This is a genomic window from Lysinibacillus sp. 1 U-2021 (assembly GCF_029916965.1).
GTDB classification, from domain to species: Bacteria; Bacillota; Bacilli; order Bacillales_A; family Planococcaceae; genus Lysinibacillus; species Lysinibacillus capsici.
The window spans coordinates 1672476-1730146 of the sequence record NZ_CP123966.1 but is presented as its reverse complement, the minus strand read 5'-3'; the positions used below and the strand labels follow the sequence as shown (position 1 = coordinate 1730146).

Annotated in this window: 54 protein-coding genes and 1 other annotated feature (2 of these 55 cut by a window edge); of the genes, 6 read left to right on the top strand and 48 right to left on the bottom strand. The window is 38.0% G+C overall.

Annotated elements, in window-relative coordinates:
• From QH639_RS08835 to QH639_RS08815, 5 genes are all read left to right on the top strand, one after another.
• A protein-coding gene (locus tag QH639_RS08835; protein ID WP_237899592.1) for a peptide ABC transporter substrate-binding protein crosses the window boundary here: on the top strand, positions 1 to 296 show its end. The gene continues 1363 nt to the left of window position 1, outside the view; 296 of the gene's 1659 nt are visible here — the last part of the coding sequence; its start codon lies off the left edge, out of view; it ends in the stop codon at positions 294 to 296.
• A 132-nt stretch (positions 297 to 428) separates the two neighbouring features.
• A complete protein-coding gene (locus tag QH639_RS08830; RefSeq protein WP_131521603.1) occupies positions 429 to 1358 on the top strand; it encodes an ABC transporter permease in 930 nt (309 codons plus the stop codon).
• Positions 1358 to 2278, top strand: a complete 921-nt coding sequence (locus QH639_RS08825; RefSeq protein ID WP_131521604.1) for an ABC transporter permease — start codon at positions 1358 to 1360, stop codon at positions 2276 to 2278. Before QH639_RS08830 ends, QH639_RS08825 begins: the two co-directional genes overlap by 1 nt.
• 13 nt (positions 2279 to 2291) lie before the next feature.
• Entirely contained in the window at positions 2292 to 3347 is a 1056-nt protein-coding gene (locus QH639_RS08820; RefSeq protein ID WP_281115959.1) for an ABC transporter ATP-binding protein, read from the top strand.
• Complete coding sequence (locus QH639_RS08815; RefSeq protein WP_131521606.1) at positions 3340 to 4266, top strand: ABC transporter ATP-binding protein; 927 nt, start codon at positions 3340 to 3342, stop codon at positions 4264 to 4266. Before QH639_RS08820 ends, QH639_RS08815 begins: the two co-directional genes overlap by 8 nt.
• A gap of 549 nt (positions 4267 to 4815) precedes the next feature.
• Here QH639_RS08815 and opp4C read toward each other — a convergent pair.
• The 19 genes from opp4C to QH639_RS08720 form a co-directional block, all read right to left on the bottom strand.
• Positions 4816 to 5724, bottom strand: a complete 909-nt coding sequence (gene opp4C / locus QH639_RS08810) for an oligopeptide ABC transporter permease (RefSeq protein ID WP_048395389.1) — start codon at positions 5722 to 5724, stop codon at positions 4816 to 4818.
• A 12-nt stretch (positions 5725 to 5736) separates the two neighbouring features.
• On the bottom strand, positions 5737 to 6702 hold the full coding sequence (opp4B, locus tag QH639_RS08805; RefSeq protein WP_016994271.1) for an oligopeptide ABC transporter permease: 966 nt from the start codon (positions 6700 to 6702) through the stop codon (positions 5737 to 5739).
• Between the two features lie 82 nt (positions 6703 to 6784).
• Complete coding sequence (gene opp4A, locus QH639_RS08800) at positions 6785 to 8518, bottom strand: oligopeptide ABC transporter substrate-binding protein (protein WP_237899590.1); 1734 nt, start codon at positions 8516 to 8518, stop codon at positions 6785 to 6787.
• Between the two features lie 54 nt (positions 8519 to 8572).
• Positions 8573 to 9562 (bottom strand): ABC transporter ATP-binding protein, encoded by a 990-nt coding sequence (locus QH639_RS08795; RefSeq protein ID WP_237899587.1) that lies wholly within the window; start codon positions 9560 to 9562, stop codon positions 8573 to 8575.
• A 4-nt stretch (positions 9563 to 9566) separates the two neighbouring features.
• Entirely contained in the window at positions 9567 to 10562 is a 996-nt protein-coding gene (locus tag QH639_RS08790; RefSeq protein WP_281115958.1) for an ABC transporter ATP-binding protein, read from the bottom strand.
• A gap of 865 nt (positions 10563 to 11427) precedes the next feature.
• The gene (gene pyrE / locus QH639_RS08785; RefSeq protein ID WP_016994265.1) at positions 11428 to 12057 is read right to left on the bottom strand and encodes an orotate phosphoribosyltransferase; all 630 of its coding nucleotides are present in this window, start codon (positions 12055 to 12057) and stop codon (positions 11428 to 11430) included.
• 3 nt (positions 12058 to 12060) lie between these two features.
• Positions 12061 to 12765, bottom strand: a complete 705-nt coding sequence (gene pyrF / locus QH639_RS08780) for an orotidine-5'-phosphate decarboxylase (protein ID WP_237899585.1) — start codon at positions 12763 to 12765, stop codon at positions 12061 to 12063.
• On the bottom strand, positions 12765 to 13676 hold the full coding sequence (locus QH639_RS08775; RefSeq protein ID WP_131521611.1) for a dihydroorotate dehydrogenase: 912 nt from the start codon (positions 13674 to 13676) through the stop codon (positions 12765 to 12767). Before QH639_RS08775 ends, pyrF begins: the two co-directional genes overlap by 1 nt.
• On the bottom strand, positions 13673 to 14446 hold the full coding sequence (locus QH639_RS08770; RefSeq protein ID WP_004227355.1) for a dihydroorotate dehydrogenase electron transfer subunit: 774 nt from the start codon (positions 14444 to 14446) through the stop codon (positions 13673 to 13675). Before QH639_RS08770 ends, QH639_RS08775 begins: the two co-directional genes overlap by 4 nt.
• 1 nt (position 14447) lies before the next feature.
• Positions 14448 to 17645 (bottom strand): carbamoyl-phosphate synthase large subunit, encoded by a 3198-nt coding sequence (gene carB / locus QH639_RS08765; RefSeq protein ID WP_115673784.1) that lies wholly within the window; start codon positions 17643 to 17645, stop codon positions 14448 to 14450.
• Positions 17638 to 18738 carry a glutamine-hydrolyzing carbamoyl-phosphate synthase small subunit gene (gene carA / locus QH639_RS08760; RefSeq protein WP_016994256.1) on the bottom strand — a complete coding sequence of 367 codons (1101 nt, stop codon included), beginning with the start codon at positions 18736 to 18738 and terminating at the stop codon, positions 17638 to 17640. The genes carB and carA overlap by 8 nt, the downstream gene beginning before the upstream one ends.
• A complete protein-coding gene (locus tag QH639_RS08755; RefSeq protein ID WP_131521613.1) occupies positions 18738 to 20015 on the bottom strand; it encodes a dihydroorotase in 1278 nt (425 codons plus the stop codon). Before QH639_RS08755 ends, carA begins: the two co-directional genes overlap by 1 nt.
• A gap of 1 nt (position 20016) precedes the next feature.
• Positions 20017 to 20895: an aspartate carbamoyltransferase catalytic subunit gene (locus QH639_RS08750; RefSeq protein WP_131521614.1), complete on the bottom strand. Its 879-nt coding sequence runs from the start codon at positions 20893 to 20895 to the stop codon at positions 20017 to 20019.
• A gap of 194 nt (positions 20896 to 21089) precedes the next feature.
• Positions 21090 to 22400, bottom strand: coding sequence for a uracil-xanthine permease family protein (locus QH639_RS08745; RefSeq protein WP_131521615.1), 1311 nt, complete (start codon positions 22398 to 22400; stop codon positions 21090 to 21092).
• A gap of 14 nt (positions 22401 to 22414) precedes the next feature.
• On the bottom strand, positions 22415 to 22963 hold the full coding sequence (gene pyrR / locus QH639_RS08740; protein ID WP_004227349.1) for a bifunctional pyr operon transcriptional regulator/uracil phosphoribosyltransferase PyrR: 549 nt from the start codon (positions 22961 to 22963) through the stop codon (positions 22415 to 22417).
• Between the two features lie 240 nt (positions 22964 to 23203).
• Positions 23204 to 24115, bottom strand: coding sequence for an RluA family pseudouridine synthase (locus QH639_RS08735; protein ID WP_131521616.1), 912 nt, complete (start codon positions 24113 to 24115; stop codon positions 23204 to 23206).
• Entirely contained in the window at positions 24112 to 24591 is a 480-nt protein-coding gene (gene lspA, locus QH639_RS08730) for a signal peptidase II (RefSeq protein ID WP_004227346.1), read from the bottom strand. The genes QH639_RS08735 and lspA overlap by 4 nt, the downstream gene beginning before the upstream one ends.
• A gap of 153 nt (positions 24592 to 24744) precedes the next feature.
• A complete protein-coding gene (locus QH639_RS08725; RefSeq protein WP_131521617.1) occupies positions 24745 to 26313 on the bottom strand; it encodes a sodium/solute symporter in 1569 nt (522 codons plus the stop codon).
• Positions 26314 to 26337: 24 nt separating this feature from the next.
• Entirely contained in the window at positions 26338 to 26673 is a 336-nt protein-coding gene (locus tag QH639_RS08720; RefSeq protein ID WP_131521618.1) for a DUF485 domain-containing protein, read from the bottom strand.
• A 202-nt stretch (positions 26674 to 26875) separates the two neighbouring features.
• Here QH639_RS08720 and QH639_RS08715 point away from each other — a divergent pair, with 202 nt between their 5' ends.
• Positions 26876 to 28081: a helix-turn-helix transcriptional regulator gene (locus QH639_RS08715; RefSeq protein ID WP_281115957.1), complete on the top strand. Its 1206-nt coding sequence runs from the start codon at positions 26876 to 26878 to the stop codon at positions 28079 to 28081.
• A 99-nt stretch (positions 28082 to 28180) separates the two neighbouring features.
• Here the strand turns inward: QH639_RS08715 and ileS are convergent, their stop codons facing one another.
• The 29 genes from ileS to QH639_RS08570 form a co-directional block, all read right to left on the bottom strand.
• Entirely contained in the window at positions 28181 to 30949 is a 2769-nt protein-coding gene (gene ileS, locus QH639_RS08710; protein ID WP_259419888.1) for an isoleucine--tRNA ligase, read from the bottom strand.
• 112 nt (positions 30950 to 31061) lie between these two features.
• Positions 31062 to 31285 (bottom strand) — a binding site (T-box leader).
• A 96-nt stretch (positions 31286 to 31381) separates the two neighbouring features.
• Positions 31382 to 31906 (bottom strand): DivIVA domain-containing protein, encoded by a 525-nt coding sequence (locus tag QH639_RS08705; RefSeq protein WP_131521621.1) that lies wholly within the window; start codon positions 31904 to 31906, stop codon positions 31382 to 31384.
• A 95-nt stretch (positions 31907 to 32001) separates the two neighbouring features.
• A complete protein-coding gene (locus tag QH639_RS08700) occupies positions 32002 to 32790 on the bottom strand; it encodes a YlmH family RNA-binding protein (RefSeq protein WP_237899562.1) in 789 nt (262 codons plus the stop codon).
• Between the two features lie 169 nt (positions 32791 to 32959).
• A complete protein-coding gene (locus QH639_RS08695; protein WP_004227322.1) occupies positions 32960 to 33241 on the bottom strand; it encodes a YggT family protein in 282 nt (93 codons plus the stop codon).
• Positions 33242 to 33261: 20 nt separating this feature from the next.
• Positions 33262 to 33759 carry a cell division protein SepF gene (locus QH639_RS08690; RefSeq protein ID WP_281115956.1) on the bottom strand — a complete coding sequence of 166 codons (498 nt, stop codon included), beginning with the start codon at positions 33757 to 33759 and terminating at the stop codon, positions 33262 to 33264.
• On the bottom strand, positions 33743 to 34447 hold the full coding sequence (locus QH639_RS08685) for a YggS family pyridoxal phosphate-dependent enzyme (RefSeq protein ID WP_054549893.1): 705 nt from the start codon (positions 34445 to 34447) through the stop codon (positions 33743 to 33745). Before QH639_RS08685 ends, QH639_RS08690 begins: the two co-directional genes overlap by 17 nt.
• A 119-nt stretch (positions 34448 to 34566) precedes the next feature.
• Positions 34567 to 34809: a PRC-barrel domain-containing protein gene (locus tag QH639_RS08680; RefSeq protein WP_225340754.1), complete on the bottom strand. Its 243-nt coding sequence runs from the start codon at positions 34807 to 34809 to the stop codon at positions 34567 to 34569.
• A 131-nt stretch (positions 34810 to 34940) separates the two neighbouring features.
• On the bottom strand, positions 34941 to 35714 hold the full coding sequence (sigG, locus tag QH639_RS08675) for an RNA polymerase sporulation sigma factor SigG (RefSeq protein WP_004227313.1): 774 nt from the start codon (positions 35712 to 35714) through the stop codon (positions 34941 to 34943).
• A gap of 114 nt (positions 35715 to 35828) precedes the next feature.
• Complete coding sequence (sigE, locus tag QH639_RS08670) at positions 35829 to 36536, bottom strand: RNA polymerase sporulation sigma factor SigE (RefSeq protein WP_009373518.1); 708 nt, start codon at positions 36534 to 36536, stop codon at positions 35829 to 35831.
• A gap of 13 nt (positions 36537 to 36549) precedes the next feature.
• Positions 36550 to 37383 carry a sigma-E processing peptidase SpoIIGA gene (locus QH639_RS08665; protein WP_131521624.1) on the bottom strand — a complete coding sequence of 278 codons (834 nt, stop codon included), beginning with the start codon at positions 37381 to 37383 and terminating at the stop codon, positions 36550 to 36552.
• Positions 37384 to 37565: 182 nt separating this feature from the next.
• The gene (gene ftsZ / locus QH639_RS08660; RefSeq protein ID WP_004224858.1) at positions 37566 to 38723 is read right to left on the bottom strand and encodes a cell division protein FtsZ; all 1158 of its coding nucleotides are present in this window, start codon (positions 38721 to 38723) and stop codon (positions 37566 to 37568) included.
• A 53-nt stretch (positions 38724 to 38776) separates the two neighbouring features.
• Positions 38777 to 40060, bottom strand: a complete 1284-nt coding sequence (ftsA, locus tag QH639_RS08655) for a cell division protein FtsA (RefSeq protein WP_004224856.1) — start codon at positions 40058 to 40060, stop codon at positions 38777 to 38779.
• 95 nt (positions 40061 to 40155) lie between these two features.
• On the bottom strand, positions 40156 to 40527 hold the full coding sequence (locus tag QH639_RS08650; protein WP_004224852.1) for a small basic family protein: 372 nt from the start codon (positions 40525 to 40527) through the stop codon (positions 40156 to 40158).
• A gap of 3 nt (positions 40528 to 40530) precedes the next feature.
• Positions 40531 to 41250 (bottom strand): DUF881 domain-containing protein, encoded by a 720-nt coding sequence (locus QH639_RS08645; RefSeq protein WP_237899549.1) that lies wholly within the window; start codon positions 41248 to 41250, stop codon positions 40531 to 40533.
• A 123-nt stretch (positions 41251 to 41373) separates the two neighbouring features.
• A complete protein-coding gene (locus tag QH639_RS08640) occupies positions 41374 to 42102 on the bottom strand; it encodes a DUF881 domain-containing protein (protein ID WP_131521626.1) in 729 nt (242 codons plus the stop codon).
• Complete coding sequence (locus tag QH639_RS08635) at positions 42080 to 42913, bottom strand: cell division protein FtsQ/DivIB (protein WP_048394656.1); 834 nt, start codon at positions 42911 to 42913, stop codon at positions 42080 to 42082. Before QH639_RS08635 ends, QH639_RS08640 begins: the two co-directional genes overlap by 23 nt.
• A gap of 21 nt (positions 42914 to 42934) precedes the next feature.
• Positions 42935 to 44014: a putative lipid II flippase FtsW gene (gene ftsW / locus QH639_RS08630; RefSeq protein WP_131521627.1), complete on the bottom strand. Its 1080-nt coding sequence runs from the start codon at positions 44012 to 44014 to the stop codon at positions 42935 to 42937.
• A 40-nt stretch (positions 44015 to 44054) separates the two neighbouring features.
• Positions 44055 to 45404, bottom strand: coding sequence for a UDP-N-acetylmuramoyl-L-alanine--D-glutamate ligase (gene murD, locus QH639_RS08625; protein WP_131521628.1), 1350 nt, complete (start codon positions 45402 to 45404; stop codon positions 44055 to 44057).
• A complete protein-coding gene (gene mraY / locus QH639_RS08620; protein ID WP_131521629.1) occupies positions 45404 to 46375 on the bottom strand; it encodes a phospho-N-acetylmuramoyl-pentapeptide-transferase in 972 nt (323 codons plus the stop codon). The genes murD and mraY overlap by 1 nt, the downstream gene beginning before the upstream one ends.
• A 125-nt stretch (positions 46376 to 46500) precedes the next feature.
• Complete coding sequence (locus QH639_RS08615) at positions 46501 to 48417, bottom strand: stage V sporulation protein D (protein WP_281115955.1); 1917 nt, start codon at positions 48415 to 48417, stop codon at positions 46501 to 46503.
• A 57-nt stretch (positions 48418 to 48474) separates the two neighbouring features.
• Complete coding sequence (locus tag QH639_RS08610; protein WP_131521630.1) at positions 48475 to 50697, bottom strand: penicillin-binding protein; 2223 nt, start codon at positions 50695 to 50697, stop codon at positions 48475 to 48477.
• A complete protein-coding gene (ftsL, locus tag QH639_RS08605) occupies positions 50694 to 51065 on the bottom strand; it encodes a cell division protein FtsL (RefSeq protein ID WP_004224836.1) in 372 nt (123 codons plus the stop codon). Before ftsL ends, QH639_RS08610 begins: the two co-directional genes overlap by 4 nt.
• Entirely contained in the window at positions 51066 to 52016 is a 951-nt protein-coding gene (gene rsmH / locus QH639_RS08600; RefSeq protein WP_048394669.1) for a 16S rRNA (cytosine(1402)-N(4))-methyltransferase RsmH, read from the bottom strand.
• 62 nt (positions 52017 to 52078) lie between these two features.
• Entirely contained in the window at positions 52079 to 52510 is a 432-nt protein-coding gene (gene mraZ / locus QH639_RS08595; RefSeq protein ID WP_048394670.1) for a division/cell wall cluster transcriptional repressor MraZ, read from the bottom strand.
• A gap of 253 nt (positions 52511 to 52763) precedes the next feature.
• On the bottom strand, positions 52764 to 54380 hold the full coding sequence (gene bshC / locus QH639_RS08590; RefSeq protein WP_131521631.1) for a bacillithiol biosynthesis cysteine-adding enzyme BshC: 1617 nt from the start codon (positions 54378 to 54380) through the stop codon (positions 52764 to 52766).
• A 395-nt stretch (positions 54381 to 54775) separates the two neighbouring features.
• Positions 54776 to 55171, bottom strand: coding sequence for a DUF3397 domain-containing protein (locus QH639_RS08585; RefSeq protein ID WP_131521632.1), 396 nt, complete (start codon positions 55169 to 55171; stop codon positions 54776 to 54778).
• Positions 55168 to 56070 carry a ketopantoate reductase family protein gene (locus QH639_RS08580; protein WP_131521633.1) on the bottom strand — a complete coding sequence of 301 codons (903 nt, stop codon included), beginning with the start codon at positions 56068 to 56070 and terminating at the stop codon, positions 55168 to 55170. The genes QH639_RS08585 and QH639_RS08580 overlap by 4 nt, the downstream gene beginning before the upstream one ends.
• Before the next feature lie 376 nt (positions 56071 to 56446).
• Entirely contained in the window at positions 56447 to 56824 is a 378-nt protein-coding gene (locus QH639_RS08575; RefSeq protein ID WP_004224822.1) for a transcriptional regulator, read from the bottom strand.
• 110 nt (positions 56825 to 56934) lie between these two features.
• Positions 56935 to 57671, bottom strand: partial view of an enoyl-CoA hydratase/isomerase family protein gene (locus QH639_RS08570; RefSeq protein ID WP_016992547.1) — the 3' portion only. Its footprint extends 31 nt past the window's final position; the window shows 737 of its 768 coding nt (coding positions 32–768); its start codon lies beyond the right edge, outside the window — the gene reads right to left on this strand; its stop codon occupies positions 56935 to 56937.

Here is a 57671-nt window from a genome sequence, read left to right as displayed (position 1 = left end):
ACTACAACGATGCTTATACTTTCTTAGAAATGTATGACACTGCTGCAAACGGTAACAATGATACAGGTTGGGAAAATGCAGAATACAAAAAATTATTAGATCAATCTAATACAGAAGCAGATCCAGCCAAGCGTCTTGAGCTTTTAAAACAAGCTGAAGCAATTGCTGTTTCTGAGTTCCCAGTTGTTCCAATCTACTACTACACGAACCTTTCTGTAGTACAAGATTATGTGAAAGATATGAAGGCAGACATCCTTGGTAACATCTCTCTTAAAGAGGTTAAAGTAGAGAAATAATCAACAACCTTTCGCTTATTTAGCTCTACAGCGAAGAGCTGCCTCGTAGCCACTTCGGCACGAGTCAGCTCTTTTTAAAATACGAAGGCATATATTTGTCTGAAAATTGACAAATAGAAGGAGGAGTTTTATGTGATTAAATATATTTTGAAAAGGCTGATGTATATACTTCTCGCGCTTTTCGTCATCGTAACGGTTACGTTTTTCTTAATGCGTCTCGCTCCTGGTAGTCCTTTTGCGAGTGAACGTAATTTCCCACCTCAAATTGAGGAGAAGTTAAACGAAACGTATGGATTAAATAACCCTTGGTATATACAATATAAAGATTATTTAATCGATACGGCCACATTCAATTTCGGTGAGTCAATGAAATATAAAGCGCGTTCTACAAATGATATGATTTCTGAAAGTTTCCCTGTTTCATTAACATTAGGGATTGAAGCTATGCTATTAGCAGTTGGATTCGGTGTATTAATTGGCGTAGTTTCCGCGCTATATCATAATAGGTTCCCGGATTATTTGGCAACGTCCTTTGCGGTGCTCGGTATATCAGTACCTTCATTTATCTTAGCAGGTTTAATGCAGTATTTCCTAGCCTTCAAGCTAGGCTGGTTCCCGATTAGTGGCTGGAAGGGCTTCGTCTATAGTATATTGCCAGCTCTTGCAATCGCTTTCTCTCACATGGGCTTTATTGCAAAATTAACACGTTCTAGTATGCTTGAACAAAACAATAGTGATTATGTAAAAATGGCTCGTGCGAAAGGTATTGGAAAATGGACAATCGTATTCCGTCATACATTACGAAATGCCCTTCTACCAGTCGTAACATACCTTGGTCCATTAACAGCTGGTGTTGTAACAGGTAGTTTCATTGTTGAACAAATCTTCGCTATTCCTGGACTTGGTAAACACTTCGTTCAAAGTATTACAAACCGTGACTATACAGTCATTATGGGTACGACGGTGTTCTATTCCATCATCCTTTTATTTGCGGTATTAATCGTTGATATTCTATATAGCGTGATTGACCCGCGTATTAAACTGAAAGGAGCGAAAAAATAATGACACAGCAACAAATTGAAAAAGATAAATTTAAAATTGTTGGTGGCAATCATGAAGCAACGGATAAGTTAGCTGACAAATCAGTCTCCTTTTGGAAAGAAGTATTTCTCCGTTTCTCTCATAATAAATTAGCCATCATTGGGGTAATCATTTTAATCATTGTTATTTTAATGGCTACATTCGTACCAATGTTTTCTCAGTATAAATCAAGTGATCAACTGGGTGTTTTCAATGCACCACCATCTGCACAATTTTGGTTCGGGACGGATGACCTTGGTCGTGATATTTTCGTTCGTATTTGGGAAGGTGCTCGTATTTCCCTATTTATCGGAATTGCTGCAGCGATTATTGACTTAATTATCGGTGTTATTTGGGGAAGTATTTCAGGCTTAGCAGGTGGTCGCGTTGATAACATCATGATGCGTATTGCTGACGTTTTAACAGCAGTACCTTACCTTTTAGTAGTAATCGTACTTTTAGTTGTTATGCAACCTGGTTTAATTCCTATGATTATTGCCCTGTCCATCACTGGATGGATTAACATGGCTCGTATCGTTCGTGGTGAAGTATTATCTATTAAAAATCAAGAGTATGTTCTTGCTGCTCGTACATTAGGTGCTAGTACAGGCCATTTAATTATCAAACACTTGGTACCGAATGCCCTTGGTGCAATCTTAGTAACGATGACGCTAACAATTCCATCTGCTATTTTCACCGAATCATTCCTAAGCTACCTTGGTCTTGGGGTGCCTGCTCCAACAGCTTCTTGGGGGACAATGGCCTCTGATGGTAATAAAGCCATTGCGAATGCCCCATGGCGCTTGATTTTCCCTGCGGTATTTATTTCACTAACAATCTTTGCGTTTAACGCAGTTGGTGACGGCTTACGTGACGCTCTAGATCCAAAACTACGTAAATAAGGAGGTGGCCAAAATGAGTAAAACAGTTCTAGAAGTAAAAGATTTAAGAATTAACTTTAAAACTTATGCAGGGCTTGTCCATGCTGTGCGTGGTGTTAACTTTGATTTAAAGGAGGGTGAAACACTCGCTATAGTAGGTGAATCAGGCTCTGGTAAAAGTGTTACGAGTAATGCATTAATGAAACTAATTCCACAGCCACCTGGTATTTATGAGTCAGGACAAATTTTATTTAATGGTCGTGATTTAGTTCCATTAACTGATAAAGAAATGTCTAAAGTACGCGGAAATGAAATTGCAATGATTTTCCAAGATCCTATGACAAGTTTGAACCCAACAATGAAGATCGGACGTCAAATAACTGAAGTAATTTTGCAACACAAAAAAGTTTCTAAAAATGAAGCGAAAAAACGTGCGATTGAGCTTTTAACACAGGTAGGTATCCCCTTCCCTGAAAAACGCTATAACCAATACCCACATGAATTTTCAGGTGGTATGCGTCAACGTGTTGTTATTGCCATTGCCCTTGCAGCTGATCCTAAGCTATTAATTGCAGATGAGCCAACAACAGCTCTAGACGTAACCATTCAAGCGCAAATTTTAGAATTAATGAAAGAAATTCAGAAAAACTCGAAAACATCTATCATTTTCATTACACACGATTTAGGTGTAGTGGCGAATATCGCTGACCGTGTAGCAGTAATGTACGCTGGACAAATCGTTGAATATGGTACTGTAAATGATATTTTCTATAATCCAAAGCATCCTTACACATGGGGTCTACTTGGTTCAATGCCAGATTTAGATAATGATACTGATGAGCTATTACGTACCATTCCAGGCTCACCACCAGATCTTACAAATCCACCTAAGGGTGATGCATTTGCAGCTCGTAACGAGTATGCTATGGCGATTGATTATGAACAAGAGCCACCAATGTTCCAAGTAAGCGAAACACATTTTGCAAAGACTTGGTTGTTGCATCCTGATGCACCAAAGATTCCTCTTCCAGATGCGGTTGCTAAACGTATTGAAGGGTATTTAGCAAAGGAGGCACAAGAAAATGACTAAAACTGGTGCGAAAAAAATTCTTGAAATCAAAAATTTACAGCAGCATTTTGGTTCGCCAAGTAATCCTATTAAAGCTGTAGATGGTATCAGCTTTGATGTTTACGAAGGTGAAACACTTGGTCTTGTGGGTGAATCAGGTTGTGGTAAGTCAACAACTGGTCGTTCAATTATTCGTTTATATGATATTACAGGTGGCGAGATTGTTTTCGATGGTGAAAATGTCCATGGAAAAAAATCTAAAAATGAGTTAAAGAAATTTAACCGTCAAATGCAAATGATTTTCCAAGATCCTTATGCTTCTTTAAACCCTCGTATGACAGCTGGTGAGATCATTGGAGAAGCCTTTGATATTCATGGCCTTTACAAGGATAAAAAAGAACGTCGTGCAAAAATCCAAGAGTTACTTGAAGCTGTTGGTTTAAACAAAGAGCACGCGAATCGTTACGCGCACGAATTCTCTGGTGGTCAACGTCAACGTATAGGAATTGCACGTGCATTAAGCCTAGACCCGAAATTCATCATTGCCGATGAGCCAATTTCTGCTCTGGACGTATCGATCCAAGCACAAGTTGTAAACTTACTAAAAGAATTACAAAAAGAACGTGGCTTAACATATCTTTTCATTGCCCATGACTTATCTATGGTAAAATACATCAGTGACCGTATTGCTGTAATGTACCGTGGTAAAATCATGGAAATCGGTAAAGCAGATGATATTTACAATCACCCTGTTCATCCGTATACAAAATCTTTATTATCAGCTATCCCACTTCCTGATCCAATGTCAGAGAAGCGCCGTCAACGTATTCAGTACAAGCATACAGAGGTTGACGAAAGTGCAACCTACCATGAAGTAGGTGACCAGCATTATGTTTATGGTACTGCTGATCTAGTAAAAACTTGGGTTGGTAATCGCTAAAAGCTATAACTCCTATCGACAGTACAAAAACTGTGATGGGAGTTTTTTTATTTACTTCTTTGTTACCCAATATCCCCGTCAATGAAACCTAAATAAACTTACAACCTTTTAGTAGACTCTAATTCCCTTCACTCTTTTATTTTACACAAAATAAATAGTTAATAAATACCATTTTTGTAAAATTAGTTTAAATAATTTCCCGAATATATTATGATAGAGTTAACACGAATAAAGGGGTGTAGTCCAATGAAAAAAAGTATGAAACTTCTTCTTGCTACATGTTGTTTTACAATCGTATTAATTAGTGTTGGTTCTACCACAGCATCTGCCTATCCTGGTCCATGCCACAGTCCAAAGCCTTGTGTGATTAGACCATAATAGTTGCTCTCAAAACATTATTTCCAGGTCTCTATGGTCTCTGTAAGGACAATCAATATTACTATGTATTAAACTATTATCCTTTATAAAATTCGGCACCTTTAAATGTGATTACTTTTACATTTAAAGGTGCCCTATTTTCTTGTCACTTATTTAATATCCATTTTTTGATTACCTTCTGGATTTTGGATTTAATGCATCCTTTAAGCCTTCCCCGATAAAATTAATGGACAAAATTACTAGCGTAATAGCTGTTGCAGGAGGCACCCACATCCAAAGCTTCTCCTTTAATACCTCTGAGTTTCTAGCTTCGGACAGCATATTCCCCCAACTTGGCGTATCTGCTGGTACGCCTAACCCTAAAAAGCTTAAACCAGATTCAGCGACGATTGTTACAGCCATCAGCAATGTTGCTTGTACAATAATCGTCGAAGCAACATTAGGTAGTAAATGCTTCATAATAATCTTTGATGATTTACATCCTATTGATTGAGCTGCTAATATATACTCATTTTCCTTTTCAGCAAGCACTCTACTTCGTACAATCCTTGCAACTGATCCCCACATTAATAGTGAGATAACAAAAATCAAAGTCCATAGACCAGATACTTTTCCAATTAGAATTTGATTTAAAACAATTACAAAAATCATAAATGGAAACATTAAGATAAAATCTGTAAATCTCATGAGTATTTGATCTATTTTTCCACCAAAGTACCCTGAAATAGCGCCGACTGTAGTTCCAATTAAAACAATAAAGAACATACAGCTTAATCCTACTGTTAAGGAGGATCGACCAGCATAGAGCATTCTTGTAAACACATCTCGTCCATTTGTATCTGTTCCTAACCAATTTTCACTAGATGGTGGTTTACTTATTTGGGTAAAATCAACCCGGACAATATCTTTAGTTGTAATATATGGTGCTAGAAACGATAAGATAATAACGATCAGTAGAAATATAAGGCTAATCAAGGCTAGTTTATTTTTAAAGAACTTTCGTCTCGCAATTACCCATGGCGAGGGGCTTTTCTTTGGCGATTTTGGCGTTAAAACTTCTTGATCCGTTACCAATGTCATATTTCCCCCTCCTTAATCCAATCTAATACGTGGATCTACTACACCATATAATAAATCCGCTATTAAATTTCCAAAAAGTGTTAAAAACGAAAGTAACATTGTGATCGACATCATGACTGCATAATCCCTTCTTCCAACTGATTCAAGGAAGAGAGCACCTATTCCAGGATACGTAAAGATCGTTTCTGTTATTACTGCACCGCTAATTAATGTTGCGATATCAAACCCAAGGAACGTAATAAGAGGAATAATAGAATTTCGTAAAATATGTTTGTTATAAATTTTCGATTCTTTTGTTCCCTTTGCTCTCGCAGTTCTTACAAAATCTTTTCTACTATTTTCAATAATGTCATTCCGCAAAAATTGTGTATAGGATGCTGTTCCCATCAATCCTAATATAAGCGCAGGTAGTAAAACATGGTGGAATCTACTTATATAGTAGTCCAAATTTCCAGGCTCTAGCCCTACACCAACAGATCCGTTAAATGGGAACCAACCTAACTTGAACGAGAAAAAGTAAATGGCTACAATTCCCGCAACAAATGACGGAATGGCTAAAGCTAGATAATTATACGTTGCAATCAAATTATCCCCAAGTGTATAGGGTTTTCTACCAGCATACATGCCCATGATAAATGCAAATATGTAGGTAAAAATTAACGATGTTAAAGCTAAAAATATGGTATTAGGTATACGCTGCGCAATAATTTCTACTGCTGGTTTCTTATAAACAGTTGATTTACCAAAATCCCCTTGCATAAAATTAACAATCCATCTACCGTATTGCTGGATAATAGGATCGTTATAGCCTAATTTTTCTCTCATTTCTTCGATATATTGTGGATTCGTATTAGAAGGATCAATTTCACCAGCAAATGCATCTCCTGGCATCATTTTCGCTAAAAAGAATACCACCAACGAAATAAGGAGTAACAATGGGATCATGCCAAGTAGTCGTCGAAGTGTATATTGAAGCATGTAACGTCTCCTTATCTATAAATTTACTAACTAAGTCCTCTTTTCAAGGACTTAGTTAGCAAGAATTAAAGTACAAATTAGCTTATTCTTTAATATGCCATTTATAAACATCCGTTTGGAAGCCAACAGCGTTGACATGAACACCTTGTAAACGGTTATTAATACCATATAAATCTAAGTTTTCCCATAAAGGAAGTGCAGGTAATTCTTCGTTGAAGTATTTTTGCCATTCAACATATGTTGCCATACGTTTGTCTTTGTCAAATGCTTCTTCACTTAAGCCTTTATCCAATAATTCTTGGTTTTTAGGATCTACCCAACGACCATAGTTCCACTCAGCGTCATTACCCCATAATCCTGATGGATCTGGATCAGCACCTGTACTCCACGCACCGAAGAATGCCTCTAAAGCTGCATCATCATTATCTTTCATATCATTATATAAGTTAAACTCAATTAAACTACCTGTCGCTAATTCTGTTTTCACACCAATATCATTCCAAGATTGAACAATTGCTTGTGCACGTCCTTCAAATGCTGCTGAACCTGCATAGTGACCAAATGAAATTTTAAATGGTTGTCCCTTTGGATCTTCTACGAAACCATCACCATCTTTATCTACATAACCTGCAGATGCTAATAGCTCTTTTGCTTTTTCTGGGTTGAATTCATATTGGTTTAGTTCTGACTCTGGTGCAGCAGTCCAGAAAGTAGTTGGAATCACAGTGTTGGCAACTGTTGCTTTTCCTTCTAAGAAAGCATCGATCATTGCTGGACGGTTAATTGCATATAATAATGCTTGACGTAATTCTTTTGCATTAAATTTATCAAAATCTGCCACATTTTTTAATGTAGCTTTATCACGATGACCAAAACGAAGTCCGATGTATGAATAGCCCACACCATTAGTTTCTTCAATACGTACATTGCCTAATGCTTCTAATTCTTTTACGGATTGTGGTCTAATATCCATAATGTCAATTTCTCCATTTTGGAATGCACCAGTTGCTAATGATGGGTCAATTACTTTTACAATAACACCATCAAGCTGTGGTTTGCCCTTCCAGTAATCATCAAAACGCTCTAATTCAGAATATTCTCCATCTACAACTTTTTTCACCTTAAATGGCCCTAAGCCAACAGGATTTTCACGAACTTGCTTTGACTCCTCTAAATCCTTAACAGCAATACCTTCATAATGTTTCTTCGGCATTGGATTTGACCATAGATTTTCTAAATTATTAATTTTCACTTGTTCAAAAGTGATTTTTACAGTGTATGGATCTACTACTTCAATACCTTCGATTTTGTCAGCCTTACCTTCTTTTTTAGCTTTGGCACCTTTAATTCCCTCAACATAATTGTAGCGAGGTCCAGCATAATCAGGATGCGCAAGAGTTTCTAAAGCAAAAACCCAGTCATCAGCTGTTAATTCCTCACCATTATGCCATTTTACACCCTTCTGGAATGTAAACGTATACGTTAATTTATCCTCACTAATTTCCCATGAAGCTAAGTTTGGAACATATTCTAAGTCATCATTTACATCATAAATACCTTCCATTGTGAAATTTTGAATATAGCTGTCTACAATACTACCTGAATAAGCAGGATCATATACGCCTTCAGGTGCAACATCTGTACCATATGTTACGATGCCACCCTCTGTAGAAGGTTCATCTGTTGTTGTCGTTGTATCCCCGCTTGTATCCTTTTCATTTTCCTTCTCTGTTTTTGATGAGTCATTATTACATGCAGCTAAAAATAATGCCATAACTAGCAATAGCATAAATGACCATAATGCTGATTTTTTCATTTTTTTCCCCCCGTAATTTTATTTTTGTCAATAACTATTTTCCGTTTTTAGTTTTTAATATAAATGACAAGCAACACTATGCCCCGACTTCACCTCCTTTAAAGCTGGCTTAGATAATGAACATTCTGCCATTGCCTTTGGACATCTTGGATGGAATGGACAGCCTGACGGTGGATTAGCAGGACTCGGTATATCTCCCTCTAAAACAATACGACTATTTTTCTTTCTCGGATCTGGCACAGGTATTGCAGAGATCAATGCTTGTGTATAAGGATGTAATGGCTCATCGTAAATATGTTCCTTATCAGCTATTTCTACAATATTTCCTAGATACATCACGCCAATTCGATCGCTCATATGCTTGACCACACTTAAATCATGTGCGATAAACAGGAATGTTAAATCAAACTCATCCTGAAGTTCTTTTAATAGATTAAGAACTTGTGATTGTACTGATACATCTAAGGCTGAAACAGGCTCGTCTGCAATAATAAGCTTTGGTCTAAGTGCAAGTGCCCGAGCAATACCAATACGCTGGCGCTGACCACCTGAGAACTCATGAGCATATTTATAATAGGCATCTTCAGGTAAGCCGACTTTTCTTAATAGCTCCATTACCTCGCCTTTTAATGATTTCAATGATTTGTTACTGAAATTCATAATTGGCTCTGCAACAATGCTTCCTACCATTTGCATAGGATTTAAAGATGCGTATGGATCCTGAAATACCATTTGAATATCTTTTCGTATATCTCTTAAAGATTTCCCTCTCAAGTTTGTAATATCTTTACCATCAAAGATAATTTTTCCATCCGTCGAGTCTAATAATCTTAAAATTGTCCGTCCAGTTGTCGATTTTCCGCAACCCGATTCTCCAACTAACCCTAATGTCTCGCCATTTTTAATAGAAAAAGAAATGTTATCCACTGCTTTTACATGACCAACAGTATGCCTTAAGAAGCCACCTTTGATTGGGTAATATGTTTTCAAATCAATTATTTCTAATAAGTTATCCTTTTTTTGTTTTACGCTTGTTTCATTCATGCTGTCAGCTCACACCCTTTCTAGTATCGCAACTTTCATAAAGTAAACAAGATACCTCATGTCCATCATCTATAAAGGAAAGTTGCGGCGTAACCTTGCTACAATCAGGCATAGCTGAAGGACATCTATCCACAAAACGACAACCTATTTGGGGCATATTTTTCAATGAAGGTACAATCCCTTGAATGGTCGTTAACTTTTCAACTTCCTCATCGATTCTTGGTATAGAAGCCATTAATAGCTTTGTATAAGGATGCTGCGGATTGTGGAACAAATTATCTACATTTGTTTTTTCTACAATTTTCCCCGCGTACATGATAATTACTTCATCACACATTTCGGCTACGACGCCTAAATCATGTGTAATAAGTACGATGGACATATCATTTTTTGCTTGAATTGTCTTTAATAGCTCTAAGATTTGAGCTTGCACCGTCACATCAAGTGCCGTAGTAGGCTCATCTGCAATTAATAGTTTAGGTTGACATGCAATGGCAATGGCAATCATAACCCTTTGTCTCATTCCACCAGATAATTGGTGAGGATACTCATCTACAATTTGATCCGCTCTGGGTATGCCGACTTGTTTTAATAAGTCTATTGCTTTACTTTTAGCCTCAGCCTTTGAGATTTTAGAGTGATTTAAGATAATCTCTTGTATTTGTGAACCAATTGTAAAAACGGGATTTAATGATGTCATGGGTTCTTGGAAAATCATACTGATATCTTTTCCTCTAATCTTATTCATGTCATTGCTAGAATAATTTTCGATGTTTTTTCCTTCAAACTTAATTTCTCCGCCTGTGATTTTGCCAATCCCTTTTGGAAGAAGCTGCATAACTGAAAGTGACATGACACTTTTTCCACATCCAGATTCTCCAACTACCCCAATAATTTGACCTGATTTGACTGAAAAAGAAACATCATCAACAGCATGATAGATATCCCCATCTATATCGAAACCAGTTTTAAGGTTTTTCACTTCTAACATTAAGCTCATTTAATATCACACCTTTAATTTTTTTACTAAAAATCACTACATCCTTTATGTAAGCAACAGAAACATATGTCTAAAATGTATTCTTTAAGTAAAAGATGTAAATAGAAATTAGCTTTTGGCTTCCCTCATAAGATTCAATATTCCGAAAAATTAGATCATAAGATGTTAAACCTATTTCAAAATTATATTACCTAAAAAAAACACCAAATTTTAAAGAGTACATCTTCATTACATAAAATTGACCCTATTTTCCAAATGTAATAGTAACTGGATCGGTATATAATATTCTGACAATTAGGCGTAATGCTATTTTATCTGGAAATAATACATTTAATCAAGTGAATTTTTACAATTCTTATAATATTACATACAAAATAATCCATACAACTATACCATTTCAGATTGGATGCTTTAGATTTTAGCATACTGAATATTAGTTCATTTTCAACTTTATTTGCCTAAAGTATCATTTTTTTATTTTATTAAAATAATAATAACCTACTCATTTGATCCACACATACTATGTCAAAATTTACTTTTATTTGGAAAACATGATTATAAAAGGATTTTTATTGTTTATTTAATTCATAGAATGATACTAAATTTTCCTAATTATTATTAACGAATAATTTTATTTACTAAAGCACTAAACAAATGAAGTGTTTTATATTACATTAAAAAAATAAATTATTTTTACAATTTCTTTAATCTATAGGCCATACTTCTCTTAAAAGTTAATAAAGTTTATTTTCCTTTGACTACGTCGAAAAAACACAAAAAACAACTATCAACAAAAGTATCGATAGTTGTTTCTATGCATTTGCTCTCTTTTATATTCCAGTAACTCTATGTTTTACTACTACTTTTACAATTCTCCAGCTTTTAATTTTCCATGCCACTCTTTTAAGAATGGAATATCTTCTTCTTTGATAGCGCCTGATTCATTTGCTGCTTCAATCAGATAATCAAAATTAGTTAATGATACGTATTGAATGCCAGCCTCATCAAATGCTTGTTCAGCGCGTGGAAGATTATATGTGTAAACACAAACAACTCCAAGCACCTCACAGCCTGCTGCACGCAATGCTTCTACTGCTGTAATGGAAGAACCACCTGTAGAGACGATATCCTCCACAACCACTACTTTTTGTCCTGCTGCGTATTTTCCTTCAATTTGATTACCACGGCCATGCTCCTTCGCTTTAGAGCGTACATAAACCATTGGTAATTCTAAAATATCACTTACCCACGCCGCATGTGGGATACCTGCTGTAGCTGTTCCTGCTACAATTTCTGTCGCTCCGAAGTTTTCTTTGATGACAGAGGCTAAACCATTTGCTAATTGTTTACGAATAACTGGATCGGAAATTGTTAAGCGTGTATCACAGTATATAGGTGATTTAATACCAGATGCCCATGTAAATAGCTCTGTAGGATTTAATTCTACAGCTCCAACTTTTAACATAGCGTGTGCAATTTCATTTTGTAATGTCATAATTTATGCCTCCCATAATTCACTTACGATTTTATATGCTGCTACTGGATCCTGTGCACCTGTTACAGCACGGCCCACAACGATGAGTGATGAACCATCACGCTTTGCCCCATCAGGTGTTGCTATACGTTTTTGATCGTGTGCAGCACCACCAGCTAAACGAATTCCAGGTGTGACACGTAGAAACTCATCTCCACACACCTCAGCAATCGCCTTAGCCTCATGGACAGAGCAAACAACACCTTGTAAACCTGCTTCCTTTGTCAGCCCTGCGTAGTGTAGGACAGACTCTTTCAATGAAAGAGCAATTTTTTGTTCTGCTTGCATTTGTTCTTCTGTTGTAGATGTTAATTGAGTAACGGCTATTAGTGCAGGACGTTGTTTGCCTGTTGGTGTTCCTGCTTCAAGTCCTTCTAGAGCTGCTTCCATCATAGGACGTCCGCCTGCAGCATGGACATTGACTAAATCTACCCCTAATTTTGCTAGACCCTTCATCGCAGAGCCTACTGTATTCGGGATATCATGTAATTTTAAATCAAGGAAAATATCATGACCTAACTCCTTTACTTTGCGTACGATATCAGGTCCCTCTTGCATATATAATTCCATTCCAATTTTCACGAAAAGAGGCTCATCGAACTTTTTAAGGAAATCGAATACTTCTTTTTCTCCTGGAAAATCTAGAGCTAGTATAGGCTTCGTATTCATCAACGATGGCTCCTTCCAATAATCTCTGTTATATGTTCTACACCTAATGCATCCAGCTTTGCTGGTAATTCTTCAATTATGTTTGGACAAACGAAATGGTCAACAAAGTTAGCTGTTCCTACTGCTACAGCTGAAGCACCTGCGGACATAAAATCAATGACATCCTGTGCTTCCGTTACACCGCCCATACCAATTATCGGAATATTGACAGCCTTGTACACCTCATAAACCATTCGTATTGCTACAGGTTTTACAGCAGGACCAGATAGTCCACCTGTGCCATTAGCTATGACTGGCTTACCTGTACGCTCATCTAAACGCATACCAACCAATGTATTAATCATGGTAATACCATCTGCTCCACCTGCTTCAACAGCTAGGGCAATATCAACGATGTTCGTCACGTTTGGTGATAGCTTCACATAGACTGGCACTTCTGACACAGCCTTGACAGCCTTGACAAGCTCGCGTGCTGTAGCAGGATCTGTTCCAAATTGAATACCACCACATTTCACGTTTGGACAAGAAATATTTAACTCCAATGCTTTGACATTCGGTGCTGCTGAAATACGGCGTGCTACTTCCACATAGTCTGCCGTCTCTGTTCCAGCAACATTCGCGATGATAGGTACATCATAATCCTCTAAAAATTTTAATTCCTCATTCATCACTTTTTCAATGCCTGGATTTTGTAGACCAATGGCATTTAACATCCCCGCCGCTGTTTCGGCAACACGTGGCGTTGGGTTACCTGCACGCGTTTCGACCGTTGTTGCCTTAATCATGATAGCACCTAGTTTTGACAAATCATAAAGCTGTGCATATTCACGACCAAAGCCAAAGCAACCTGAAGCTGGCATAATAGGGTTTTTTAAATCTAAGCCTGGTATTTGAATTGTTAAACGACTCATAGTGCCACCGTTCCTTTCGGGAAAACTGGACCATCAGAACATACTTTAACATAGTCTTTTTCAACTTGATCAGTTGTTTTACATACGCATGCAAAGCAAGCTCCAATACCACAGCCCATACGCTCTTCAAATGATAAATAGCCTTCTTTTTCAGGATAAAAGCCTTCTAATGCCCTTAACATTGGTAAGGGGCCACAGGAATAAAAAACATCAAATTCAGGAGCATGCGACTCTAAAACCGTTGTTACAAAGCCTTTTGTGCCTTTCGAGCCATCCACCGTAACATAATGCGTTTCACCAAGTGCACTAAATTCATCCTCATAAAAGCAGACGTCTTTTGTTTGGAAGCCTAAGACGTGGATTGTTTTCACACCACGAGCATTCAATTGCTTGGCTAGCTCATGTAATGGAGGGACACCAATGCCACCACCAACTAGTAGTGCAGTACCTCCCTCCTGCACCGCTTCTACTGGGAAACCATTCCCAATTGGTCCAAGTACGTTGACCAGCTGACCTTCTCGATTTGTTGCCAGAACTTTCGTACCACGCCCCTCAGCACGATAGATCATTGTAAACTCATTGTTGTCTTTATCAATATTTGCAATACTAATTGGTCGACGTAAAAGCGGCTCCAGTGAATCCGACACCTTTACATGGACAAACTGGCCAGGAGTCATCTCCTGAACCAGTTCACCATGAAGTGTCAGTTCGAAAATGTTTGTCGCAATTTGCTTTTGAGAGACGACCGTCATTTTCTCTTGACGTATCATATTAGTGTACTACCTCCGCTTTTGGCATTTGTTCTGCTGTAAATGTCATAGATTCGATAACACGTACCATTGCTTCTGCTGTATCTAAAGATGTTAGGCAAGGTACACCATTTTCTACAGACTCACGACGAATTCGGAAGCCGTCACGAGCTGGTTGCTTGCCTTTTGTTAAAGTGTTGACAACAAGCTGAGCTTCCCCATTTTGGATAAGGTCAATCAATGTTTGTCCTTTCGCCCCAATCTTGCCTACTACATCAGTTCGTACACCTGCTGCTTCAAATGCTTTTGCTGTACCTTCTGTTGCTACAATGCGATAGCCTACTGTTGAGAAGCGTTTTGCTAATGCAATCGCTTCTTCCTTATCTTTATCAGACACAGTGAATAATACTGTACCTTCTGTTCGTATTTCCATACCTGCTGCAACTAAGCCTTTATAAAGAGCTTTTTCTAATGTTGCATCTTTCCCCATTACTTCACCAGTAGATTTCATTTCAGGTCCTAATGTAATGTCTACACGTCGTAATTTAGCGAATGAGAACACTGGTACTTTTACAAATACACCTCTTTGCTCAGCTGCTAGGCCTGTTGGATAGCCTTGCTCTACAATGGATTTGCCAAGGATTGCTTTTGTTGCAATATTAGCCATTGGGATATTTGTAATCTTACTTAGGAACGGTACTGTACGTGATGAACGTGGGTTCACCTCGATAACAAATACTTCGTTTTGTGAAATGACATATTGGATGTTCATTAAGCCGATGATGCCTAGCCCCTTCGCAAGACGAGTTGTATAGTCAACTAATGTATCTTTTTGTGCCTGTGTTAATTTTTGCGGTGGGTAAACAGAGATTGAGTCACCAGAGTGAACTCCTGCACGCTCGATATGCTCCATAATTCCTGGTATTAACACATTCTCACCGTCACAGATAGCATCTACTTCAATTTCCTGTCCTGTTAAGTAACGGTCTACTAATACTGGATGATCTGGAGATGCCTCTACCGCGTTTTCCATATAGTGCTGTAATTCTTCTTGGTTATAAACAATTTCCATTGCACGTCCACCAAGTACATAAGAAGGGCGAACAAGCACTGGGAAGCCTAGACGCTCACCAATGGCAAGAGCCTCCTCTGTAGAAACTGCTGTTTCTCCTTGAGGTTGTGGAATATCTAATTCACGTAGCGCCTGCTCAAATTTATCGCGGTTTTCTGCACGGTCAATATCCTCAAGAGACGTACCTAAGATTTTCACGCCATTAGCAGCTAATTTATCAGCAAGATTAATAGCCGTTTGACCACCGAATTGAACAACAACACCAATTGGTTGTTCTAAGTCGATAATATGCATAACATCCTCAATTGTTAATGGTTCAAAGTATAATTTATCGGAAATTGAGAAATCTGTTGACACTGTTTCTGGATTTGAGTTAATGATGATCGCTTCATAACCCGCTTCTTGAATCGCCCAAACTGAGTGTACTGTGGCGTAGTCAAATTCTACACCTTGGCCAATGCGGATTGGACCTGAACCTAGTACCACCACAGAAGGTTTTTCAGACTTAATCGATTCATTTTCGTCTTCATATGTGCCATAGAAATATGGTGTTTCTGATTCAAATTCTGCTGCACATGTATCCACCATTTTATAAACTGGCATAATCCCATGCTCTTTACGATAAGCATACAGTTCTTCTGGTGTTGTTTCCCAAAGCTCAGCAATTTTCTTATCTGCAAAGCCTAAACGTTTAGCTGTTCGTAGTACGTCTTTGTCATTCTTATTGTCAGCAAGCGTTTGTTCCATATCCACAATATTTTTAAATTTATTTAAGAAGAATAGATCGATTGCTGACCATTCATGAATTTGTTCAATTGTTACACCTCGACGTAAAGCTTCACCGATGAAGAATAGACGTTCATCCCCAGCCTTGCGAATACGTTTTTCAATCCAAGAATCTGAATTTTCTTCAGCATGTTTTAACTCTAAGTGTACTTGACCTGTCTCAAGAGAACGAACCGCTTTTAGCATAGCTTCCTCAAAAGTACGACCTAACGCCATTACTTCACCAGTAGCTTTCATTTGCGTACCAAGATTACGTTTAGCAGATTCGAATTTATCGAATGGCCAACGAGGAATTTTTGCTACGATATAGTCCAGTGCAGGCTCAAAACAAGCATATGTTGAACCTGTTACAGGATTTTTAATTTCATCTAACGTTAAGCCTACTGCAATTTTAGCGGCTAGCTTAGCAATTGGATAACCTGTTGCTTTTGATGCTAACGCAGATGAACGAGAGACACGTGGATTTACTTCAATCACATAGTAATTAAAGCTATATGGATCAAGTGCAAGCTGTACGTTACAGCCACCTTCAATTTTTAAAGCGCGAATAATATCGAGTGAAATATTACGTAGCATTTGGTTTTCGCGATCAGATAGTGTTTGCGTTGGTGCAACAACGATTGAGTCACCTGTATGAATCCCTACTGGGTCAACGTTTTCCATGTTACATACAACGATGGCATTGTCAGCTGCATCACGCATTACTTCGTATTCAATTTCTTTATAGCCTGCGATTGATTTCTCTAATAGACATTGCGTTACAGGGGAATATTTTAAACCCGATGTCACAATTTCTTCTAAGTCTTGATCGTTGTAGCAAATACCGCCACCTGTACCGCCAAGTGTAAAGGCAGGTCGAACAATGACAGGGTAGCCAATTTTTGCAACAAATCTTTTCGCTTCATCTAAGTTATGAATAATATCAGATTCAGGAACTGGAGCTCCTAACTCATACATTAAATTACGGAATAAATCACGGTCCTCCGCTTTATGGATGGCATCTAATTTAGTACCTAGAATTTCAATTCCAAGCTCATCTAGAATACCTGATTTGTCTAATTCGATCGCCATATTTAGGCCTGTTTGACCACCAAGTGTTGGTAAAATCGCGTCTGGGCGTTCTTTACGTAATATACGCGATACAAAATCAAGAGAAATTGGCTCAATATAGACTTTGTCTGCGATTTCTGTATCTGTCATGATTGTAGCAGGGTTTGAGTTAATTAAAATAACGCGGTAGCCCTCTTCTTTTAATGAAAGACATGCTTGTGTTCCTGCATAGTCAAATTCTGCTGCTTGTCCGATAACAATTGGGCCTGAGCCGATTACTAAAATAGTTTCAATATCTGTACGTTTAGGCATGTTGTTTCCCCTTCCCTGCTTCTACTTCCATCATTTCGATGAATTCATCAAATAAATGGTTTGAATCTTCTGGACCTGGTGATGCTTCTGGGTGATATTGCACTGTGAAAATTGGATATTTTTTATGACGTACACCTTCACATGTTCCATCATTTAACGCGATATGTGTTAATTCTAAATCGGTATCTTTTAATGATTCGATATCGATGGCATAGCCATGGTTCTGAGATGTTAAATCTGTACGACCTGTGCGTAAATCTTTTACTGGATGGTTACCACCACGGTGTCCAAATGGTAATTTAAAGGCTTTCGCACCACTTGCTAAAGAAAAGATTTGATGGCCTAAACAAATACCGAACATTGGCACTTTTCCAATTAAGTTACGTACTGTTTCAATGCCTTCTTGAACATCTTCAGGATTTCCTGGTCCATTCGACAACATGATGCCATCTGGATGCCAAGCTAAAATTTCCTCAGCTGACGTATTATACGGTACGACTAGCACATCACAATCACGTTTGTTTAACTCACGTAAAATTCCATGCTTCATTCCATAATCAATTAGAACAACTCGTTTACCACGTCCTGGAGATGGATAGGCTGCTTTTGGTGATACTTCACGAACATGGTGCGTAATGGCTGGCGTTGCTTGTAATTGTGCCACAATTTCATCCACATTTACTTCTTCATCAGCAGCTGTCAAAATCGCTTTTACGGAACCTTTACTACGAATAATACGTGTTAATTTTCGTGTATCAATCCCTTCAATTCCTGGGATATCCTTTGATGTCAAATAGTCATCTAAAGTTAAATCACAGCGGAAATTCGAAGGATTTTTAGCTAATTCACGTACAACAAATCCACGAATTGCTGGCGTAATCGATTCAAAGTCATCACGGTTAATGCCGTAGTTACCAACTAAAGGATAAGTTAAAGTGACAATTTGTCCATAGAATGAAGGATCTGAAATCGTTTCCTGATAACCCGTCATCCCTGTTGTGAATACAACCTCACCTTGTGAAGCGCGCTCGCTACCAAATGCTGTACCTGTAAATACTGTGCCATCTTCTAAAACTAGTAAACGTTTTTTCATTACTCTGCCTCCTGATATACGATATTGCCTTCAAAAATCGTTAGTACTGGCCAACCCTTTGCCACCCAGCCGTTGAATGGTGTATTACGACCTTTTGATACAAAGCCTTCTGCATCAATCGTTTGTTCTTTTTGAATATCAATTAAAATCATATCAGCTGAAGCACCTACTTCTAATGTGCCATATGGCAGATCAAAAATCTCAGCTGCTTTCACTGTCATCCAATCAATTAATTGTTTTAACGTCCACTTTCCTGTTTCTACAAACTGTGTATAAAGTAGTGGGAAAGCAGTTTCGAAACCTACAATACCAAATGGTGCGCCAACCATACCGCAGCATTTTTCTTCTACTGTGTGTGGCGCATGATCTGTTGCAATGCAGTCGATTGTACCATCAAGTAGTGCTGCATGTAGAGAATCTTTATCATCAGCTGCGCGTAATGGTGGGTTCATTTTCCAATTAGCATCATCAGATGGAATATCCATCTCTTCTAGCAATAAATGATGTGGACAAACTTCTGCTGTAACACGGATTCCCGCAGCCTTTGCATCTCTTACCGCACGCACTGATTCCTTCGTCGATACATGACAAACATGGTAACGAGCGCCTGCTGCTTCTGCAAGTAGTACATCTCGTGCAATTTGTACGGATTCACAGATGGAAGGTATTCCTGGGAGGCCTAGCTCTTTATTACGCTTTCCTTCATGCATCACGCCATCATAGATTAATGAGTTGTCCTCACAATGCGCTACAACGACCATATCGTGCTGGGCCGCATCTTTCATTTGCTCATACATCGTTGAGGCTAGCTGGATACCAACACCATCATCTGAGAATGCCACTGCTCCATGTGCTTTTAATTCTTCAATATTTGTTCGAACCTCACCCGATATATCCTTTGTTAGGGAACCGTATGGGAGTACTCGAATAACCGCACTGTCCTGAATGAGCCCATTGATGAGTTGCATGTTTTCAACCGAATCAGGTACTGGCTTTGTATTAGGCATTGCGCAAATTGTCGTAAAGCCACCTTTTGCTGCTGATGCCGAACCTGTTGCAATGGTTTCCTTATGCTCAAATCCTGGCTCTCGTAAATGTGTATGAACATCGATAAAGCCTGGTGCTACGATTAAACCATGTCCTTCAATCAGTTCTGCACCTGCTACAGTCACATCTTGACCAATAGCCGTAATCTTTCCGTCTGCCATTGCAATATTGACTGTCTTTAATTCACCTTGTTCATCTAGCATTTGTACATTTTGAAGTACCTTTGTCATGTTATTCTCTCCCCTTTAAAATGGTTTCCATAATAGCCATCCGTGTGTAAACACCGTTCCGCACCTGTTCAAAAATTCGAGAGCGATCACACTCGACTAACTCAGAAGCAATTTCGACATCACGATTGACGGGTGCTGGATGCATAATAATGGCTGATTCTTTCATTTGCTTTTCTCGTTCAATTGTTAAACCAAACTCTTGATGGTAACCTTCCTTTGAGAAGCTTTTATTTACTTTATGACGTTCATGTTGCACACGTAGTAACATAATGACATCACTTATTTCGATCAGATTATCCCATGAATGGTGCGCTTCAAAACCGCCAGACCATTCTTCTGGGCAAAGGAAATGAACATTTGCCCCTAAATTTTGTAATGCTGTTGCATTTGATTTCGCTACTCGACTATGAGAGATATCTCCTGCAATTGTGACATTCAACCCTTCGAAATAGCCAAACTCCTTTTTGATGGTATAAAGATCCAATAAGGATTGTGAAGGGTGTTGCCCAGCACCATCTCCTGCATTAATAATCGCTACATTAATACCATCCAGCAGCTCATTGTAATACTCATCTTCTGACGCTCGAATGATGACAGCATCTAAACCAATCATTTCCAATGTTTTGACCGTATCGTACATCGTTTCCCCTTTCGTAACACTCGAAAACCCTGCATCAAAAGGGATAACATGACAGCCAATTTTGTATTCTGCCATTTCAAAGCTTGTTTTTGTACGAGTACTTGGTTCAAAGAATAGATTGGCCACTTTGTGTGTGCGAGATAACGATGATGTTTCACCATTTTCAAATGCTTGCGCAAGATCTAGGATTTGGTTAATCTCTTCTGTTGTTAAATGTTCCATCGATAATAAGTTCTTCATCATGTGACCTCCATTAGGTTGTGAATCGTGAACGCCTATGTATGACGTTCTCTGTATATAAAGTAAAAGCCCCGTTGATGTCATCAACGAGGCATGAGGAGGCGTGACAAACTACAGCAAGACATACATCCCACTTCAGCCTGTCCACAACTTCCCTTTTTTTGCCTCTCTGGACAATTCATTAAAAGGTACTACTATGAATCTTTATTTTGATTGTATTGTACGGGTATATCAGCTTCTTTTTTACCTGGTAGAATCGCATTTAATAGCACACCAATAATCGCTGCTAGTGCCATTCCTTCTACACTCAATGATTCTGAGATAACAAACTTGGCACCGCCAATACCAATGACTAAAATCACTGAAGCAATTACTAGGTTACGACTGTTACCAAAATCAATATGATTATCTACCAGCATACGTAAGCCACTTGCTGCGATAATTCCAAAGAGTAAGATGGAAACTCCACCAAGTACTGCGGTTGGAATCGTTGCAATTACTGCCATTGCTTTCCCGAAGAATGATAGTAAGATAGCAACCACTGCTGCACCTGCAATAACGTAGATACTGTATACTCGAGTAATGGCTAGTACACCAATATTTTCACCATACGTTGTTTTCGGAGGACCTCCGATTAAAGCACTCACAAATGTGCCAAGCCCGTCACCTAGTAGCGAACGGTGTAGTCCTGGCTCTTTAATATAATCCCGATCTACTACTTTTCCTAATACCAGTTGATGTCCTATATGTTCCGAAATTGTTACAATTACGATTGGTACCATGATAAGTAGAATTTTTGTTGTTATTTCAAACTCATAATGCACACCTGGTATTAAGAAATCAGGCATTGCGAAGAATTTTGCTTTGGCAATCGGTGTATAGTCTACTATGTCGATCATCATGGAGTAAATGTACCCTACAATTAGGCCCATCAAAATTGGCATAGTGCTTAAAATTCCTTTAAAGAAAATCGTAAAGATGATAGCTGTAAAGACCGTCACTAAAGCAGCTGAGAAGTGTAAAAAGCTATACTCTCCATTGACGTTCATTGCCATATTCACAGCCGTACCTGAAAGTCCAAGCCCAATTACCATAATTACTGGGCCTACCACAATCGGTGGCAAAATTTTCATAATCCACTTATAACCACTTTTCCAAATGATTAAGGATACAATCCCGTACGTAATGCCGACTGCCATAGCACCGATCATGGCATTGCCTGGGTTTACACTTGAACCGTCTTCATTTAAACCACCTGCAGCAAGTAGGATTGGTGCAATAAAGGCGAAGGATGATCCTAAATAAGCTGGTACCTGAAATTTTGTAATTAATAGGAAGAATAATGTAGCAATTCCGCTTGTTAAAAGGGCAATCGCTGGACTAAGACCTACTAACTGCGGTACTAAAATCGTTGAACCAAACATCGCAAACATATGCTGGAAACTTAATGTCACTAGCTGGAGCGGGGTCGGTTTATCCTTAATATCTAAAACTGCATTTGACATACTGTTTCCTCACTTTATTGTTCGTCTTCTTTATAAATAATGACGCAATCTTCTCCGTCTACCTCTTGTAAATTGACAACAATGCGCTCAGAGCCAGAAGTTGGAACGTTTTTTCCCACATAGTCTGCTCTAATTGGTAGCTCTCGATGTCCTCTATCTACTAGAACAGCTAGTTGAATTTGTGCCGGTCTTCCTAAATCCATTACAGCATCTAGAGCTGCACGTACTGTTCGACCTGTATAAAGTACATCATCCACTAAGATGATTTTTTGATTTTTCACTTGATACTCGATATCAACTTGTTCTACATGTGCTTGTTCGTTTTCATGTTTCGTTGTTAAATCATCTCGGTAAAGTGTAATATCAAGTTCCCCTGTACGAATCGGTTTACCTTCAATTTTTTCAATTCGCTGCGCCAAACGTCTGGCTAGAAAGGCACCTCTTGTTTTAATGCCAACTAAAATACATTCATCGATTCCTTTATTACGTTCAATTATTTCATGGGCAATACGTGTTAATGCTCGTGTCATTGATGGGCCATCTAATAATTCATTTTGTGCCATATTCGTATCCTCCTCTCTCCAATCTATTATCGGCCATGTGTCCATAAAAAAACCTCTCGAGGCGAATAGCCTGAGAGGGTTGTATACGTGTCGAAAAAGCATGTTGGAAAAATTTGCAGCACAAATTTCCACAACACTATCACATGTCCCTTCTCAGCCTCTCTGGACTGCCATTAAAGGTGAATATTTAGTTATGTTGTTCATTCACTGTCGTTAGTATAGACTTTCTTTTCGTATACGTCAATGCCTATTTCGTAAATCATTTAATAATTGTTCATAATCAGCTGGAAGTGGTGTTTCAAACTCCAAATATTCTCCAGATGAAGGATGATCGAAACCTAAAGTCGCTGCATGTAAAACTTGTCCCCCAAAGTCGATTGTCTTTTTCGGACCATATTTTGGATCTCCAACAAGTGGGAAGCCAATATAATTCATATGCACACGAATTTGGTGTGTACGTCCTGTTTCTAAACGACATTCCACAAGCGTATAGTCACCAAAACGTTCAACAACTTGGAAGTGTGTGACAGCATGTTTACCATTATCGACAACTGCTTGTTTTTGGCGATCTTTTTGGTCACGACCAATTGGTGCATCAATTGTCCCCTTATCATGCGCAATATGCCCGTGGACAAGAGCAATATATTTACGAGTAACTGTTTTATTCACTAATTGATTGACTAATGATTCATGAGCCGTATCGTTTTTAGCAACCATCAATAAGCCCGATGTATCTTTGTCGATACGATGGACAATCCCTGGTCGTAGTACACCATTAATCCCTGATAAGTCTTTACAATGATACATTAAGCCATTTACCAGTGTACCTCCCATATGGCCCGGTGCTGGATGTACCACCATACCCTTTGGTTTATTCACAACAAGAACATCTGCATCCTCATAAACAATATCTAAATCTAAATTTTCTGCGACAACATCCAATTCTTCCACTTCTGGTACATCAATAGCGATGATGTCACCAGCTTTAACCTTATATTTTGCCTTTACCACATCACCGTTTACTTTAATGACTCCCTCACTAATCCAGTTCCCAATTTGCGTGCGTGACCACTCAGATTGTAAGCTGGAAAGTGCTTTATCAATGCGCTCTCCTTGCTGCTGTTCTTCGATTGTATATGTTACTTGCGTCATTGTTTCACCTGTTTCTTCTCTTTTTTATCTTCCATAATTAAGCCAATCATCAGCACGACAACCGCTATTGTTAATGCAGCATCTGCCACATTAAAAATAGGGAAATCATAATTAATAATCGGAATTAAAACATCTACAAAATCGACCACTTCTCCTCTAAATAGACGGTCAATAAAGTTTCCTACTGCACCACCAAGCAAAAGCATTAAGCCGACTTGAAAAACAGGCTTTCCCTTTGCTTCTTTATGATAAAAATAGACAATCGCACAGATAACAGCAACTGTGACAATACTAAACAACCACATTTGCCCCTCTAGCATCCCCCATGCTGCCCCTCTATTTCGATGAGACAAAATACCAAACCAAGGGTCCCATACAGCAATGCGTTCAGCATATTCCATATTTTTCACAATCAGCCATTTTGTCCATTGATCCAGTAAAACGACAAAAGCAGCTAATCCATAATATTTATACACAGACATTCCTCCGTTCACTCAACATCTTACCTATTCTACCATAACAGTTCCATTCACAATAACTAATATCCTATCTAATCTAAATCTCTTCAAGAAATATAAAAAGGCTACCCCTATTACGTTTAAGCAATAGAAATAGCCATAACTTATTGGTTAGACAGTTTCAGATTCTTTTGAATGTACTCGCTTCATGAAGTCATTAACATCAGCAGGAACTTTGCGATCTATTAAAGACACGATAATAACAGATAAGAAGCCCACAGGCACTGTCACAATACCCGGAATTTTAAACTGCAAGAAGCTTGGTAACGTTCCTGGTAAAAAGATCATCCACATAGACACGCCAAGTCCTATTAATAATCCTGCAATGGCTCCTTTCTCTGTCATGCCTCTCCACCAAATACCTAAAATAAATATTGGGGTAAATGTACTTGCAGCGACAGTAAAGGCGAGCGCCACTAAATGGCCAATGGATGCATCCTTTACAAGTAAGCCCAATGCTCCATATAAAATACCTAATATTACAATAGCCACTTTCCCAGCAATAACTCGTTGTTTTTGTGTAATATCCTTTTTCATGATATTGGCATATAAATCATGAGCTAGTGCACCCGAGCTTGTAATAAACAATCCTGAAAGATTGGAGAAAATAGCTGCAAATGCTCCTGCTATAACTAATCCAAGTAGCCATTTGCCACCTAGTGCAAGGGCTGTAGTAGGAATGACCATATTATTCCCACCCAGCACTAAATCACGCATAACTTCCTCACTAGCTGTCCCAGAAATGAAAATAGATCGACCTACAACACCTAAATAAACAGCTAACAAGAAGAACGCGCTTGCAATCCCAATGGCCATGAGTGCAGATTTACGAGCTGCTTTAGCACTTGGATTTGTATAAAAACGCAATAATATATGTGGAAGTCCAATTGTTCCTAGTGCTAACCCAATCGTCATACTAATTGTTTGCCAGAACGTTGGGAAATAGAAGCCTGTGCCTGTCCAAGCAGCACCATCAAAATTGATATCATTGCCATCTAGGGCATACGGTGAAGTGCCAGTGATCGGACCACTAAATGAATGGATGGCTGCTAAAATTTTATCATAATGTAAACCGCCATAAACTGCTGCAATTAACATCACGATAAACGCACCTAGACGAATCCACAACTCTAATGCTTGGTTGATGGTTGTTCCTTTCATACCACCAATACCTACATAAAAAATCATAACAACACAAGTAAATATAATGCCGAATTCATAAGAAGTACCAAAAAACATACTTAAAATTTGTGCGGCACCTAATAATTGTGGAGCTGCATAAAAGCCAGAAATTGCTAAAACCACCGCTACCGCTACAAGCCGTGCTCGTCTACTATGAAAACGATAGCCTAAAAAATCTGCAACGGTAAATGCACCGAAGCGTCTTAAAGGACCTGCCACAAAAATCGCTAATAATGTTAACCCAATGGAAAAGCAAAAAGCATAATAAGCACCATCATATCCAAGTTGAAATGTTAACCCTGCGATGCCCAGAAATGTTGCTGCACTTAAGTAATCCCCACCAATGGCAGAACCATTTGTAAACCATCCGAAGCTTCGGCCACCTACAAAGAAATCCGATGCTGTTGCATTTCTTTTTGTTAAATACGTAATGTATACAATTGTCCCCATTAAAGCAATGGTCATTAACATCTTTGGTTCTAATAGAGCTTCCATCATTCAACATTTCCCCCTTTGTTCCAACTACTTATTTGCTATATCGTATTTTTTTAGACGTTTCTCGTACATGGCTGTATGAACATATGCAATAATAAATGCCATAGCCATCATTACAATCGTTGTCACAAACCATGTGACTGTCATACCACCCCAGATTTTCTTAAACGCAAATGCTGGCGCAAACCAATTCATAACAGGGATACTAAAAATCAAAATAAAGTAAAATATCGATAAACCTAAACCTGTTGTAAATTCATCTTTCATAATTTTGTTTGTTGTTGCATCTAAAGGTGGTAGATCTTTCACATCAATTGTTCCTGCTTCTACATAGTCATAATCATGACTGCCTACTTCCGCCATAAGCCAACTCCCCCTTTTCTGATAAGTAAATAATTAACTGAAATTTCAAATTATTATTCACTACAATTATTCTATTCTATTTCAACTTCAATATAGATATAAAATATTGCTGTATTAGTACAAAAAATTGCTATTTTAAGTTAAAATATTTTTATCTTTTTATTCGTAGGGGGCTGGTAGCATTTTAAAGGTGGTATGGTATATGGAAAGCTCATTTGACAAGCTGCAGATGAGTGAATGGTTAAAAGAGGTTTTACCAAACGCTTTAGAGGAATGTAAAGTGCCAAAGCCAGAAGATGAGGTCATTATTGTCTATGAAGTCAATCGGTTATTTGACTGGGTAAAAATTAATCGATTAAAAAGAAACTATCCTAATAGTATTATTGTCCCGTTTGTTACAGAACACCTTACCTACTCGACTGGTATAGCAATTGAATTAGCTTTACCTGCACTTCTCATAAAACCATTACAAAAATCAAAATTTTTACGAATCGTAAAAAAACTGTATACGTCCTATCAGGAAAAAAAGGCGAGTACGCTTACAATACTTGAGCTATCACAACAAGTGTCCCAACAACATACCTCTCCATTTAGGGAAGCATTTTTAAAACGCCTGATCCGTGGAGAAATTGACAATGAACAAGAAATAATACAATCTGCTTCATTTTTATCGACAAGCTGTATTCCTAATATTGTATTTTTAATTCAAGGCTATATTGATGGGGATAATAAGAGAGCTGTCCCACACGATGCAAGTAGTAGTATTACAACTGTTTTTCGTCAGCACTTTGCGGAGAAGGCCTCATTATCCTTTTTACATTTTGAACGCTATTTATTACTTCTCATGCGAATTCCTACTGCTTATAACTCTTTCAAACATTGGACTGAGGGTGAAGCCTGTTTATTAGAGGTTATCGAGACCCTAAAAAGGGATTGTTCTATTCATCTTTTTATGGGAGTTGGAGGTGTATTTCAGGATGCTATGCAAGTGAAGGAATCCTATAGCCAGGCTAGAAAAGCACGTAGAAAACCACCTATCCATAATATACACATCCGATATTACGAAGATTTAACAAAGCATGAGCAGCTGCAAAAAGCTATTCAGTATATTGAAGAACATTACGACGAACAACTGACCATTCGTGATGTTGCAAAATATATTAACTTTAGCCCAACTCATTTTAGTAGACTATTTAAAAAAGAAACAGGTCGCAATTTTGTTGACTATGTTGCTTATACACGCATTATCAAAACCTTACCTTTTTTACGCAAGTACGACTACACCATAGAAAAAATCTCCTCCACCTGTGGCTTCAATACACCAAATTACTATAGCTTAACTTTTAAAAAATATGTAGGGATCTCTCCAACAGACTATCGCAATACGACAGAAATTTTATTTAAATAATGGAAAAGAATCTGCAAAACTTCCATGAAAAAAGCAAGCCTCCAACAAGGAGACTTGCACATCCTCTACATTTAAATGCAGATTCTTGTTATTTATAGATTAAACGTAATACTTTTCTACAACTTCTGCACAGCGAGCACATACTGTAGGTTGTGCTTCATTTGAACCAACTGTTTCAGAAATTGACCAGCAACGCTCACATTTCTCACCTGTAGCCTTCTCAACAACAATGGAAACATGCTCAAGTGCTAAAGCTTCAGCAGGTGCCTCCTCGATAGCAGCTACCTCAAAAGCTGAAACGATGGAAAGTTGTGCAAAGTCAATGTTGGCATCGTTCAATAATGCGACAACATCTTCTTTCGCGTAGACAGTGACTTTTGCTTCAAGTGATTTACCAATTGTTTTCGCATTACGTGCTTCCTCTAATGCTTTTAAAATATCATCGCGTACATCAATAATTTTTTCCCATTTTGTACGTAGGCTGTCAAAATTCGCTTGAACATCTACCTCTGGGAAATCTGTTAATTGAACAGAAACTTCTTCTACAATACCTTGAACATGTAAATAAGACCACATTTCATCCGTTGTATGTGGGATAATTGGTGTCATGATTTTTACTAATGTCATCAATGTATCATAAATAACTGTTTGCATCGCACGACGATCCTTATTGTCATGACCCTCGATATAGACTACGTCTTTGGCAATATCAAGATAGAATGAAGATAACTCTACAGCAACGAAATTATTGACTACATGATAGACAGCAGCAAAATCATAGCGATCATAGGCAGCACGCACAGTTTTTAAGACATCCTGTAAGCGCATATACACATATTGATCCATTTCACGAAGCTCAGCATAACTTACACGATCTTTCGTAGGATCGAAATCAGCAATATTGCCGTGCAAGAAACGGAAAGTATTACGAATTTTACGATACACCTCAGATACTTGCTTTAACATATCCATAGAGATGCGCACATCTGCTGTATAATCAACAGAAGCAACCCATAAACGAAGTATGTCTGCTCCATACTGATCCATTACTTTTTGCGGAATAATCACATTCCCTAAAGATTTACTCATTTTACGTCCTTCACCATCAAGTACAAAACCATGTGTTAAAAGTCCTTTGTATGGTGCATAGCCGTTAATAGCTACAGATGTAATAAGAGAGGAATTAAACCAACCACGATGTTGGTCAGAACCCTCTAAATAGAGATCAGCTGGATATTTCATACCACGTTCTACTAGTACACCTTGGTGTGATGAACCGGAATCAAACCATACATCCATAATATCATTTTCTTTTGTAAATTCGCCGTTCGGGCTACCTGGATGTGTAAAGCCTTCTGGTAATAACTCTTTTGCTGTTTTTTGGAACCAAATATTTGATCCATTCTCACGGAATAATGCTGAGACATGACTAATTGTTTCAGGTGTAATAATAGGTTCACCATTTTCAGCATAGAAAATCGGAATCGGCACACCCCACGCACGTTGACGTGAAATTACCCAGTCTCCACGATCACGAATCATATTATAAAGACGAGTTTCTCCCCAAGCTGGTGTAAATGCTGTTGCTTTTACAGCCTCTAATAACTCCCCACGGAATGCTTCAACAGATGCAAACCATTGTGGTGTCGCACGATAAATAACAGGCTTTTTCGTACGCCAGTCATGTGGATAGGAGTGCGTAAAGAAATCAAGCTTTTCTAACGCTCCTACTTCTTTTAGTTTTTCTGTGACGAGTTTATTTGCATCATTATAAAACACGCCTTCAAAACCAGGTGCTTCATCTGTATAACAGCCACTATTATCAAGAGGGCTAAGAATACCTAAACCATACTGTTTACCAATATGATAATCGTCTTCACCATGCCCTGGGGCTGTATGAACACAACCTGTACCCGCTTCAGCAGTTACGTGTTCACCTACCATAATAAGCGATTCACGATCGTAGAATGGATGTTGTGCTACAATACGATCTAATGCCTCTCCTTTTACCTCTTGGACAACCTCATAGTCTACCCATCCAAGCGTAGTTGCCACTGACTCTAATAACTCTTTGGCAATGATGAATTTTTTATTAGCCACTGCAACTACTACATAGATAAATTCAGGATTCAAAGAAATCCCTAAGTTTGCTGGTAATGTCCATGGTGTTGTTGTCCAAATGATAAATTTAGCATCTGCTGGAACAACACCCTTCGCATCCTTAATTGCAAAGCTTACATAAATGGATGGAGATTTGATGTCCTTATATTCAATTTCAGCTTCCGCCAAAGCAGATTCAGAAGAAGGAGACCAATAAACCGGCTTTAACCCTTTATAGATATAACCTTTTTCTGCCATTTTACCGAATACTTCAATTTGACGAGCTTCAAACTCAGGCTTTAATGTAATATATGGATTTTCCCAATCACCTCGAATGCCTAGACGGCGGAATTGGGCACGTTGATTGTCAATTTGCTCATAAGCATACTCTTCACAAAGTTGGCGGAATGCTGCTACTGACATCTCTTTGCGTTTTACACCTTTGTTAGTCAATGCTTGCTCAATTGGTAAACCATGTGTATCCCAACCTGGAATATAATTGACATGGTAGCCAGTCATGGAGCGATGACGTGTAATCATATCCTTCAATACTTTATTTAGAGCATGGCCGATATGGATATCACCATTTGCATAGGGAGGACCATCATGTAGAACAAATTCTGGTCGACCTTCCGTACGTTCCATCTGTAATTTGTTAATATCCATGCCATTCCATTTTTCTTGCATTTTTGGCTCATTTGCCGGTAAATTTCCACGCATTGGGAAATCTGTTTTTGGCATTAATAAAGTATCTTTGTATTCAACCATTAAAATTCCTCCTTTATTTTACACAAACAGGTAGACATTTTTCTCATAAGACAGTTATTGGCAAACTTATCTAAAACGATTCGGAAACAAACAAAAAAAGCCCTCAATCCCACTAAGGGACGAGAAGCTTCTACTCGCGGTACCACCCTAATTGTAGTACAAAAAATTGCACTACCTCTTAAAAGCACGTTTAACGTCGTGCATCACGAAATAACCTACTTTTTTCAGTTATTTAGCTCAGAAGTGATGTTCAATGCTAGTTGTATGTTTGGGCTCTCACTGTCCCCAAATCGCTTAACAACGCCTAACAAATACTGTCTTCGTCTCTGCTTTTATGCATATCTGTTCAAAATAATTACTATTACAAAGTATATGAAATTCAAACAATCGCGTCAAGTTTCATTTGTCAATTACAGCAATTAAAAAGAAAAGTTAAATATCCTCAGAATCCTGTGCTTCTTCAACAGATGCTTGAATTTCTGTTAAATCGATATCATATTGCAGCAAATGATCCCAGTCATCTGCATTAAGTAAATCCAGCTGTGCTTCTACAAGCATCTTGAAACGATTACGAAATACCTTAGATTGCTTTTTAAGCTCATCAATTTCAATCGTCACCTTACGAGCCTTCGTCAAAGCTTCATTGACAATTCGATCAGCATTTTTTTCAGCTTCTTTTACAATGAGTTTTGCCTCTTTTTGAGAATTTCTTCTCACTTCATCAGCCGCTTCTTGTGCAACGACAATAGACTTCTGCAAAGTTTCTTCTAAGGAGTTGAAATGTCTCGCTTGTTCTAAAGCCATCTCTAATTGCTTATCAACCTCTTTTTTTTCACGAAGCAGAATTTCATAGTCTTTAATAATCTGATCTAAAAATTCATTTACTTCATCTTCAGCATAACCTCTGAAGGCTTTTGTAAACTCCTTATTATGTATATCAATAGGTGATAATGGCATACAATCCTTCTCTCCTTTACATGTACATTCGTAATTTCTATTATACAATTGTTCCGACAACTTAGCAGTAAAAATTAATGAAATTTACTTCACTTTCAGCTTTTTTGGGCCAATCGACCGACTTGAAGACGGATTTTATCTTTTTTAGTTCGGCCTTCAGTCATAATAATTTTCATCCGTCCACTTCCACGTATCGATAAAATATCTCCCTCCTGTAATTCAAAAGCAACTGTATCTCTTTCTGTCCAATTTACACGAACTTTTTTTCCAGTTATTAAAGCTTGAGCTTTTTGGCGTGATACATTTAATACAGTCGCAATAATTACATCTAAGCGCATGGAAGATACTGTATGAGATTCCTCCAACCATTCTTCCTCATTTACAATAAGGGAATCCGCTTCTTTTAAAGACTCAATATGCACCTTAACTTTACCAATACCTGTTAAATGTAACCGAACATATTCTGCTACCTCTTGGGCTACAACGAATTGCACCTGCTGATCATTTACCCGAATATCACCAAACTTGCCACGGTTTAAACCTAATGAAAGCAACGCACCTAAAACATCAGGATGTCGTAATTGGACAAATTTCACTGGATATTGAATCGTAAATGCCACTAACTGAAAGTCCTCCTCTATCACTTCATAGTAAGTAGGAAAAATAAGCATACGCTGCCTCTCCGCCTCTTCAAATAAACCTGTGCATGCAGTTTTTAGCGTATCATCTTGCCCGATAATCGATGTCACAATAAAACGCTGTCTTGGATCAAGAAAATCTGTCAGCTTAGGCGCATAACGATCTTCAACCTCACGCTGCCAGCTTATTACCTGTTCAATAAAGGGCTGTTCATCTTTTCGAAAATGCTGGATTAAGTGTTCCATCTTGTTGTCTCCTCTTTCACTAGTTCCTTTTTGCTTTGTTAGTTGGAAACTTAGTATTCCCAATTCATAACGTTTGGACGTCATTGTTTTAATATTTTTTATTAGTCGCTTTGTAGCGAGGATAATTAAAATAAATAAAAAATCCCCACCAAAACGTGAGGATTTATTTCTAAGCGAACATAAAATATATTTTCTGAATGACTATATAAAGCCCTCTTTCTATAAAATTCAGCATAAAGATGGCCACAATTGGCGAAATATCAATCATACCAAGAGGCGGAATGAATTTCCTAAAAATACCTAAATATGGCTCACAAACTTTTTCAAGCATGCGACCAATTGCTGAATTTTGAGCGGCAGGCACCCAAGACATTAAGATATATGCAATTAGCATGAATGAGTAAATCTTAAATGCTAATGATACATAACCAAGTATAATAAAAAAAGTCATATAAACTACAATCCTCGCTATTAATTATCGTCTAAAATAAAGTTTGTAATTTCACCAGTCACTTCTACATTATCTGGCGTACAAAGGAAGATATCTTTACCAATACGTTGAATATCTCCAGCAAGAGCATAGACTGTGCCACTTAAAAAATCAATAATGCGTTTACCTTGTTCTCTTTCGATACGTTGCAAATTGACAATTGTTGCACGTTTATTTTTTAAATGCTCTGCGATATCTTGTGCTTCTGCATAAACTCTCGGTTCTATTAAAACAACTTTTGCTCCCTTAGAACTCATAGCTGCCTGCAAACTGACAATGTTATTAGGAGTTGCTGTGCTTTGTGGCATGATTTCATGAATAGGTGCTTTGCGTTCTTTCATCGTTTTTTTTGGCTTAATTGGATGAATCGGTTGCTGTTGTTGTATGGGTTGTTGTTGCTGAATAGGAGCTTGCGTGATTTCTTCTTCTAATTCTTCTTCAAGGTAAAAGAAGTTTTTAATCTTATTTTTCATGCTCATCCTGTTCCCCTCTTTCATTTCCAACAAGAGCCGTTCCGACTCGAACAAAAGTAGCCCCTTCCTCTACCGCAATTTCAAAGTCATTAGACATGCCCATTGATAACTCGGTACAAGGTGCGTGTGCGAATCCTTGCTCGGCTATTTGCTGTTGACATTGTTTTAATTGCTTGAAAACAGAGCGAATAATTGCTTCGTTTTCGGTGTTTGGTGCCATAGTCATTAAACCTACAACTTGAATCTTCGTAAAACCTTTTAATGCTTCTACAAAAGGCAAAACTTCTTCGATAGTTAAACCATGTTTTGATTCTTCACCAGAAATATTTACTTGTACAAAACATTTAACAGGTTGTTCGGCTCTTTTTTCAATTTCTTCTGCCAAACTCAAACGATCTAAGGAGTGTAAATAATCAATGCTGTTAATCACTTGTTTTACTTTACGTGTTTGAAGCGACCCAATGTAATGCCAATGAACATCAGCATGTATCTCAGTAATTTTACGATGTAAGCCCTCTGGTCTGTTTTCTCCTAAATGAGTGAGCCCTGCTTCAATTGCTTCTTGTGTTCTTTCAACAGAAACTTCCTTCGTCACGGCAATTATTTGGACTTTTTCGCCCTCACGATTCCCTTTTTTTTCTGCTGCTGTTATTAAATCATTTAGTTTGTTTAAATTTGTTAAGATTTTTGTCACTGTTTTTCCCAACTTTACAACAATAGTTTCTTTTATTGTAACAAGCAATGCTTGATTTATCAATGAATAGCCTGACCTATGTCAGCATACAATTCTCACAATTTTAATGTGCCTATGTCTTAGGAAAGGGCTTTGACTAAAATGACATCCTTACCAACAACAAGCACATCCTTCATATACACTTTTCTCACAGACTCTTCACCTTTAAAAAAACCAAGATATTTGCGAGGCTCTGCAATCAAAAATGCTGTCACATAGCCTGTTTCTTTTGATACTTCAGCATCTATTACAAAGCCTATAAATCGTCCATTTCCTGCTTCAATGACTTCTTTTTGTTGTAACATCGAAAAACGCAATGACATACCTCCTCTATTGTTTACTTTCGTATAAACATTTCTACTACCATTAAACTTTGCTGTTACTTTATATTTATGTATCATTTGTTCATTGAATGAAGATAAAATGCGCACCGAATTATACGATGCGCATTTTTTTATTTGTAATCTTTTTGCATTGTTTCAATTGCATTTTTTTCAAGACGTGATATTTGTGCTTGAGAAATCCCAAGTTCTTTGGCAATCTCAGTTTGGGTCTCTCCATAATAAAATCGTTTGGCAACGATCATTTGCTGACGTTCATCTAGCTTTTGCAAGCTTTCCTTTACCGACACATAGGCAACCCATTGATCCTCTGATACATCATCATCACGTAATTGGTCCATCATATAAACGGCATCTCCGCCATCTGAATAAATGGGTTCCTGTAATGAAACTGGATCTTGAATGGCATCTAAAGCAAATAAAACGTCTTCCTTTTTCATGTCAATCATCTCGGCAATTTCTTCAATCGTTGGTTCTCGCAAATTATCGGTTATCCATTGCTCTTTTGCCTGCATTGCCTTATAAGCTATATCTCTTAGAGAGCGAGATACACGTAATGCATGATGATCACGCAGATGGCGACGAATTTCACCAATAATCATTGGTACAGCATATGTCGAAAATCGTACATTATGCTTTAAATCAAAATGATCAATGGCTTTCATGAGGCCAATACAGCCAACTTGAAATAAATCATCTGCCTGTTCACCTCTATAGGCAAATCTACCGACAATACTAAGCACTAACCTTAAATTGCACATCACAAGCTCTTCTCTAATCTCTGTTTCTCCAGCTTGCAATCGGATGAAGAGTTCCTTCATTTCCTCGTGCTTTAGAATTGGCAAAGTCGATGTATCTAAGCCGCAAAGATCTACTTTTGTTCGCATATTCGATTCCTCCGGATGTTATTCTCTGACTAAACCGTGACATCAGTTTGTCCGAGAGAAACAAGAATATGCACAAAAGATGCGACCAATTTTAGGTAGGATAAATTTCCCTTTCTAAGAAATTGGTTGATTTAAATTTTCACGTAAATCTTGAATAATTTTCTTTTCTAAACGGGAAATATATGATTGCGATATGCCTAAATGATCTGCAACTTCTTTTTGTGTCATTTCAACTTTTCCATTGAGACCAAAGCGACATTCCATAATATAACGTTCACGCGCACCTAGTAAATTAATAGCGTGGAACATATGCTGACGTTCAATTTTTTTCTCTACATTATCTAAAATAATATGCTCTTCTGTTCCTAAAATATCTGACAGTAATAATTCATTTCCATCTGCATCAGAATTTAATGGTTCATCTAAGGATACTTCCCCCTTCATACGACTTGTTTTTCGTAAATGCATTAAAATTTCATTTTCAATACAGCGTGATGCGTATGTTGCAAGCTTAATATTTTTATCCGTATTGAACGTCTCAATTGCCTTTATTAAACCAATGGAGCCAATACTGATTAAGTCTTCGATTGGCGTTCCCGTATTATCAAAACGTCTAGCAATATAAACAACAAGACGTAAATTACGTTCAATTAGTGTGTCTCTAGCTCGTAAATCACCATTCATAAAGGATGCAATGACTGTAACTTCTTCTTCTCGACTTAATGGCACTGGCAATGAATCATTTCCCCCTATATAGTACGTTTCACGACTCCGAAACTTACTCCATAATTTTTTCAAGCTAGCAAGTAGCCTAAGAAGCAATAGTTCTCCCCCTCTATGAGTTATTTGAAAGCGCTGAAAAATGTAAAATTGCTGCTGTGCTATGTGGAAAATTTTTAGCTTTTTTGGTTAATACGATATATTCATTCATTTTCACTTGCGAAGGCTCCCCCTTTATATGCCACTCATCAAAGCGAAAACCAAGGACAACGGTTTGCTGCTGTACTGTATTGACATGAATAAATCGTATATAACGCTGATAATCTTCTGAAAACATAGATACATTGTACGGATCTGTTTCTTGCCATTTCATTAATGATTCCCGGAACGCTGAAGGTAAATGTGGTCTCAAAGCAGTATAGGAAACAAAATGAACCGGCTTTCCTGATAATGGCTCAATGGCTTGATTTCCTGTATCTACAAAGGCAGAAAGTGGTATTTTTGCCCCAAAGATTGTTAAAGTTGTATCAAATACAAATTGACCACTTAAGCGTTCTAGCTTTACAAAACCCCATTGCTTATAAAATGCAATAAGATTTAAAACTGCAAGCAAAAAGCAAATCATAATGAAATGGGTGGCAGAAAGATTTTTTAAAAAAGGTTGTAGCGCTGTTAACAATCCGCCAATGACGATCGTTGCTGTTAATACAATCGGTCCTTGCTTCTGAAAGCTTCGAATCTTAAAGTGAAACGCTATACCAATTAACAATATAAAACTCAGAATTGTCGTCCACAGCATTTGACCGCCAATGACAGCTACAAAACTACTACAAATAGAACTCATTAATAATCTTGAATTTTTTACAAGGACTCCTGTTACTCTTGCCGTAAACGTGAGTATCGCTAGATTAAAAAGCGTATTAATGAGCACCAGCCATTCTCCATACATAACAGCCGCCTCCTACTTACAAAGTTAGCACGTTACTCCCACAAATATTGTCAAACAATCGCATCATTTCCTAAAAATGTTTTGACAAAAAACATGGTTTCCTTACACATTCGAACATCATGGCAGTCAATATAAAAAGCTCGTATTTTACATATGTAAAATACGAGCTTTTTAGAAGTTAATTAACCACGATTTTTGCGGTTACGTAAAAATGCCGGAACCTCAAGCATGTCATCCTGTGCATAATTTTGCTGATTTTGACGTGGCTGCTCATGTTGAACATGCATTTCTTGTCGTTGTTCACGAATAGGTGCTTGTTGCTGTGGAGCAGATTGTCTGTTCATGTTAAGTGTTGGTTTTGCTGTAGGTCGTTGTTGCTGTAAAGCTTCCTCGGTGAAGCCTGTCGCAATAACTGTAACAATAATTTCATCTTTAAGATTTTCATTAATTACAGAACCGAAAATCATATTTACCTCTTCATCTGATGCAGAAGCTACGATATCTGCTGCTTCTTGTACTTCAAATAAGCTAAGATTTGAACCACCTGTAATGTTCATAAGAACACCTTTAGCGCCATCAATGGATGATTCAAGCAATGGACTTGAAATAGCTTTCTTTGCAGCCTCAGAAGCTCGGTTTTCCCCTGTTGCAATACCAATTCCCATTAAAGCTGAACCTTTGTTGGACATAATCGTTTTCACGTCTGCAAAGTCTAAGTTAATAAGACCAGGTGTAGCAATTAAATCTGAAATACCTTGTACACCTTGACGTAATACATTATCGGCTTCTCTAAAGGCTTCTAACATCGGTGTTGATTTATCAACTATTTGTAGTAGCTTGTCGTTTGGTATCACAATCAGTGTATCTACTGCTTCTTTCATACCGCCAATTCCACCGATTGCTTGTGTTTGACGTTTACGACCTTCAAAAGTAAATGGACGAGTGACAACACCTACTGTTAGGGCTCCCAATTCACGTGCAATTTGTGCAATCACTGGAGCTGCTCCAGTACCCGTTCCGCCGCCCATACCAGCAGTCACGAATACCATATCGGCGCCTCTTAAAACCTCTTCTAACTGTTCTCTGCTCTCTTCAGCAGCTTTTTTTCCTACTTCTGGATTTGCACCTGCACCTAATCCACGCGTTAATTTAGCCCCAATTTGTAGCCTTACTTCCGCTTTGGATAAATTTAATGCCTGTGCATCCGTGTTAACTGCGATAAAGTCAACACCCTGTACACCATGTTCTATCATTCGATTGACAGCGTTGTTACCGCCGCCACCAACACCTATGACCTTTATTACTGCAAGTTCGTCAACACTTGTATCAAATTCTAACATCTCTTTTTCCTCCCACGGTAACTCGACTCTGTATCATTCATTACGCATTCTAGTTAATCAAAAAACTTATCAAATAATTTTTTTGCTCTCCCAATTACGCTTTCTTTTGGTTCTGAAGGTGCAGAATACTCTTGCTTTTTGCTTATAGCTGGTTGAGCCCCTACAACTGCATATTCAACAGGCTGCGTATTCGTACTTTTACCGTAAAAATCATCTTCTAAATAGGCGTAACGAATAAGTCCAACTGCCGTCGCAAATGAAGGCTCTCTAACACCGATATAATCGGGTGTATAGATTCTAACACGCGTTTGTAGAATTTGACGTGCTAATTGGGCAATCCCCTCAAGCTTTGCAACACCACCAGTTAAAACTACACCGCCTGGTAAATCTCTAACACCTAAACGTGCTAATTCATCTATAACTAACTCTAGTAATTCTTCTAATCTAGCACCGATAATCTCCGATATATAGCGTTGGCTGTACTGATCAGTAGAATCTGTACCCACGACAGGCACTTCAAAGAGTTCATCATCTGATGCGTCATCATAAAAGGCATGTCCAAACTGGTGTTTAATTTGTTCTGCTTGTTCTGTTGGTGTTTTTAAAACGATTGAAATATCTTTCGTTATATGATCACCACCAACTGGTATGACACCCGTATGCGTTAATAATCCCTCTTCAAAAACTGCAATTGTTGTAGATCCGCCACCTAAGTCAATGAAGGCAGTTCCTTGGTTTTTTTCATCTTCTGTTAATGCAAAGTAGCCTGATGCTAATGGCTGCAAATATATTTCTCGTATACTTAAACCCGCTCGCTCAACACAGCGAAGAACATTGTGTAAAAGCGTTTTGGATGTCGTTATCATTGTTGCATCCATTTCAAGACGGATGCCAATCATACCACGAGGATCTTTAATTTCATCAAGGTTGTCCACAATAAACTGTCTTGGAATGATGTTAACTAATTCACGTTCAGGAGGTATTGACATGACTTGTGCAGATTCTACCACTCTGTCTAAATCATCATCTGTAATTTCTCTATTTTCACTATTTACAGCGACAACACCTTTAACTAGCTGTAACATCGTCTGGTTAGCTGGAACGCCTAAAACGACTTCATGGATTTGATAACCAGTCATTCGTTCGGCCTGTTCTATTGCTTTTCGAATAGATTGTACTGTTGCGTCAATATCAACAATCGCACCTTTTCGAACTCCATTCGACTTTACATTTCCGACGCCAATTACATGTAATTGCCCGTCACTCATTTCACCTATTAATACCTTGACAGAGGAGGACCCAATATCAAGGGAAATGTATAAATCTTGCTGATTCAATTCGCTGCACCTCCTTGAAAAATGCTCTTGTTTTCATTCTATTGTAAACTTCGCATAATGTCTAAGCAAATCGAGTATTTTGGTCAATTTTTCTCTCATTCTATGGAAGTTTTTTTCCGCTTGTGACGTTTCTCATCTAACCGAGTTAGTAATATACGCCTAATGATTGCTATATTTTGGAATAAACGTACTCCGAAAGCGAAAATCGCTGCTAAATACAAATCTATCCCCAAATTCACTCCTATAAAAGCTAATCCTGCTGCTAGAACTATATTAAAAAAGAATCCTGATACAAAAACTTTATCATCGTAAACTTGCTGTAATTGAGCACGAATACCTCCAAATAATGTATCTAAAGCTGCTAAAACAGCTATTGACAGATAATTTTCATACATAGAGGGGATTTGTATATTTGTTAACAAGCCAAGGGCAAGTCCAAATATCAAACCTAAAAATGGTAGCCACATATATTAATCTCCTTTTTTTACCTCTGCTAAATAATCATTTGTCAACGGCTGATCAAATGCTGGAAGTTGTAACTGTTCAATTGGTTCTTCAATTACTAAATTAAAATTGTCTAAATAAAATGAGTCTATAAATGTTGAGGCCAGCAAGGAATTATACATTTTTTGCGCTGCTTTATAATCGCTTGTCCCAACAAATATCTCAAATGAAGGCGAAGACAGTGGTATACTGTTTACCGTTGTCTTACCATTGATATCACGTATGGCTGTTGTTTGTACTACACGATTACCATCAATTGAGACATTAGTAGCATTGTTCTTAAAAAGGGTATTCAATAATTGAGTTAACAAATCAGGTGAAATCTCTTGAATTTCATAGCCCATTTCTATCAGTTCAGGTGCAGGTTCAACTCGAAGTACAACACCTGGCCCTATAACTTCTGTTAATCCTGCTTGCAGCTTTAAACGATTTAATGTTTCATTTAAGGCTGCTTGCTGATTTACTTTTTCAGATTGCTCATAGCGATCCACTACTTCATGAAGTGAGCGAATTTCTGCCAGTAGTGCGGAATGTCTTTGTTTTTCTTGTGCTAATTCCTCTCTTATTGCCCAAATATCTCGTGTATCTCGCTCAGCTGGTTTTTGTATGGTATTGTATTGTACCGCTATCATCAAACCGATAATAAATAGCACGATCGTTATTCGGGTGTACATATTTCTTTTCAAAATAGCCCCTCCTAGACGTATCGTATGCCCCTCAGAATACGACTTTGCATTGTATAATTTTCTACAATCGACTATATAACTGGAGGCTAAATTAAACATGAAATTTAAAGTATAGAACTTGTCCTAACTTTCTATTTTTACTTTTGGCATGGTAAGCTTCTGATTTTCTTCAAGTGACACCACAATATTGTCATTTAATAATTGATCCACCACGCCCCCGTTTAAGTTTAAAGAAGCTATTAATGTATCTGAATCACCAACCGCTTCGATCACAAACGGAGCTGGATGTTGTGTACCATCAATTGTTATTACTGGGCCATTACAGCGAATATAAGAACTCGCTAATACACGTTGTCCATTAATAGCAATAGCTTGTGCGCCTGAAATTTTTAGTTCATTTAACAATTTAAATACATGACTTTCATGGACAATATAGTCATTTGGATTTAAGGATTTTGGATCATAGTCTCCATCTTGAAGGGTTATACGTATGCCCTTCCCCTCACTCTTTAGTTCACCGAGTAAAAGCCGTAAATCTTCTGCTTGCTCAACAAGCTTCTTATAGTCCTTTTCGTTTGAAGCAAAGGATTTTTCATACTTTCGAATTTGTTCTTGTAAATTATTTAGTTCTTCCGTGAGTTCTTTATTGCGCTCTTGTTGAGTGATTAGCTCCTCACGATAAGAATCTTCTTGCTCAAAAAGCTCAGAATTAAGAGTGCCTGCTTCTCGATTATCTTTCGCCTGGTTGTATGAATAGCCGATGATAAATCCTGTTGTTACACAAACAATTAGTAATTCGAATTGTTTTCTAGTAAAAAAACTACCTTTGCTATTCGTCTTCTTGTTGTTCATCTTCTGTCACTTCCTGGTTAACCATTTCACCATCTGCATTTACTTCCATGTCAATACTAATCTTGTTGTATTCCTCGTTAAAGGGACGATAGTATGAACCGACCTCTAAATCAATCACACCTTTTTCTAAGTTAGCAATTTGTGCGACAATAGAGGGGTAGTAATTTAACTTTTCCGCTAGTGTCTGAATAACAGCACGTACTTCGTAGCCATCATTCATATAAAGCTTGACTGCATTTGGATTTGCTTCATTACTATTCGTGTTAACCTGAGAAATTAAAGCTAATACTTCTGGCTTTAATTGTGCTAGCTGTTCAACAAGCTTATTAATTGTCTTTTCACCAGTTATCCCGATAAAAACAGGTGCATCAATGGGTGTATCATTTCCCGTTTGTTCAAAGCGCTTGCCGTTTTCTAGCAAAGGATAATAAGTCCCATCTCCAGCTAAGTACGCAACTTTTTTCCATTCTTTAATATCAATTGTTACGCCTTGTAGCCAGTTACGGTTAACCTGTACTTCTTTTACCCATTTATCCTTTAATAAAATCTGCTCAATATCTTCCACTTTGAAACTCCACATTGATTTTCCTGGTGCAAGAGTACTTGCCTCCAAATAATATTGGTCATTCGCTAGCTTAGCACCATTGACTGTAATTTTATTGATGTTACTGTATGGAGACTGAAAATAAAGGAGTACTGCTAACACAATAAAGAAAAGTAATATTAGCACTATAAATTTCCGGTTTGTACGCTTTTTTCGTCGCTTTTTTAGCGTAGGTATGCGTTCTTCTATATCAATTACTTTCTCCACAAAAGTACTCCTCCTTTATATTTATTTCGCTAATTGATAAATAATACCTATTATTAACCACATTGTTACTAAAGATGTTCCACCATAGCTAATAAAAGGTAATGTAACACCCGTTACTGGCACTAAACCTATTACTACGGCTATATTTAGAAAAGCCTGCACCATAAGCATTGTGACTAGCCCGATTATCGCATAATAGGACGTTCGGTTTTTAGCCTGTACAGCAAATCTATAGCCTGCATAAATCGTTAGTACAAAAAGCGCTAAAATAACGAGGCCACCAATCAATCCGACTTCTTCTAAAATAATGGCGTAAATAAAATCATTTTGAGGCTCTGGTAAATACAGAAACTTTTGTCGGCTTTGTCCAAAGCCATGCCCAAAAATTCCTGCTGGACCGATAGCCATTAAAGATTGCACCGCTTGGAACCCACTAACCAAGGGATCAGCCCATGGATCAAGAAATGCTTCTATACGCTTTAGACGATAAGGCGCTGTCGCTATGAGACCTACTAATCCAGCGACGCCAGCAAGCATAATCATAGCGTATAGTTTGAGCGGATAGCCAGCGACAAAAAACAATAAAAACACAGATACAACGAGAATAAATACTGAGCCAAAATCCGGCTGCAACATGATAAGAACAACAGGAAGTAACAGGATGAAACCATGTCGCCAGTTAACAACAGGAGTGCCCGTTTTATGTTGGGCTAATATATGGCTCAAGTACACAATGACGGTAATTTTCGTTAGCTCTGCTGGCTGTATTGTTAATGGACCTACACCAATCCAGCTTTGCGAACCATTTCGCACCAATCCTATACCAGGAATCAGTACGAGAACGAGTAAAATTAACGAAAATATATAGGCCATTTTCCAAAAGGACTGCTCTCTCAAAATATTTAATCGAATCGTGATTAAAAATACGATAATGGCTACCACAAAGTATACGCTTTGCTTCACATAAAACGGCATTTTTCCACTATAATGAACGGCACTCCAATAGGTACCTGCAGAATAGACGAAAATAATGCCGATTATTGATAGCATCAAAGTTGTGACGAGCAATAAGTAGCTTTCTTTACCTCTCAGTAATGCCATCCTTCCAAGTCAAGTATATTCTAAAATAGTTACAGGCTCATTACAGCTTCATTACAGCATCAATAAAAACATCTCCACGTATTTCAAAGCTGTCATATTGATCCCAACTTGCACATGCTGGAGATAGTAAAATAACATCTCCTTCTGAAGACATCGGTGCTGCATATTGAACAGCATCTTCTACATTTTGAGCAATGACGGTATGTTCGACACCACACGATTTTGCAAATTCTACAAATCGTAAGCCAGTTTCTCCAAACGCAACAACACCCTTTACATGACTCATACAAGGGCGAAGTTCTTCGAAAGAATGTCCACGATCTAAGCCACCTGCGAGTAAAATGACAGGAGCTTGGAAAGCATCTAAAGCACTCTTTGTCGCTAAACAGTTCGTTGCCTTAGAGTCGTTGTAAATCTTACGACCGTTCCATTCACGTACGAATTGTGTACGGTGTCTAACTCCACCAAATGTCGCTAAAACCTCTTCCATCTTCTCTTTGTCACAGCCAACTAAAATACAGGCTGCCACAGCTGCTAGGATGTTTTCTAAATTATGCTTACCAGGCAAGGCAATACTCGCGCGATCCATGTATGGTTCACCTTGCCAATAAATTGTTGTATCATCTGCACTAATCCCATTTGCAGTACGCCCCTTCGAACTGAATGGAATCTTCTGTGCATGAGATTGTGCTGCATATCCAACCACTATCGGTTGGTCGGCATTATAAATAAAATAATCACTGTCATCTTGATTACGAGTTACGCCAAACTTCGCTTCAGCATAGTTATTAAATGTTCCATGATAATCTAGATGCGCATCATAAAGATTTGTCAAAATAGCAATTTTAGGCTTAAATGTTTTGATCCCCATCAATTGGAAAGAAGACAATTCTGTTACAATGATGTCATCTTGATTAGCTTCTTTTGCAACGCCACAAGCAACTGTCCCAATATTTCCAGCAATTAACGGATTTTTACTTCCGTTACTTAACATGTCGAATATTAAAGTTGTCGTCGTTGTTTTGCCATTTGAGCCTGTTATACCAATAAATGGTGCATCACTAATTAAAAAAGCTAGCTCAATCTCTGTCCAGACTGGAATCTCTCGACTAAGGGCATCAGCCACAATTCGATTGCTATAAGGTATACCTGGATTTTTTACCACTAACTCAAAGCCTTCATCAAGTAAATCTTCAGGATGGCGACCACAGATTACAGTAATCCCCTTCTGTAATAGCCCTTGTGCATCTGGACTTTCATCAAATGGTTTTGAATCATTTACTGTTACAAATGCACCAAGCTCATGTAAAATTTCCGCAGCGGCCACACCACTTTTTGCTAGACCTAACACAAGTACTTTTTTATGTTGTAAATCTGTATAGTTTTTCATTAGAACGCCTCCGATAAGACTGCAATTAATGCTACTGCTAAGGCAGTTGACCAGAAGACAAGCACTACTTTCCATTCTGACCAACCCGATAATTCAAAATGATGATGAATAGGGCTCATTTTAAAAATACGCTTTTTTCGAAGCTTAAAGCTACCTACCTGCAAAATAACGGAAAGTGTTTCGATCACAAACACTAAACCAACTAGTAAAAGCAAGAATTCTTCTTTTACTAAGACAGATACCATAGCCAATGCTCCACCTAATGCTAATGACCCCGTATCCCCCATAAATACCTTTGCAGGATTTGCATTAAATAATAAAAAGCCTAATAAAGCACCTGTTACAGCAAACGAAAATAGTGCAATATCTGCCTGACTTTGGAATAGTGCAATAACACCGAATGCTGCAAAGGCAATGGAGGCAGTACCCGCCACTAGCCCGTCTAGTCCATCTGTCAAATTCACTGCATTGGAGAAGCCTACTAACCAGAAAATTAAAAAGGCTACATAGAATACGTCAAGATCAATTGTCCACTCCGTAAAAGGAATAGCTAACGTTGTATCAAACGATCCTACATGTAGAAGGAAATACGCAAGAATAGCAATAACAATTTGACCAATCAATTTTTGAAGAGAGGTTAAACCTAAATTTCTTTTAAATACAACCTTTAAACCATCATCTAATAAACCTATTAAGCCGAATCCTGCTAATACTAATAAAAGTACTACGGTCTGTGTCGTTAATAAATCTAAAAAGCTACCTACACCAACAGTTGTTAGGAGGATGGATATTAAGAAAATGATTCCCCCCATTGTTGGTGTACCAGCTTTTTTCATATGTGATTTTGGTCCCTCTTCTCGAATACTTTGCCCAAACTTGAGACGACGAAGAAGTGGAATACTAATTGGTGCCAGGATAACTGTTACTATAAAAGCAAGAGCTAAAATGGTAAGTGTTGTTGCGAGTTTCATTGAAAAATCTCCTTTAAATCTTGTTTCACTTTCTTCTTTAAGAAAAAAGCATTAACTTTCATTTTATTATTACTACCCTTCATAATAATAGTGGTTCTTTCCCAATTTTTAAAGGTAAAGTTATTTTAGTTCTCCAAATATAAATGAATGGTACCATCTTGTTTGATAACACTATCCACTTCAGGTAATTGATTACCAATTTTAGTCCCTTCTCCATGCCATTCAATACGGAATGGATAAAATTGCTTGGCAATATCATCCTTTGTTTGACCAATAAAATTCGGTACCTTCACAGTAATTGGGTCACCATAACGATAATCCTTTTCCAGTTGTTCCTTCGATTTTTCAATACCTACAAAAGGCGCAACATCCTCAATAATTTGCCCCACTATAGGTGCTGCTACAACACCACCAAACTGGGTTGTCTTTTTCGGATTGTCAACAGCTACATAGACAACAATTTGCGGATTGTCTGCTGGTGCAAAGCCAATAAAGGATACGATGTATTCTCCACTTTTATAACGGCCATTTTCAACTTTTTGTGCTGTCCCAGTTTTACCACCAATGCGCAGTCCATCTCGAAAGGCTTGTCGACCTGAACCATTCGCTACTACTGATTCCAAAGCACCTCGAACCTTAGCAGAGGTTTCTTCACGAATTACCTGATTTTTAACAACTGGTTGTGTTTCTTGTATGACTTCTCCTGTATTTGGATTAAATACCTTTTTCACAACATATGGCGTATAAAGCTTGCCTCCATTTATGGCAGCAGCTACTGCTTGAACTTGTTGAATAGGTGTCACGGCTACCCCTTGCCCGAATGAAGTGGTGGCCTGCTCAACAGGACCAAAGGCATCCTTAGAAAATAAAATACCCGATGCTTCACCAGCTATATTAGACCCTGTCTTTTTTCCAAAACCAAAGTCTTTAATATATTGTAGTAGTCGTTCATTGCCTAGGCGCTGACCTAATTCTATAAAGCCTGGGTTACAGGAGTTCTCAACCACCTCTAAAAAGGTTTCATGCCCATGTCCTTCACGTTTCCAACAGCGAAGCTTTGCACCCGCCACCATCGTATAACCTGGATCATAAAAGGTTTCATGCTCCAAATCCACTAGGTTTTCTTCCAACGCAGCACTAAGGGTAATAATTTTAAAAGTAGAACCTGGCTCATACGTCATCCATACAGGTAAATTTCGATTGTAGATGGCTGGCTCTACTAATTGATATTCAGCTGGATGGAAAGTAGGATAAGAGGCTAATGCCAAAATTTCGCCAGTGTTTGGATTCATCGCAATCGCTAGTGCTTGGTCAGCTTCATAGCGCTTCATTGCTTGCGACATCTCACGCTCTACGACTTGCTGTACATCAACGTCAATTGTTAGCTCGATCGTAGCACCATCCTCTCCTGCTTTCCAAGCACTTGAAACATTAGGCAAATTATTACCTTTTGCATCTGTAAAGAGACGGATCGCAGAAGAATTAGCCTGCAGAAATTTATCATATTCATATTCTATTCCAGCTAATCCTTGGGCATCATACCCTGTAAAACCTAAAAATCGAGATAATAGCGTGCCGTAAGGATAATCCCTAGAATAATCAACACCACTATATAACCCTTCAATTTGCATGCCTTGTAATTCTACTGCTTTTTCATAAGGTATATTTTTGCCTTCAGGTGCTAGTTTCACTAAGTACGCTTTTTTTTGCATTTTCTCTAATAGATTCGCCTTATCCACTTCGAGAACCTGGGCAATTTTTTCAGCAGCTCCTTCAATATCATTGCTTTGTGAAGGCATGAAATATAAAGTAGGCGCTAGCTTATTAGTTACAATACTCTCTCCATCTCGATCTGTTATATGCCCTCGTTCATTCGCAAATGGAATTTCCCTGTCCCAGTTCTCCTCTGCCTTGGTAGTCAATTCTTTTTGATCTAACACTTGCAAAAAGAACAACCTAACAACAATTGCCACTGCTACACACATAAACAACACATATAAAATACGTAAACGCTTTTTAGAATGGATAGAAATCCACTTCATTCGACATCACACCTTGTTTTTTACAACGTATGAAATAAAGTGGACTTCTATTCAGTATTATTCATCCTCTACTTCTTCAACTTCGCCCTCAGAGGCAGCTTCAACGTCTTGTACAAAGCTTTCGGCAGGTGTTTTAAGCTTAACAACAATCGGGGAACTATCAGTGATGACGGTTCCAGCTGAAACGCTTTGACTTGCTACAAAACCTTCGCCGAATATTTCCATCTCGAGTCCAGTCATAGATTTGAAGACTAGTAAATTACGTAATGACCAATTCGTAAAGTCTGGCAATGTTACCTCGCCATCTGTCTTTAAAAATACAAAACTACCTTTTACCAGTTTTTGAGTGTTCGATGGATATTGTTCAATAATTTTACCACCACTACCAACAACAATTGGTTGTAAACCATCATTGGCTAATTCTACTTCAACCGCTTCAGCACTTTGACCTGTAAAGTCCTGAATGCTGACTTTATTGACATGTTGAACATCGTCTGGGTTGATATTAAGGTGCTTTAAGCTATTTAACATAACTGGATTAAAGACTTTTGATACTGGTACAGATCCAAGCTCATTGTTCAGCTTAGGTTTTTTCACTGAGACATATACAATTAGCTGTGGATCATCTACAGGAGCTAAGCCTAAAAATGAATAAAGGTATTGGTTTGAAAGATATCCACCACTAGCTTTCGGAATTTGGGCAGTCCCCGTTTTCCCTGCAACCTCATAATCCTCCAATATAAAATCCTTTGCTGTCCCATGTTTTGATGTTAATGTTGAAGCTAGGATTTCTCGTACTTGTTTCGCTGTATCAGCTTTAATCGGCTGTCCTTTTTCAACTGGTTCATGATTTTGAATAATTTTCCCTGTAGAAGAATCAACAATACGGTCGATAACATACGGTTGCATCATCTTGCCATCATTCGCAATAGCAGTCATCGCTTGGATTAACTGAATAGGTGTTACTGTTGAACCTTGGCCGTAAGTTGTTGTTACTCGTTGAATAGGGTACTTCGATAAAATAGTACCCGCTGCTTCATTCGGTAAATCAATTCCCGTTTTGTGCCCAAAACCAAAGCGATCCAGATAATCAATAAATACGTCATCGCCAATCTTAGTTAATAAATGGGCCATACCAGTATTGGCAGAGCGTTGAAAACCTTCTAAATAAGTAATTGGACCCCAACCATATCTATTGTGATCTCGAATCGTACGGTCAAATACTGTATATGAACCTGACATAAACCTATCATTCGGTGTCCATTTTCCAGTATCGATAGCTGAAGCAAGCGTGAAAGTTTTCATCGTTGAGCCAGGCTCAATTGTCTCCTCAATCACCTCATTCAGCCACTTCATATTTTGACTTTCACGTGTTTCTGGGTTAAATGTAGGACGCTGTGACATTGCTAAAATCTTCCCAGTCTTCGGATCTGCTACTACCGCGGTCATGGACTCAGGATTATATTCCTGTTCAACCTTTGTCATTGCTTCCTCTAAGAAGCTTTGGATTGTTTTATCAAGTGTTAAATAAATGTCGTCCCCATTTTTTGCAGGTGTAATCATTTTCTCACTGTTTGGAAGCAAATAGCGGAAAGCATCTGTCTCATATTCCACCTTGCCATTAACGCCTGTTAATTCTTTATCATACGTATATTCTAGACCCATTTCTCCCTTGGTTGTAACCGTGCCATCTTCATTATCTTTTTTGAGAGCATAGCCAATTAAATGAGAGGCAAATACACCATTTGGATAATACCGTTTTAAGTCACTCACAAAGAGAATTCCTGGTAATTTTTCTTCCTTTATTTTACTCATGACCTCGTGACTAATGCCACGGCCTGCGCTACCAAACTCAACTTGATATAAAGGTTCACCATCACTTCTATATCGATTGTTCAATTTTTTAACAATCTCGTCTTCCTTTTCCTTCATCGCTGGAATATATTTCGCTAGTACTTTTGCCGTTTTCTCCGAATCTACTACATGTCGAGGATTCTTTGGATCTGTTGTAGCCTTTTCGCTTACAATGGCAATCATGCGATAACTCAATGTATCCTCTGCAATTACTTGTCCATTTTGATCATAAATCTTCCCACGATTAGCTGTAATTACACTTTCCTTACCATACTTAGCTGCTGCTCTCGCTGCAAGCTCTTGTCCTTCCACTTCACCTGTAGCCTGTAATGTCACCATTCTTGTGAATAATAGAAAAAAGAGCCCTCCATAAAAAATTAATAATAGAAAGGCTCCCCATTGGAATCGAAATCTCTTTTTTTTCATTCTCCCGGCACTACCTTTACATTTTTCTCATTTTGAGTTAAACCGAGTTCTTTGGCTTTTTTCCATATGTTTTCGTATGTAGAAAGTTCACTTACACGAACCGTTAAGTCAACATTCTGTTTCGCAATCTCTTCTGCTTCTGATTCGATTTTTTGAATGTCTATACTTGTTGTTTGAATCGCTGCTTGTTTATTTAATACAAGAATTCCTAGTACAGCAATAATGCCAATTAAAACAATTAGCATTGTCTTTTCAAACTTCTGGTTCGTTTTTTTACGACGTATGATAGTGGGTTGTGGACTAGGTGGTGTTATCGGTTGTTGCACTTGTTGATGTTGGTGCTGTTGCCTTACACGAACTGCTGCCATTTACTCACGCCCTTTGTCGTTAATTTTCTCCACCACTCTAAGCTTCGCTGAACGCGCACGATTATTAACTGCCAATTCTTCATCAGAAGGAATAATAGGCTTTCGTGTAATAAGCTTTAAAGTTGGCTTCATGTCATCAGGAATTACAGGTAAATTTGGCGGTAATTCCGGTAATGATGACGCTTCCTTAAAGATTGTCTTGCATAGGCGGTCCTCCAATGAATGGAACGTAATGACACTAATGCGCCCCCCTACGTTAATCATATCAATCGCATCGACTAATGAATCCTCTGCTGCGCCTAGCTCATCATTAACAGCAATTCTTATTGCTTGGAAAATGCGCTTTGCCGGATGTCCACCTTTTCGGCGTGCCGCTGCTGGAATACCCTCTTTAATTAATTCTACAAGTTGACCAGTTGTTTCAATCGGCGCTGTTTTTCGTGCCTCTTCAATTTTACGAGCAACTTGTTTAGAAAATTTTTCTTCTCCATAACGGAAAAATATACGAACAAGATCTTCGTATGCCCATTGATTAACAACATCTGATGCTGTCAGTGTTGCAGTTTGGTCCATACGCATATCAAGTGGTGCATCGTGGTGATAACTAAAGCCTCTCTCAGGTGTATCTAATTGTGGAGAAGATACGCCTAAGTCATATAAAATACCATCAACCTGCTTAATGCCATGAGCTAATAGTTCTTCTTTTAAGTAACGGAAATTCGAATGGATAAATGTAACACGCTCTATATAAGGTGCTAATCGAATTTTCGCATTTTCAATAGCCGTCATATCTTGATCAAAACAAATTAAGCGGCCTTTATCTGATAATTGTTGTACTAGATATTCACTGTGTCCCGCACCACCTAGTGTACAGTCCACATATACACCATCAGGATCTATGTTCAACCCATCAACAGTTTCTTTTAATAACACGGTTGTATGATCGAACATACCACTCGCTCCTCTCAGGCCTTAACCTCATTCAACTATCACGTTGTAATGCCTATTACAAGTTAAAAATCAAAGCCAATCATATTTTCTGCAATTTCATTAAAAGATTGTTCAGACTCACTAAAGTAAGCTTCCCAAGCATCCTTAGCCCAAATCTCGATTCGATTTGAAACACCCAACACCACACATTCTTTTACTAAATGCGCATGTTGCATAAGGGTAGTTGGGATATTGATACGCCCCTGCTTGTCTATCTCTACCTCTGTTGCTCCAGAAAAGAAAAACCTCGCAAATGCTCGTGTATCCTTTTTGGTCATTGGTAAACCTTTTAATTTCTCTTCGAGTTTTCGCCATTCATTCATAGGATAGCCAAATAGACAGTTATCGAGACCTCTTGTGACAACAAACGTTTCGCCTAAAGCTTCACGAAATTTTGCCGGTACGATTAATCGCCCTTTCGCATCAACGGAGTGTTGATATTCTCCCATGAACATACTACTCACCCCACTTTATTAAATAATGTACCACATCCCCCCACTTTCCTCCACTTTTTTTAAAAAAAACTTGACATTTTATCACTTAATATGCAATTAGACCTTTAGGAATTTTTTTGACATGTGCTAAATGATACAAAAAAAGAGCCACCCCTGGTAGGATAGCTCTTTAAATACTATTTATCTCGACATTATTCATCAAATTCACAGGATATCAAATTACTAATTAGGTAAAAAGTATCTATTTTTATTTTTATAAATAAAGTAAATAGTGGTGTTTACCGATACTATAATTTTGCTTCAGCATTTCAGTAATTAACATAGGTCCAAACTCATTGAAATATTGATACGGATTAAAGGATCTCTCTTGGAAACCATCATTAGGATATAATTCATTTTGCAGTGTCATAAATTTACGAATCGTCGTTTCATGCTTACCCAATACAGTTTGTTCAATTTTTTGCTGTAGATAGTCAAATTGCTTCGCATGATTTTCTTGATTTTTTTCAAGAATCTTATCTAATTGCAGATGCTGTTTCTCTAAATAGGAGGCTAGCTCTTCATATTTTTCTACTAACAACTGCTGCATAGCTTGAATTTGGCGTTTGGCTTCACTGTCCTGTACATCTGCAATAAAACGTTCTTTCAGGTGTAATGCTTTCCCTTCCCATACGTCAGTAACAGTTAGTTGATGCTCGCGTAATAATTGCTCTACATGACGAGTGACAATAGTTATATGTAGGCGCGGAGCAAAAATCGGCATTTGTAAATCTAACACTGAAAATGCATTTTTCAGTGTCGCCCAATAAGCTAGCTCTCCCGGGCCACCAACAAACGCCAATACTGGCAATGTCATCTCCTGCATCAACGGGCGAGTTACTACATTATTACTTAAACGTTCAGGATGATTATGCGCCACTTCTAATAGCTCTTCTTGTGTAAATTTAAGGTTTGCCGCTAAATTAACAAACAGATCATTTTTTCTTTCTAAAAGATGTCGCTCCCCATCTTCTACGTAAAATAAATTAGCGGCTTCATATGTTGCTAAAATAGGCTTACCATAGCCAGCACATTCAAGCTCTTGCTCCTTTTCCGTTACTACTCTAGCAATTTCTTCATTGGATTGAATGATTTGAGCAAAATATTTATGTTCAAATTGACGGAATTGAAAGTTGGCGGCATCGATTAATAATAAGCCTTCTTCTTTGAATAACTGATTCATTAGACAGGCAAAGAAATCTGTAAATGTTTCACTATTGTTCAATGCGTCAACTAATTGCTTAATCAACGTTTCTGTATACTCTGTTTCTCCAATATCACGAATAATTGTATTAATTAATTGCGTCATCGACTCTTTGTTTAGGGTTGTTGCAGAAGCCATCGTTTTACGTCTAGAGCGCTCTCCATAAGCTCTTTTTTTCAGCAATTCCCCATGGACCGTATAGGTGTGATTGATTTCTTCTAAGTCATGATCTTCTCCAGCTATCCAGAAAACAGGAATAACAGGCTGTTGAAGCTTCGTACTTTGCTCTTTCGCTAATGCAATAACTGAAATAGCTTTATGAACGGAGTAAAGAGGGCCTGTTAAGATACCTGCCTGTTGTCCACCAACTATTACCATAGCTCCTTGCTCTAGTTGTTCTAAATGTTCATTCGCTTTTTTTGATAACCCCAGCGGCTCCATAAATTGACGGATGATTGTAGTTAATTCTTTTTGATCACGGGAATTTCGCGCTAAATGCTCCGCTCTTTTCTCAAAAGCTTGATCATTGTATTCATACTCAAAAAATTGATGAATGGCAGTATTTGGCGACCAGTAATCTGCTAGTACATGATTTTTTATAGGTACTTGGATTGACTCCAGTTTCATTTAACATAAACTCCTCTACTCACTAAATCATTTCCTTACTCATAACAAGAAATTGAATTTCATTCATACTATGCACATAAGGCTTTCAATGTCGCCTTGACATTCAAATTGCTCAAAAAATCCGCGGCATCTATTAGCGGCTTTTAGGCAACAATGTTGCAGCAGACATTTCGATTTAAAAGCCATTGCTCTCCCTCGAGAAGGATTTTCTATACCTAACTTCGCTTTCGGTACAAAAAACATGTGCTGGTTCACATCCTCATGTCACTGAACTACGCTTCTAGTTACGAAGGTTTATGAATGCAATCAATATTCTCATCCCCATAGAATGATTTTTATAACTATTTTAATGCTATTATTTTAACGCTTAAAGCTTCAACATGAAAAGAAAATGCTTAGACAACCTGTAAATATTCCATAATGGATTGAATAACACCCACGATACATATCACTAGATAAGCTGTACTAAGTATTAAGAATAAAAAACGCCAAATTTTCTTTAATAACGGCTTTACTTCTATTTCCTTTTTAGTTCGCCAATCAATATATGTAAAAATCATAGCCATCATTATCGCGAGTATTACCAAAAGAGCCCCAACATTCACACGCCAAAGTACGCCGATGGCTAACGGAACAGAAAAAAACAAGCACAATGTCGTAACATCAGAGGCTGCTCCAAAAGCATGTGTGCCACGAATTTTAACTTTCCTGCCAACCAGATAAACAATTACGAAAAGAACAATTGGACAAAAAATAAGGATACTAATAACTATATGTAAAAGGTCTTTCAACTTCTTTCACCGCTCTCCTCTATTGCAAGCACTTGATGATATAAAGTACGCAAAGTAGGTAAATTATGACCGTTTGCTAAAGCTTTATTTAGTATGACACCAACAATTGTTTCGATTTCACTTTTTCTACCCTGCAGACGATCCGCTAGCATAGATGAAGTATTGTTGGCTGTTTTCCTACATAAGTCTATCACATCACTAAAAGATATGGTGTGTTCAATTTCTTCAAAAGCTTCTGTAAGCTCTCGATAAATATGTTCTAGCAGTAAAAATGCTTGTTGATTAGTCACTAACTCTCCGTTCTTTACTTGCAATACAGCTGTCAATGGATTAATTAAGCTATTAAGCACCGCTTTTGCAAAAAGCATTTGCTCTGCATTACTAGCCAATTCAATAGGAAATAAGGAATGTTGTAATTGTAGTAGCTGTTGAAAAGCCTGGTGTTCTCCTCGTTCTATCGCTATTTTACATAGTCCTACTCCTCTATGCTGAACCGTCGATTGGTTCATCAATTGAGCTCCAAAGGTCACTGAACCAAAGGCGATATTTTTTTGTGGCAAGAGTAGCGCCTCCTCCAAATGCGCTAAGCCGTTTTGCATAAAAAGCAACGGCATATCACTTGGAAATAAGGCTAATTGATTGTAGAGCTTTTGCAAATGTCCGTATTTAACAGCAATTACTAGTAAATCTTGCTTTGGTAGATTAGCCAAATCTGTAGTAGCAACAATCCTTTGCACAGTTTTAGTCCCATCAACGTTGATACGTGTTAACTTCTTGGCATTTAGTTCATTTACTTGTTCCTGCCTTCTGGCAACCAACGTTACTGGTACACCAGACTCCGCTAAAAAACTTGCTGTTAATTGACCAACTGCCCCTGCCCCAATTATCGCTACTTTCATTGTCTACACCCTTTCCATCTTTACTGATCATTGTTACCTCGGCGTCATTACATCCAGATTGTCCAAAAAACTCGAAACACTCTGTGATACTTTAGAGCAACACGATATTATTCACACCATTAAAGAGGTTGACGCACTTTTTGGCGTGCCTCCTATATCAGCAGACTTTAAAACAACCATATAATGCTTCACCTCCGAATAGCATACATTCATAAAACTATAAGAATAAGGTGCCTTAGAATACATCTAAGGCACCTTCTACGCAGGTTCTTTTATTATACAGGATAGACTGATTATTGACGATATACAGAAAGGGTTTTATGTCCATAAAAGAAAAGCAATGTAATTCATGTTCTACAGCCACGTAATCATAATTTTAATCTTTCATTAATGAATAACCTTGCTGAAGCCATTTCACTAGCTTCTCATGCTCATTTTGCAATTCACGATGCTTCATTTCAAGCGTTTGATAAGCCTCCGTTAATTCGTCAAAACTTGTCAACGCTAATTTCAAATGACTTCGCATAGATTGTTGGGGCTGATTTCGCACAGCTAATAGTGACTGACTATATTGACCACGCAATGTTTTATTCCAACGGAAACCACACGCTTGTTTTGTACGACCTAGTTCTATGGCCGCCATTTCAAAGGCCTCTAGCTGTGTTTTGCCATTTTGCACATTATGCAATACGATTTCTGCTAGTCTTTCATCATCTTCCTTTGTCCATTGATCTTTTCTTTTTTTCAATTCCATAATCTATCACCCTCGCATTTTTTACTACTATATGCAAAAGCAAGCAAAATAGAATCATTGCATGAAAAAAGACAGTGATGATGTTTTACTCACATCACTGTCTTTATACATTACTTATTATTCTTCTTTGTCAAGAAATTATTAACCGCTTGATGGTGCGCTTCGCTTTCCCACAACTTTGCACAGGTACGAACTTCTTCCATCACACGCTCATACATATTTCGTTCACGCCACTTTCGAAGCTCAATCTCCTTATAAGCTTTATGAACAGAAGGATGAATCTTTCGCATATGTTCAATAAAATCGTTCAAGGCATCTTCTTTTGAGCCTTCAAAAACACGCATAGCCCACCCTATCTCATATAATAATTGCGCAGGGTAAGGCTTCGCATCCACTAGCATCTTCATTGCACGATCATGACGCAAACCTCGTTCAAATAAATATGTACCACCACCCCAGCCACTTGTAATGGCTAGTGTCCCTTGAATAAATCCGCATTTCGCATGGCTAGCTACTAAACGAAAATCACAAGCTGTTGCAATCTCACAGCCCCCTCCAACAGCAGTACCATTTATAAGTGCTATAGTTGGTACAGGAAGCGTAGCAAGGTCGTATAATATTTTCCCCATTTTACTTAACATACCAAATGCCTCATCCTCTGTTTCCAATGAATGAAACTCAGATAAATCCCCTCCTGAGCAAAACGATTTATCGCCAGCACCAGTCACTACTAAGAAACGCACATCTTCATGCCCACGAATATATGTAATGACTTCTTGAAGACCGTTCATCACTTCATCATTGACAGCATTCCGTTTCTCTTCACGGTTAATGGTAAACGTCATAA

Bases quoted from the DNA above. Each gene is read 5' to 3' on its own strand.
- QH639_RS08610 (WP_131521630.1), bottom strand. From the start codon at position 50,697: ATGAAAAAAAAGAGATTTCGATTCCAATGGGGAGCCTTTCTATTATTA.
- bshC (WP_131521631.1), bottom strand. From the start codon at position 54,380: ATGAAACTGGAGTCAATCCAAGTACCTATAAAAAATCATGTACTAGCA.
- ftsW (WP_131521627.1), bottom strand. From the start codon at position 44,014: ATGGCATTACTGAGAGGTAAAGAAAGCTACTTATTGCTCGTCACAACT.
- pyrF (WP_237899585.1), bottom strand. From the start codon at position 12,765: ATGAATACGAAGCCTATACTAGCTCTAGATTTTCCAGGAGAAAAAGAA.
- QH639_RS08705 (WP_131521621.1), bottom strand. From the start codon at position 31,906: ATGCCATTATCACCTATTGATATACATAATAAGGAGTTTACAAAAGCC.
- QH639_RS08715 (WP_281115957.1), top strand. From the start codon at position 26,876: ATGGAAAGCTCATTTGACAAGCTGCAGATGAGTGAATGGTTAAAAGAG.
- ftsZ (WP_004224858.1), bottom strand. From the start codon at position 38,723: ATGTTAGAATTTGATACAAGTGTTGACGAACTTGCAGTAATAAAGGTC.
- QH639_RS08770 (WP_004227355.1), bottom strand. From the start codon at position 14,446: ATGATACGTCAAGAGAAAATGACGGTCGTCTCTCAAAAGCAAATTGCG.
- carA (WP_016994256.1), bottom strand. From the start codon at position 18,738: ATGAAAAAACGTTTACTAGTTTTAGAAGATGGCACAGTATTTACAGGT.
- QH639_RS08650 (WP_004224852.1), bottom strand. From the start codon at position 40,527: ATGTGGCTACCATTTTTAGGTTTGATATTTGGACTTGCCCTTGGCTTG.
- QH639_RS08725 (WP_131521617.1), bottom strand. From the start codon at position 26,313: ATGATGGAAGCTCTATTAGAACCAAAGATGTTAATGACCATTGCTTTA.
- ftsL (WP_004224836.1), bottom strand. From the start codon at position 51,065: ATGGCAGCAGTTCGTGTAAGGCAACAGCACCAACATCAACAAGTGCAA.
- QH639_RS08690 (WP_281115956.1), bottom strand. From the start codon at position 33,759: ATGAGCATGAAAAATAAGATTAAAAACTTCTTTTACCTTGAAGAAGAA.
- pyrR (WP_004227349.1), bottom strand. From the start codon at position 22,963: ATGGCACAAAATGAATTATTAGATGGCCCATCAATGACACGAGCATTA.
- QH639_RS08700 (WP_237899562.1), bottom strand. From the start codon at position 32,790: ATGGAACACTTAATCCAGCATTTTCGAAAAGATGAACAGCCCTTTATT.
- QH639_RS08680 (WP_225340754.1), bottom strand. From the start codon at position 34,809: ATGTCATTGCGTTTTTCGATGTTACAACAAAAAGAAGTCATTGAAGCA.
- QH639_RS08720 (WP_131521618.1), bottom strand. From the start codon at position 26,673: ATGGCGGAAGTAGGCAGTCATGATTATGACTATGTAGAAGCAGGAACA.
- QH639_RS08580 (WP_131521633.1), bottom strand. From the start codon at position 56,070: ATGAAAGTAGCGATAATTGGGGCAGGGGCAGTTGGTCAATTAACAGCA.
- QH639_RS08745 (WP_131521615.1), bottom strand. From the start codon at position 22,400: ATGTCAAATGCAGTTTTAGATATTAAGGATAAACCGACCCCGCTCCAG.
- murD (WP_131521628.1), bottom strand. From the start codon at position 45,404: ATGAAAAACTATACAGATTTACAACATAAAAAAGTACTTGTGTTAGGT.
- rsmH (WP_048394669.1), bottom strand. From the start codon at position 52,016: ATGTTCGATCATACAACCGTGTTATTAAAAGAAACTGTTGATGGGTTG.
- sigG (WP_004227313.1), bottom strand. From the start codon at position 35,714: ATGCGAACAAAAGTAGATCTTTGCGGCTTAGATACATCGACTTTGCCA.
- QH639_RS08755 (WP_131521613.1), bottom strand. From the start codon at position 20,015: ATGACAAAGGTACTTCAAAATGTACAAATGCTAGATGAACAAGGTGAA.
- QH639_RS08665 (WP_131521624.1), bottom strand. From the start codon at position 37,383: ATGTATGGAGAATGGCTGGTGCTCATTAATACGCTTTTTAATCTAGCG.
- ileS (WP_259419888.1), bottom strand. From the start codon at position 30,949: ATGGTTGAATACAAAGATACTTTATTAATGCCAAAAACAGATTTCCCA.
- opp4C (WP_048395389.1), bottom strand. From the start codon at position 5,724: ATGACATTGGTAACGGATCAAGAAGTTTTAACGCCAAAATCGCCAAAG.
- opp4B (WP_016994271.1), bottom strand. From the start codon at position 6,702: ATGCTTCAATATACACTTCGACGACTACTTGGCATGATCCCATTGTTA.
- QH639_RS08735 (WP_131521616.1), bottom strand. From the start codon at position 24,115: ATGACGCAAGTAACATATACAATCGAAGAACAGCAGCAAGGAGAGCGC.
- QH639_RS08640 (WP_131521626.1), bottom strand. From the start codon at position 42,102: ATGAACAACAAGAAGACGAATAGCAAAGGTAGTTTTTTTACTAGAAAA.
- QH639_RS08775 (WP_131521611.1), bottom strand. From the start codon at position 13,676: ATGAGTCGTTTAACAATTCAAATACCAGGCTTAGATTTAAAAAACCCT.
- carB (WP_115673784.1), bottom strand. From the start codon at position 17,645: ATGCCTAAACGTACAGATATTGAAACTATTTTAGTAATCGGCTCAGGC.
- mraZ (WP_048394670.1), bottom strand. From the start codon at position 52,510: ATGTTCATGGGAGAATATCAACACTCCGTTGATGCGAAAGGGCGATTA.
- QH639_RS08750 (WP_131521614.1), bottom strand. From the start codon at position 20,895: ATGAAGAACTTATTATCGATGGAACATTTAACAACAGAAGAGATTAAC.
- QH639_RS08815 (WP_131521606.1), top strand. From the start codon at position 3,340: ATGACTAAAACTGGTGCGAAAAAAATTCTTGAAATCAAAAATTTACAG.
- QH639_RS08820 (WP_281115959.1), top strand. From the start codon at position 2,292: ATGAGTAAAACAGTTCTAGAAGTAAAAGATTTAAGAATTAACTTTAAA.
- opp4A (WP_237899590.1), bottom strand. From the start codon at position 8,518: ATGAAAAAATCAGCATTATGGTCATTTATGCTATTGCTAGTTATGGCA.
- QH639_RS08615 (WP_281115955.1), bottom strand. From the start codon at position 48,417: ATGAAGTGGATTTCTATCCATTCTAAAAAGCGTTTACGTATTTTATAT.
- pyrE (WP_016994265.1), bottom strand. From the start codon at position 12,057: ATGACATTACAAAATGAAATTGCACACGCTATGTTAAAAGTTGGAGCT.
- QH639_RS08695 (WP_004227322.1), bottom strand. From the start codon at position 33,241: ATGACTTTTTTTATTATACTTGGTTATGTATCATTAGCATTTAAGATT.
- mraY (WP_131521629.1), bottom strand. From the start codon at position 46,375: ATGAAACTCGCAACAACACTTACCATTTTAGCTCTTGCTTTTATAGTA.
- QH639_RS08790 (WP_281115958.1), bottom strand. From the start codon at position 10,562: ATGAGCTTAATGTTAGAAGTGAAAAACCTTAAAACTGGTTTCGATATA.
- QH639_RS08825 (WP_131521604.1), top strand. From the start codon at position 1,358: ATGACACAGCAACAAATTGAAAAAGATAAATTTAAAATTGTTGGTGGC.
- QH639_RS08795 (WP_237899587.1), bottom strand. From the start codon at position 9,562: ATGAATGAAACAAGCGTAAAACAAAAAAAGGATAACTTATTAGAAATA.
- QH639_RS08575 (WP_004224822.1), bottom strand. From the start codon at position 56,824: ATGGAATTGAAAAAAAGAAAAGATCAATGGACAAAGGAAGATGATGAA.